Genomic DNA, 55,705 nt, shown 5'->3' with positions numbered 1-55,705 from the left:
TTCGTCCTGTCATCCATGGCCCATGCCGGGGATTGCCCGGCATGGGCTGACGAGCGCGCTCGCAAGGAGGTCGCGCAACTGCGCCAGACCCTCGCCCGGTGGGACGACCACTATCATCGCCAAGGCATCTCGCTGGTGCCGGACGAGCTGTACGACCAGAGCCGGCAGCGGCTGCTGCAGCTTCAAGGTTGCTTCGCACTGGCATACACCGACAACCCGCTGGCCAGCGCCCGTGGCACCATCGCCCACCCGATCGCCCATACCGGCGTTGCCAAGCTGGTCGATGAACACGCCATGGAACGCTGGATGCGCGGCAAGCACGGCGTCTGGATCCAGCCCAAGGTCGATGGGGTCGCCGTATCGCTGGTCTATCGCCAAGGCCAGCTGGTGCGTCTGCTCAGCCGTGGCGATGGCGTGCGAGGGCACGATTGGAGTCGCCATGTTCCCCAACTGGCGGGGGTCGTTCGGCAATTGCCCCAGCCGCTCGACCTGGTTCTGCAAGGGGAGCTCTACTGGCGTCTCGATGAGCACGTACAGGCAACCGCCGGCGGCGCCAATGCGCGCGGTACCGTGGCCGGGCTGATGGCGCGCAGGCAATTGACCGCCGAGCAAGGCGCCGGTATCGGCCTGTTCGTCTGGGACTGGCCCGAAGGCCCGGCTTCCCAGGGCGAACGCCTCGCACGGCTGGCATCGCTGGGCTTCCCCGACAGCCAGCAATTCAGCGTCGCCATCGACAGCCCGGCACAAGCCGCCCACTGGCGCCAGCACTGGTATCGCTCGCCGCTGCCATTTGCCAGCGATGGCGTGATCCTGCGCCAGGACAGTCGCCCGCCCGCACAACGCTGGCGCGCCCAGGCGCCCTACTGGATCGCCGCCTGGAAATACCCGTACCGTCGAGCCATGGCCGAGGTGCGCAAGGTCCATTTCAGGGTCGGGCGAACCGGGCGTGTCACACCCGTGCTGCACCTGCAGCCACTACTGCTGGATGACCGGCGCATCAGCCAGGTCAGCCTGGGTTCGCTGGCGCGCTGGCAGGCGCTGGACATACGCCCGGGCGACCAGGTGGCGATCAGCCTTGCCGGGCTGACCATCCCCAGGCTGGAAAACGTGGTGCATCGCAGTGTTCAGCGCGCACCGCTGAGCGTGCCGGAACCTGGCCGCTATCACCCGCTGAGCTGCTGGCAGGACAGCGAGGCCTGCCGGGAGCAGTTCATCGCCCGGCTGGCCTGGCTCGGCGGCAAGCAAGGGCTGGCGATGCCACGCGTAGGGACGGCGGCCTGGGCACAATTGGTCGAAAGTGGCCTGGTCGGCACCCTGGACGGCTGGCTCGCCCTGACCCGCGATGAACTACTGCGCGTACCCGGGATCGCCGAGACACGCGCCGAGCAGTTGCAGCAGGCCTTCGCCCAGGCGCGTAGGCAGCCTTTCCCGCGCTGGCTGCGCGCCCTTGGCGTCCCGGCCCCCAAGGATCTCGAACTGGGGCCGGACTGGCAGACCCTGGCAGCCAGGAGCCCCACGCAATGGATGGCGGAGCCGGGCATCGGCCGCCACCGGGCCGAGCAACTGCATGCGTTTTTCCAGAACGAGGATGTACAGATACTGGCCAAACAATTGCACCGGCATGCAATCGAGGGTTTCTAATTTCTGCGGATCAAGGCAGCATTTCCTTTTCTGCCGCCCTGCCCCGAATGGAGTCCCCGATGAAACTGCTTTCGTCCCTCGTCCTGTCTGCCCTGTTCGGCCTGACCGCCCATGCCGCGCTGGCCGCCGAGGAGCAGCCAGGCCTGACCGGTTGCGCAGCCAAGCGCCAGGCCATCGCCGAGCAGATCGCCCAGGCACGTACCCACGGCGATGCCGAACAATTGGCCGGCCTGGAAAAAGCCCTGAGCGAAGTCACCGAACATTGCACCGACGCCAGCCTGCGCAAGGAGCGCGAGCAGAAGGTGCTCGAGTCCCGTCATGAGGTCAACCAGCGCACCAAGGACCTGGACAAGGCCATGAAGAAGGGTGACCCAGAGAAGATCAACAAGCGCAAAGAGAAGCTCGCCGAGGCCAAGAAGGAACTGCAGGAAGCCGTGGACGACTTGGAGCGTTGACAGGGGCTTACCTGCTAACCATGTAAGACTTTTCTGAAAAAACAGCCGAAAGATCGCAGCGGGATTCACTGACGAGGAGGATGGGGGCAGTATTTCCCCATCCATCGTCAATTGCCCCGGAAGGAGGCTGTCATGAAGCCGCTTTGTTCATTCGCCCTATTCACCGTGCTCGGCCTGGCATCGGCCTCGCTGCAGGCCGCGCAGCCCGATCCGGGCCTGACCGGTTGCGCGGCCAAGCGCAGCGCCATCGAGAACCAGCTCGAGTACGCCAAAAAGCACGACAACTGGGGCGAGATCCGCGGCCTGGAGAAGGCATTGAAGGAAAACAAGGAACACTGCACCGACGCCGGGCTGCGGGCGGAACGCGAGCAGAAGGTTCGCAAGGCCGAACGCGAAGTGCAGGAGCGCGAGTCCGACCTGAGGGAAGCCCAGGCCAAGGGCGATGCCGACAAGATCAGCAAGCGCGAGAAGAAACTCGCCGAATCCAGGGAGGAACTGGAAGCGGCGAAACGCGAACTGGACAAGTGACCTGACTGGCGGGCCCCGCCGGGCCGCGCTGTCGTATTAGAACCAGCGGCCGGCGGGGCAAGCCCGCCACTCAGTGATTACGAAACTCTGTATGGCAGGCCTTGCACGCGGCCTCCACCTTGTCCATCGGCGATTTCAACCGTGCAGCCTCAAGCGGCTGCGCACGGGTCACGCCAACCAACTCCCCGGTCACGTCCTCCAATTGCCGCGCCAGCTCATGGAAGCGTGCCTGGCGCTCCCAGACCTGCGGCCGCGCGCTGCTCTGGCCGTCATCCTTGACCTGAGGGAAGTGCTGCCAGGGCGCATGCGCCAAGCCATCGAGCTTCACCGCCCCCGCGGCGAACTTCCCGCCATCGAAGGGCAACCGACCGCGCAGCATGCCGCCCATGTCCTCGCTGGTTTTCAGCATCTCCTTGAAGATGGCCTTGCGCTGGCCCAAGGGTGAGTTAGGATCGACACGGTCGCAGGCCACCAGGGACAGGCTGACCAGCAGCATGGTGAAACATTTGTACATCATGGTCTCACTGGTTCGGGGAACGGGCCGACAGTATCCTCGCCTGCTCGACAAACACCAATACCCTTACGAAAAACAGGGGCAGCCAAGCAGGCTCTCCCTCTCAAGGATTCGACCATGAAATCTGCCTTGCGCCACTTCGCCTGGGCGCTTCCCGCCCTGGCCCTGCTGGCCGGCTGCAACGGCGGCGAAAGCGCCAAGCCTGAACCCCATGCCATCGCCACCTATGCACCCGCGACCTGGAAAGACCTGCCGACCGTCAGCGATAGCGACCTGCTGGCTGGCTTCCAGGCATGGCGCAACGGTTGCGAGAAGCTCAAGCGCGATCCGGTCTGGGCCACCACCTGCGAGGCCGCGCAGCCCCTTGCCCAAGATGCCGCCCAAGTCCGCGCGTTCCTGCAGCAGAACTTCGAGGTCTACGGCCTGCGCTCGGCCGAAAACAATGCCAATGGCCTGATCACCGGGTACTACGAACCTGTCTACGCCGGCAGCCTCGAACGCACCGACAGCGCCCAGGTACCGGTCTATGGCATCCCGGAAGACATGGTCGTGGTCGACCTGGCCAGCATCTACCCCGAGCTCAAGGGCAAGCGTCTGCGCGGGCGTCTGGAAGGCCGCGTGCTCAAGCCCTACGACACGGCGGAAACGATCTATCGCGATGGCGTCAAGGCGCCGGTGCTGGCCTGGCTGACCGATCCGATGGACCTGCAGTTCCTGCAAATCCAAGGCTCGGGGCGTGTCCAACTGGAGGACGGGCGCCAACTGCGCCTGGGCTACGCCGACCAGAACGGCCATCCGTACCGGCCGATCGGTCGCTGGCTGGTAGAACAGGGCCAGTTGAAGAAAGAAGACGTGACCATGGGCAGCATCCATGCCTGGGCCCAGGCCAACCCGCAACGGGTGCCCGAGCTGCTGGCGAGCAACCCCAGCTATGTGTTCTTCGGCACCCGCCCGGACAGCAACGAAGGGCCACGCGGCTCGCTCAACGTACCGCTGACCGCCGGCTATAGCGTGGCCATCGACCGCAAGGTGATTCCCCTGGGCAGCCTGCTCTGGCTCTCCACCACCCGCCCGGACGGCAGCCCGGTGGTGCGCCCGGTCGGCGCCCAGGACACCGGCGGCGCCATCACCGGCGAGGTACGTGCCGACCTGTTCTGGGGCACAGGCCCGGAGGCCGGCGAACTGGCGGGCAACATGAAGCAGCAAGGGCAGATCTGGCTGTTGTGGCCCAAGGGCAAGCCGTTGCCCGAAGTGCCTAAAGCCCCCTGAATCAGCGCCAAGCGTTTTCGCAGGCAAGCACTGCCATCTCGGGGCGCGAAGCGCCCCCACGTGCAAGCCCGCGAATACGCCTACTCAGATCGAAACGATGAAGAACGTCACGATCAGGGCCACCCCGACGAACCACACAAGGGAGCGCAGGACGGCCAGGTCGGCCAGGTAGCAGATGATGTAGAGCAGCCGGCTGGTGATATAGAGCACCGCCAGCACGTCTTGGGTGACCTGCTCGGCATTGCCGACGATATCGGCCACCAGCACTGCCGCGGCGAACGCGGGAAAGGCTTCGTAGCCGTTCTGCTGGGCGGCATGGGCGCGGCGCGGCAACCCTGAGAGGGTATCGAGGAAGGCACGCGGGTCATGGTTGTCGCGCATGCCGAAACGGCCACTGCTCAGCTTCGCCGTCAAGCCACACAGCGGCGGCAGGATCATCGCGATCAAAATGCACCACAGGGCAACGGTCATGGACAGGACTCCTTGTTCAGAATGATCGGTATCAGAGCTTCATCACCAGCATGCCCGCCAGGACCAGCCCGCAAGCTAGGAGTCTCGGGCCGCCAAAAGGTTCTTTGAGGTAGCGCATGCCCATCAGCACCACCAGGATCACGCTCAGCTCACGTAGCGCCGCCGCCTCGGCCACCGACCCCAGGTGCATGGCCCACAACACCAGGGCGTAGCTCAGCAATACGCATACCCCCACCGCCAGCCCCAGGCGCCACTGGGTACGCCAGAACAGCACGAACGGTGCGCGGCGCGCCACGCAGGCCAGCAACGGGAACGGCCAGGCACTGAGCAGGGTCAGCCAGACCAGGTAGTCCCAGGGCTTGCCCCACAGCCGCACGGCCTGGCCGTCGAACCAGGTGTAGCAGCCGATGCACAGGCCGATCAGCGCCACCACCGGTAACATCGACCAGGGCAAGCGATCGCCACCGCCGCCCTGCCACAGCAGGCAGGCCATGCCGCAGGGGATCAGCAGGATACCGATGATCTGCTGGCTGCTCAGCGACTCGCCGGCGAACGCCAGGGTCAACCCCAGCACCACCAGCGGCGACAAGCCACGCATCAGAGGATAGACCAACCCCAGGTCGCCGACCCGATAGGCCTGGATCAGCAGGAAACGGTACAACTGCTCGGCCAACGCCGAGGCCAGCAGCCAGGGCCAGACCTCGGCCGGCGGCAGCTCGACGAATGCTATCGCCAGCACAGCGAACAACAGTGCCACCGCATCCATGCTGGCGATCACCAGCAGGCGCTCGCCACTGAACTTGATCAGGGTATTCCAAGTCGCGTGCAGCAGGGCCGCGACCAGCACCAGAGAAGTTGCCAACACGCAGAGGGGTTCCTTGCAAAGCATTCGGGCCGTCAATGGCCGGGGCGATCCACACTATATCCGTTTCGCGTGGGGCCTTGGGGGCTGCTGCGCAGCCCATTCGCCGGCAAGCCCCACAGGAGTTCGCGTCGATCACACGTCATGTGGTTTTGCAGATCCCTATGGGAGCGGGCTTGCCCGCGGACAAGGGCACCAGCCCTTGCCATGCGCCACGGGTCTCAGGGCCAGCCACTCGCGGCCCGCCTCATCCGTGTACGACTCAAGGCCGCATACCCCTCAGACTTGAACGATTCCAACAAAACCGGTCATAAGATGTGTCCCGGCTGCTCCGCCAGATCATCAAAGAACTGCCCGAGCCATTCGGGTAATGACTTGGAAGCCACTGTCACAGGATTCGGGATGCTCGAACTCGTTGCCGCATTTATCTGCCTGACCACCCTCCTCACCTACGTCAACTACCGCTTCATCGGCCTACCGCCAGCCATTGGCGTGATGGTCACCGCGCTGCTGTTCTCCCTGATCATCCAGGGCCTGAGCCTGATCGGCTTCCCTGGCCTGGAAGAACGCGTCGAAGGGCTGATGAACCAGATCGACTTCAACGATCTGCTCATGCACTGGATGCTGGCTTTCCTGCTGTTCGCCGGCGCCCTGCACGTCAACCTGGCCGACCTGCGCAGCTACCGCTGGCCGATCGGCCTGCTGGCCACCGTCGGCGTGCTGATCGCCACCGTGGTGATCGGTTTCCTGGCGCACTGGATCTTCGCCCTGTTCGGCTGGGACGTGCCGCTGATGTACTGCCTGCTGTTCGGTGCGCTGATCTCGCCCACCGACCCGATCGCCGTGCTGGGTGCTCTGCGTACCGCCAACGCCTCCAAACCACTGAAGACCACCATCGTCGGCGAGTCGCTGTTCAACGACGGTACCGCGGTGGTGGTGTTCACCGTACTGCTGGGCATCGTCCAGCTCGGCGAGACGCCAAGCTTCGCCGACACCGCCGTGCTGTTCGCCCGCGAGGCCATCGGCGGCATCGTCTTCGGCGGCCTGATCGGCTACGCCACCTACCGCATGATCAAGAGCGTCGAGCAGTACCAGGTCGAGGTGATGCTGACCCTGGCGCTGGTCATCGGTGGCTCGGCCATGTGCTACGAGCTGCACGTGTCGGCGCCGATCGCCATGGTGGTGGCCGGCCTGATCATTGGCAACCTGGGGCGCAACCTGGCGATGAACGACATGACCCGCCGCTACATGGACGGTTTCTGGGAGTTGATCGACGATATGCTCAACGCCCTGCTGTTCGCCCTGATCGGCCTGGAGCTGTTGCTGCTGCCGTTCAACTGGATGCACCTGGCCGCAGGCGCCGTGCTGGCCGTGGCGGTACTGCTGTCGCGCCTGCTGACCGTGGCGCCGGCGATCGTCCTGCTGCGCCGGTGGCGCAGTGTGCCCAAGGGCACCGTGCGGGTACTGACCTGGGGCGGCCTGCGCGGTGGCGTGTCCGTGGCGCTGGCGCTGTCGCTACCGGCCGGCGCCGAGCGTGACCTGCTGCTGTCGATCACCTACATCGTGGTGCTGTCGTCGATCCTGGTGCAGGGTTTGAGCATCGGCCGCGTTGTACGCGGGGTCAGCGCCCAGCCTGACTAGCTGTACGCTGCAAGAAAAAGCGTGAGTGTGCACGCCCTTCTCTTGCAGCTTGAAGCTCATTCGACCGCGGTATCGGGGAACTGGTCCTGGATGTACTTGATCTCGGTGCGCCCGTGCGCCGCTGGCAGGCCGTCCTCGCCGAGGTTGACGAAGACCATCTTGTCCACCGTCAGGATGCTCTTGCGGGTGATCTTGTTGCGCACTTCGCACTTGAGGGTGATCGAGGTACGACCGAACTCGGTGGCGGTGATGCCCAGCTCGATGATGTCGCCCTGGCGCGAGGCGCTGACGAAGTTGATCTCCGAGATGTACTTGGTCACCACCCGCTGGTTGCCCAGCTGGACGATGGCGTAGATCGCCGCCTCCTCGTCGATCCAGCGCAGCAGGCTGCCGCCGAACAGGGTGCCGTTGGGGTTGAGGTCTTCGGGTTTTACCCACTTGCGGGTGTGGAAATTCATCGGTGCTCCTGACCTGCTTGGCTGACGTGCGGTAATGATGGCAGACCCGCCAGTCACTCTCCATTGAACATCGACTATCGTCGCGATTAATCGACAGAAAACCTTGGGCCTGGGCCTGCGCCGCAGCTATAATCCCAGCCGCTTCACATGACCACCCGCAGAGGGGTCATGCCCGCCACCTGTCCGAGGGGCGCTGCAGCAGGTTCCACCTGTCAGGCTCGGATGGGGCGTTGTCCGCTCCCGCGGACGCTCAACGCACAACGGCGCCCATTCGCACACTACGAATGGAGGCTCTCGATGAGCGCTGTAAACACGCCTGCAGGTTTTTCCGATTTCAAGGTCGCCGATATCTCCCTGGCCGACTGGGGCCGCAAGGAAATCATCATCGCCGAGTCGGAAATGCCCGCGCTGATGGGTCTGCGCCGCAAATACCAGGCCGAGCAACCGCTCAAGGGCGCGAAGATCCTCGGCTGCATCCACATGACCATCCAGACCGCCGTGCTGATCGAGACCCTGATCGCCCTGGGTGCCGAAGTACGCTGGTCGTCCTGCAACATCTTCTCGACCCAGGACCAGGCCGCTGCCGCCATCGCCGCCGCCGGCATCCCGGTGTTCGCCTGGAAGGGCGAGACCGAGCAGGAGTACGAGTGGTGCATCGAGCAGACCATCCTCAAGGATGGCCAGCCATGGGACGCCAACATGGTGCTGGACGACGGCGGTGACCTGACCGAGATCCTGCACAAGAAGTACCCGGCGATGCTGGACAAGATCCACGGCATCACCGAAGAGACCACCACCGGCGTGCACCGCCTGCTGGACATGCTGGCCAAGGGCGAGCTGAAAGTCCCGGCGATCAACGTCAACGACTCGGTCACCAAGAGCAAGAACGACAACAAGTACGGCTGCCGCCACAGCCTCAACGACGCCATCAAGCGCGGTACCGACCACCTGCTGTCGGGCAAGCAGGCCCTGGTGATCGGCTACGGCGACGTGGGCAAGGGCTCGGCCCAGTCCCTGCGCCAGGAAGGCATGATCGTCAAGGTCACCGAAGTCGACCCGATCTGCGCCATGCAGGCGTGCATGGACGGTTTCGAAGTCGTGTCGCCGTTCAAGAACGGCATCAACACCGGCACCGAGGACGGCATCAACCGTGACCTGCTGGGCCGCATCGACCTGATCGTCACCACCACCGGTAACGTCAACGTCTGCGACGCCAACATGCTCAAGGCCCTGAAGAAGCGTGCCGTGGTCTGCAACATCGGTCACTTCGACAACGAGATCGACACCGCCTTCATGCGCAAGCACTGGGCCTGGGAAGAGGTCAAGCCGCAGGTGCACAAGATCCACCGCACCGGCGCCGGCACCTTCGACCCGCAGAACGACGACTACCTGATCCTGCTGGCCGAAGGCCGCCTGGTGAACCTGGGCAACGCCACCGGCCACCCGAGCCGCATCATGGACGGCTCGTTCGCCAACCAGGTGCTGGCGCAGATCTTCCTGTTCGGCCAGAAGTTCGCCGAGCTGCCGGCCGCGCAGAAGGCCGAGCGCCTGACCGTGGAAGTGCTGCCCAAGAAGCTCGACGAGGAAGTGGCCCTGGAGATGGTCCGCGGCTTCGGCGGCGTGGTCACCCAATTGACCCCGCAGCAGGCCGAATACATCGGCGTGACCGTCGACGGCCCGTTCAAGCCAGACACCTACCGCTACTAACCAGCGGCAAGCTGTCAGTTGCAAGCGGCAAGAAAAATCAGCGCGTGCCGATGCTTCTTGCAGCTGAATGGACCTTGAACGATGCCCCAGCCAGATCGGCCACCACCGATCTGGCTTTCACTTGCAGCTCGCCGCTTGAAGCTCAAGCCCGCTGCTCGAGGAACGAGTGATGTCACAAGAACGCCGCTACAGTTTCGAGTTCTTCCCCACCAAGACCGAGGCCGGCCATGAAAAACTGATGGGCGTCGCCCGCCAGCTGGCCACCTATAACCCCGATTTCTTCTCCTGCACCTATGGCGCAGGGGGCTCGACCCGCGACCGTACCCTCAACACCGTGCTGCAACTGGAAAGCGAGGCCAAGGTAGCCGCCGCGCCACACCTGTCCTGCGTCGGTGACAGCAAGGACGAACTGCGCACCCTGATCGCCCAGTACAAGGCAGCCGGAATCAAGCGCATCGTCGCCCTGCGTGGCGACCTGCCGTCGGGCATGGGCATGGCCTATGGCGAACTGCGCTACGCCAGCGACCTGGTCGAGTTCATCCGCCAGGAAAGCGGTGACCACTTCCACCTGGAAGTCGCCGCCTACCCCGAGATGCACCCCCAGGCACGCAACTTCGAGGACGACCTGGCCAACTTCGTGCGCAAGGTCAAGGCCGGCGCCGACAGCGCCATCACCCAGTACTTCTTCAACGCCGACAGCTATTTCTACTTCGTCGAGCGCGTGCGCAAGCTGGGTGTGGACATTCCGGTGGTACCCGGCATCATGCCGATCACCAACTACAGCAAGCTGGCACGCTTCTCCGATGCCTGCGGCGCCGAGATCCCGCGCTGGATCCGCAAGCAGCTGGAAGCCTACGGGGACGACACCCGCAGCATCCAGGCGTTCGGCGAGGAAGTGATCACCCGCATGTGCGAGCAACTGCTGCAAGGCGGCGCACCCGGGCTGCACTTCTACACCCTGAACCAGGCCGAGCCGAGCCTGGCGATCTGGAACAACCTCAAGCTGCCACGCTAATCCGGCAGGGGCCTGGATGAGCACCGAAAAGGTGCGTCCAGGCCCTGCGCAGCGGCTCTCTGGCCATCGACCGGCGGACGGCGTACCCTGCCCGCCATGCGCCATGTCACCCGCCTCTTCTGCCTCCTGCTGCTCGCCTGCCTGGGCCCGCTGGCCCAGGCCGAGCGGCTGCGCCTGGTCAGCGACGACTGGGCGCCCTATATCTACCGGGACAATGGCCAGCCGCGTGGCATCGATTACGAAGTCAGCAACGAAGTGTTCAAGCGCCTGGGCTTCGACATCGACTGGCAGTTCCTGCCGTGGAAGCGCTGCCTGGCCATGGTCGAGCAGGGCCAGGCCGACGGCGTGATGGACATTTTCCAGCTCGACTCGCGCAGGCCCTACCTGGTCTACCCGGACGAGCCCATGTCGCAGGTCGAGTTCGTGCTGTTCCAGGCCCGTGCCCGGCGTCATGCCGTCGAACGCCTGGAAGACCTCGCCGGCCTGACCGTGGGCACTGCCCCGGGCTACGCCTACAGTGCCGCGTTCAGCGAATCCCCGCTGTTTCGCCGGGAAGCGGCGCCCACCCTCGAGGCGAACTTCGGCAAACTGCTCCTGGGCCGCATCGACCTGCTGGTGACCGACCGCCGTGGCGGGCGCTACCTACGCCGCCAACTGGGGCTCGAGCGGCAGGTCGAGGAACTGCCCCTGGTGATCAGCCGCCACCCGCAGTACCTGGGCCTGGCACGCAAACCAGGCCGCGAGCAACTGGCCCAGGCGTTCGCCGCCGAACTGCGGCGCTTCAAGCTGGAACCGGCCTATGCAGCGATCAACGCACGCTATGACGGCGATGGCGCCGATATTCCTGACACCGTTGAGCAGCAGGAACGCGGCACACCGCGATAGCTCTGTTATACTCGGGCCTTCCCGCCCGGCTCACGCCCGGACGCTCGGCCTCGCAACAGGCATCTCGACCGTCGGCAACGCACCCCCCAGTGCCCGCCCGCCGCTTCCCGGATGCGCAGTGACGCCCTGCTGGACCGGACGCGATCGCATCCTTCCGATGCCCGTCGCGCCAGGCAGATCATCCCATCGGGCCCAGCCCCCACGAGAACAGGATTGCCCATGTCCTTTGCTTCCCTCGGTCTCTCCGAGGCTCTTGTCCGCGCTATCGAGGCTGCGGGCTATACCCAGCCCACTCCGGTGCAACAGCGGGCCATTCCCGCCGTGTTGCAAGGCCGCGACCTGATGGTCGCCGCCCAGACAGGTACTGGCAAAACCGGCGGCTTCGCCTTGCCGATCCTCGAGCGCCTGTTCCCCGGCGGCCACCCCGACAAGTCCCAGCGCCACGGCCCACGCCAGCCACGGGTATTGGTGCTGACACCGACCCGCGAACTGGCCGCCCAGGTGCATGACAGCTTCAAGGTCTATGCCCGTGACCTGCACCTGGTCAGCGCCTGCATCTTCGGCGGCGTCGGCATGAACCCGCAGATCCAGGCCATGGCCAAGGGCGTCGACGTCCTGGTGGCCTGCCCCGGCCGCCTGCTCGACCTGGCCGGCCAAGGCAGCGTCGACCTCGCCCACGTGGAGATCCTGGTCCTCGACGAAGCCGACCGCATGCTCGACATGGGCTTCATCCACGACGTCAAGAAGGTCCTCGCCCGCCTGCCGGCCAAGCGCCAGAACCTGCTGTTCTCGGCCACCTTCTCCAAGGACATCACCGACCTTGCCGACAAGCTGCTGCACAACCCCGAGCGCATCGAGGTCACGCCGCCGAACACCACGGTCGAGCGTATCGAGCAGCGCGTCTACCGCCTGCCTGCCAGCCACAAGCGCGCCCTGCTGGCGCACCTGATCACCCTGGGCGCCTGGGAACAGGTGCTGGTGTTCACCCGCACCAAGCATGGCGCCAACCGCCTGGCCGAGTACCTGGAAAAGCACGGCCTGAGCGCCGCCGCGATCCACGGCAACAAGAGCCAGAACGCCCGCACCAAGGCCCTGGCCGACTTCAAGGCCAACACCGTGCGCGTGCTGGTGGCCACCGATATCGCCGCGCGCGGCCTGGATATCGACCAATTACCCCATGTGGTCAACTTCGAGCTGCCCAACGTCGAGGAAGACTATGTCCACCGCATCGGCCGCACCGGCCGCGCCGGCCGCTCGGGCGAAGCCATCTCGCTGGTGGCGCCAGACGAAGAGAAGCTGCTCAAGAGCATCGAGCGCGTCACTCGGCAGAAGATTCCCGATGGCGACCTGATGGGCTTCGACCCCAGCCAGGTGGAGGCCGAGAAGCCGGAAGTCCGTGAACGTCCGCAGAACAGCGGTCGTGGCGGGCGCAACCAGGCACGCGGCGAAGGCGGCAAGGAAGGCAGCGGCGGGCGCAAGGACAAGGGCAAGGACAAAGGCAAGGCCAAGCAGCAGGCCGCCGAGAAGCCCGCCGAGAAGGCCAAGGCCGGCGACAAGCAGCAGAAGCAAGCGCGCAAGCCACGCGACAACAAGAAGCCACGCCAACAGGCTGGCCAGGCGCAGGCCAGCATCCCGCCGATTCCGGCCGATCGTGACCCGGAGGAATTCCTGGATGACGATATCGACAACTTCGGCAACCGTGCCGACTACGTAAGCCCCTACCAGAACGCCAAGAACCAGGGCCGCAACCGTCGCCCCGGTGGCAATGGCGGCAACGCCAACCAGGGCAACGGCCAGCGTAACGCGGGGGGCCAGGGCCGCAATGGCGGTGGTCAGCGCCAGGGCTCCGGCGAAAAGCGTGCCCGCAACAACAACGGTGGCGCGCGCCGTGATGGCAACGCCGGGCGCAACCGCGCGGGCCGCGATGACTTCTCCCGGCAGGAGCCAGCGGTGCGCAACCCACGCGAACAGCGCGAACAGCAGCAGCCGGTGATCATTCGCAAGGAGTCCAAGCTCGACCGTTACCCAACGCCCGAGCAACTGGATGATCTGCCGAGCCGTCCGCGGGGCGAGCGCCCTGCCCTGCTGACCCGCAATCGCTGACCAGCAAACCGTTGGGGCCGCGACGCGGCCCTATCACGACACAAGGCCGCTCCCACAGGATCCTGCAACGCCACTGCTAAAGTGGTTGATGCAGAAAACCTGGGGGAGCGGCCTTGTGTCGCGATAGGGCTGCGCACAGCAGCCCTAAGGGATCAGCGCGTTACTTCTTCACGCCTTCGATGCTGATGTCCAGGTCCAGGGTCTGGGAGGTTGGGCCCGGGCCCTTGATGCCAAAGTCGTTCAGGTTCAGCGTGGTGGTGGCGTTGAAGCCCGCACGCTCGCCGCCCCATGGGTCCTTGCCTTCACCGTTGAACACGGCCTTGAAGGTGACCGGCTTGGTCACGCCGTGCAGGGTCAGGTCGCCGGTCACGTCGGCGGTCTTGTCACCGGTCGGCTTGACGCTGGTGGAAACGAACTTGGCCTCTGGATACTTCTTCACGTCCAGGAAATCGGCGCTGGCGATGTGCTTGTCACGCTCGGCGTGGTTCGACCACAGGCTGGCGGTCTTCAGGTCCACGTTGATCTTGCTGGCCTCGGGCTTGGCGCTGTCCCAGGTGAACGCACCGTCGAAGTCGCGGAACGTGCCGTGGATGAAGCTGTAGCCCAGGTGGCTGATCTTCCAGTCGACGAACGCGTGCTGGCCTTCCTTGTCGATCTTGTATTCGGCGGCCATGGCCTGGCCGGCGGAGAACAGGGCGGTACCGAGCGCCAGGGCGGCAAAAGTCTTTTTCAACATCCTTACTTCCTTCCTTTGCAATTGAGGTTGAGAGTCAAGCTTTGCGGCCCAGCATGCGGGTCAGGGTCGCGTCACGGTCGATGAAATGGTGCTTGAGGGCTGCCAGGCCATGCAGGATGGCGAAGATCACCAGCCCCCAGGCCAGGTAGAGGTGGATGACCCCGGCAGTGTCCGCCTGGTCGGGCAGATCGCTGAGCAGCGCCGGCACCTCGAACAGGCCGAATACCGGGATACCGACACCGTCGGCGGTGGAGATCAGGTAGCCGGCGATCATCACCGCGAACAGGCCAAGGTACAGTGCCAGGTGCCCCAGCTTGGCGGCCAGCCGGGTGAATGCCCCGTGGTTGGCCGGTGCCGGTGGTGGCGGGCTGACGAAGCGCCAGAGCACGCGCAGCAGCATCACCGCCAGCAGTATCAGGCCGATGCTCTTGTGCAGGTCGGGCGCCGACTTGCGCCATGGGCTGTAGTAGTCGAGGCCGACCATCCACAGGCCCAGGCCGAACAGGCCGAAGACCGCCAGGGCTACGCCCCAGTGCAGGACGATGCTGACCAGGCCATAGCGAGAAGGTGAGTTGCGCAGTTGCATGTTGGCATGTTCCCCGTGAAAGCTGCGCACAGACTAGCGCGAAACGTATCGAATAAAAGCGGAAAAACTTGCTTCGGATTATCGACAAATCCGATATGTAGTGTGCGAGCTTCCTATTAAGGAAACATTAACGGTAGACGGGAGATGAGGTGTTGTCGCGGGGAGCGTACTTGGGGCCGCTTCGCGCCCCATCGCCGGCAAGCCGGCTCCCACACAGGTCGCTAGCTAACCTGTCCAACTTTTCGGGGGCAGTCCACCCTGTGGGAGCCGGCTTGCCGGCGATGGGGCGCGAAGCAGCCCCGCCCATTACATCGAATCAGCCCGCCTCGGGCGCCGCCTTGACGGGGGCTTCCTTGGGCTGCGGCTTGTCGTCGCCACCGAACAGGCGTGAGAAGAAGCCGGCTGGCTTGTCCTTGCCGACGGCAGGCGCCGCAGCCACCGGCTTGGCCTTGGCCGGCTCGAACGACTTGCCGGCCGCCAGGTCCTGCACCTGGCTGGCCGCCCGCTGGCCACTGCGCAGGGCGCCTTCGAGGGTGCCCGGGTACAGGGCATCGGTGTGCTCGCCGGCAAAGGCGATACGCTGCACCGGGCGCTCCCACAGGCGCCAGTACTTGCTGATCTGCCCTGGCCCGTAGGCCAGGTACGCGCCGCCCATGCCGGCCTGGGTGCTGTAGCGGCGCACTTCATAGCCGGTGAACGCACCACGGGCCTGCGGGTAGAAGGCGTGCAGGCGAATCAGGACCTGGTCGACCATCTGCTTGTCGCCGAACGCCTGCAACAGGCGCGCATTGTCGCCGGACAGGTTGATCACCACGTTGGCCCCGCCCTTGAGCGCCGGCTCGATCCACAACATGCCCAGGCCGGCGTTGCTGAAGATCTCGCCAGACATGCGCGCACGGCTTTCCCATACCGGCTGCTTGAACTTGAGCATCATCTGGTCGCGCCAGCCGTAGTTGGTCCCCTTGAGGGCCGCCAGGTGCTGGCTGTCCAGCCCCGGGGTCATCTGGATCTTCGCCAGCGCACGCAGCGGCACGGCCATGACCAGGTAATCGGCCTGGTAGCCGACATCGCCGACCTTGACCGTGATGCCGTTCTTGTCCTGGACGATGGCGGTCACCGGCGAGCTGGTCTTGATGGTCTTGAGCTGCTTGACGAACGCCTGGGCCAGCACCGGGCTGCCGCCTGGCAGGCGCGCGGCGCGCAGGTCTCGGTCGCTGACGCCACGGTAGACACGGGTCTGCTGGGCGTAATAGAGCAGCGACAGGCGCGAGGGCTCGTCGTAGCGGGTGCGAATCTGCTGGTTGATCAGTTGGCGCGCAGTGGTCGGCAACTGCAGCTTGTCCAGCCAGGTGGAGACGTTCATCTGGTCGAGGGCGAACAGCGTGCTGTTGGCCGCCGGGTTCAGCGGATCGTCGATCGAACGGGCCAGGTCGTCGAGGGTCTTCTCGTAGCGCTTGAGCGCTTCGGCAGTGACTGGCTGCTTGGTCGCCAGGTCGGCGGCGCTGAAGTATTCGCCGTCGATCAGGTAGCCGGGGGTGCGCACGAACTCCGGCGCCGGCAGTGTTTCAAGCTTGAAACGCTCCAGATACTGATTGAGCACCGGCTGAGCCTTGCTGTTGCCGATCCATTCGCTGGTGGCCAGGCCCGAGCGTCCTCCCATGCCGGACTTGGCCTCCAGCAGGGTGACCTGCCAGCCCTTGTTCTGCAGTTCGTAGGCTGCGGTCAGGCCCGCCAGGCCGCCACCCACCACGATCGCCGACGGTGTCTTGTCCTTTGCCAGCGCGGCACCGCTGGACACACCGATCAATATCAACGCGCACAGGCGCACCCAAGCAGCAGCCATTTTGGCGAACTCCGGATCAGAGATGACGAAAAAAGGGGGGAAACGAGCCCCCAGGGGGTGATGCGTTAAGAATACGTCAGGTATGCGAACCTCGCCAGCACAGCGCCATCAAGTGCCTAGCAGCACTGGATTTTTTGTTTCAGTCAGCACTGCGGTTGTCCCGTCCGCCGGCTTTGCTTAGGCTTACCGGTTCATACACGCCGCGTCGCCAGGAGAAGTGCCCATGGGCCTGAACAACGAGTGGATGCAACGCGACCTCAAGGTCCTGTGGCACCCCTGCACCCAGATGAAAGACCACGAGCACCTGCCGCTGATCCCCATCCGCCGTGGCGAGGGCGTGTGGCTGGAAGACTTCGAGGGCAAGCGCTACCTGGACGCCGTCAGCTCCTGGTGGGTCAACGTGTTCGGCCATGCCAACCCACGCATCAACCAGCGCATCAAGGACCAGGTCGACCAGCTCGAGCATGTGATCCTGGCCGGTTTCAGCCACCAGCCGGTGATCGAGCTGTCCGAACGCCTGGTGGCCATGACCCCGGCCGGGCTGGAGCGGGTGTTCTATGCCGACAACGGCTCGTCGTGCATCGAAGTGGCGCTGAAGATGAGCTTCCACTATTGGCAGAACAAGGGCCAGCCCGACAAGAAGCGCTTCGTCACCCTGAGCAACAGCTACCACGGCGAGACCATCGCCGCCATGTCGGTGGGCGACGTGCCGCTGTTCACCGAAACCTACAAGGCACTGCTGCTCGACACCATCAAGGTCCCGAGCCCCGACTGCTACCTGCGCCCAAAGGGCATGGGCTGGGAAGAGCATTCCCGGAACATGTTCGCCGCCATGGAGCAGACCCTGGCCGAACACCACGCCAGCATCGCCGCGGTGATCGTCGAGCCGCTGATCCAGGGGGCCGGTGGCATGCGCATGTACCATCCGGTGTACCTCAAGCTGCTGCGCGAGGCCTGCGACCGCTATGGCGTGCACCTGATCCATGACGAGATCGCCGTGGGCTTCGGCCGCACCGGGACGATGTTCGCCTGCGAACAGGCCGGCATCCGCCCGGACTTCCTGTGCCTGTCCAAGGCGCTGACCGGCGGCTACCTGCCACTGGCCGCCTGCCTGACCACCGACGAGGTGTACCAGGCCTTCTACGACGACTACCCGACCCTGCGCGCCTTCCTCCATTCGCACAGCTACACCGGCAACCCGCTGGCCTGCGCAGCGGCCCTGGCGACCCTGGACATCTTCGAGCAGGACCAGGTGATCGAGGCCAACAAAGCCCTGTCCGCGCGCATGGCCAGCGCCACCGCGCACCTGGCCGACCACCCGCACGTGGCCGAAGTGCGCCAGACCGGCATGGCCCTGGCCATCGAGATGGTCCAGGACAAGGCCGGCAAGGTCGCCTACCCCTGGCAGGAACGGCGTGGCCTGAAGGTCTTCGAGCATGCCCTGACCCGTGGTGCCCTGTTGCGCCCGCTGGGCAGCGTGGTGTATTTCCTGCCGCCGTACGTGATCACCCCGGAACAGATCGACTTCCTGGCCGAAGTGGCCAGCGAAGGCATCGACATCGCCACCCGCGACAGCGTCAGCGTGACGGTGCCGAAGGACTTCCACCCCGATTTCCGCGATCCGGGTTGACCACAAGCATCGCGCATTCCCCTGTGGGAGCGGGCTTGCCCGCGAATGCGCCAGCCAGCACGGCCCCGTTGCCTGATCGGACGCATTCGCGGGCAAGCCCGCTCCCACACGGAATGCGTCACCACTTTACTGTCGAGCCCTTCATGAGACTGTCCCGCTTCTTCATCGATGCCCCCCTGGGCCTCGGCGAGCACGAACTCCCCGAGGCCCAGGCCCACTACATTGGCCGCGTGCTGCGCATGGCCCCCGGTGACGCCGTGCAACTGTTCGACGGCAGCGGCCAGGAATACCGTGGCCAGTTGCTCGAAGTCGGCAAGAAGACCGTGCGCGTCGCCCTCGACCAGGCCCTGCCCGGCCAGGCCGAATCGCCGCTGCGCATTCACCTGGGCCAGGGCCTGTCCCGTGGCGAACGGATGGACTGGGCGATCCAGAAAGCCACCGAACTGGGCGCCACTGAAATCACCCCGATCGTCAGCGAACGCTGCGAGGTACGCCTGAAGGACGAACGCGCCGACAAACGACTGGCCCATTGGCGCCAGGTAGCGATCAGCGCCTGCGAGCAATGCGGCCGCTCGACCCTGCCGGTGATCCACCCGCCGGTGGCCATGGCCGAATGGCTCAAGGCGAGCGACGCGGACCTCAAGCTGGTCCTGCACCCGGTGGCCGAGCCCTTGACCCGCCATGCCAAACCTGCGCGCCTGGCCTTCCTGATCGGCCCGGAAGGCGGCTTGAGCGATACCGAGGTCGAGCAGGCCAAGGCCGCCGGTTTCCACGCCGCCCGCCTCGGCCCACGTGTGCTGCGCACCGAGACCGCGCCGGTGGTGGCGTTGTCGGTGGCGCAGCAGTTGTGGGGCGACTTTTAACGCACGTAGAAGAACACGGCGATGAAGTGCAACAGGCTGCCGGCGATGACGAACAGGTGCCAGATGCCATGCCAGTGGCGAAAGCGGCTGTCGAAGGCGAAGAAGATGATGCCGATGGTATAGAACGCCCCGCCGGCCGCCAGCCAGGCGAAGCCGGCGGCTCCCAGGCTGTACAGCAGGGGCTTGACCGCCACCAGGACGATCCAGCCCATCACCGCGTAGATGATGATCGACAGCACCCGCGCCTCCGAGCGCGGCTTGATCTCCTGCAGCATGCCGACCACGGCCAGGCCCCAGACCACGCCGAACAGGCTCCAGCCCCAGGGCCCGCGCAGGCTGACCAGGCAGAACGGCGTATAGCTGCCGGCGATCAGCAGGTAGATCGACAGGTGGTCGAGCTTGCGCATGATCACCTTCGCCCGCCCGCGGGTGCTGTGGTAGAGGGTGGAGATGCTGTAGAGCAGCAGCAGGGTGGCGCCGTAGATGGAGAAACTGACGATCTTCCAGGGGTCGCCCTGCAGCCCGGCCACGACGATCAGCCAGATGGCACCGATGCAGGCCAGCACGGCACCGACCAGGTGCGTCCAGGCGTTGAAACGTTCACCGTGATACATGCAAGCACAGACCTCTGCAGTCGACGCGGGTTCCTAGGGGCAGCTGCAAGCTACAAGAAAAAGCAGGCAGCGATCAGCTTGAAGCTTGCGGCTTGAGGCTTGAAGCTGGGGAGGCTTCGCGGACTAGCCGCTCGAGACCCGCCAGGTCCGGTACCCGCGCGACCTGCTCGCCGACCTGCACGGCCGCCAGTTCCAGGCTGGCCAAGGGCACGTCCACATAGTTGAGCTGGCTGTCGAGCTTGCATGAGCGGGGGATGTCCTGCAGCAGCAGCGCCAGATAGCGTAGCCCGGTGTCGCCCAGGGCGTTGAGCACAACGACGCGCGAGCGCTCCCCGCAGGCAGTCTCGCCGCCACAGGCGGCCTCGAAGCCGATCAGCGGCAAGCGCTGCTGGCGCCAGTCGATCCAGCCCAGGTGCCAAGCCGGGTTGCCCGGGCGGCAGGCGAAGGCACGCTGGCCGATCAGCTCGGCCACGGCGACGTTGGGCAGCACCAGGGTGCGGTCGCCCAAAGGCAGCAGCAGGCCCGTCAGGCTGCTGCGCTGGCCGGCGATATGTTCAAGCATGAGGCTGGCTCCAGTGGGCGATGCTCTGCAGCAGGACCGACTCCTGGTAGGGCTTGCCCAGGTATTCGTTGACCCCGATGGCCATGGCCCGGTCGCGGTGCTTCTGGCCGGTACGGGACGTGATCATGATGATCGGCAGATCCTTCAGGCGGGTGTCACGACGCACTCGGGTGGCCACCTCGAAGCCGTCCATGCGTGGCATCTCGATGTCCAGCAGCAGCACGTCCGGGCGATGCGCCTCAAGCTGAGCCATGGCATCGACACCGTCCTTGGCGGTCAGCACGCTCATGCCGTGGCGCTCCAGCAGACGGCTGGTGACCTTGCGCACGGTCACCGAGTCGTCCACCACCATCACCAGCAAGCGCCGCCGTGGCACCGGGCCGAACAGCGGGCGCGGCCCACCCTGGCCGCCCGGCAGGCGGGCCAGGCGGCGCTGCTGGCCCCGTAGCTGGCCGAGCAGGTCGAGGATCAGCACCACCCGGCCATCGCCCAGCAAGGTCGCCCCCGACAGCCCCGGTACCGCGGCGAACTGCGGCCCCAGGCTCTTGACCACGATCTCGCGGCTCGGCGACAGGCTGTCGGCCTGGATCGCGTACGACTGCGCCTGGGCATGCAGCAGCAGGACCGGCAGCGGCACGCTCTGCCCCAGCAGGCTGGGCTGGGCCGTCCCCTGCAGCAATTCGCCGAGGTAACGCAATTCGTATGCGTGGCCGGCGTAGGTGTAGCGCGGCGGGTCCAACTGGTAGCAAGCCTCCAGCTCAGCGGGCGGCACACGCACGATGCCTTCGATGGTGTTGAGCGGGATGGCGTACTGCTCCTCGCCCAGGTGCACCATCAAGGCCCGATTCACCGACACGGTGAACGGCAGGCGGATCAAAAAGCGCGCGCCCTTGCCAGGGCTGGACTCGATGCTCATCGAGCCGCCCAGTTGCTTGACCTCTTCGTGCACCACGTCCATCCCCAGGCCGCGCCCGGAGATCTGGGTGATCTTCTCGGCGGTGGAGAAACCGGGGCGCAAGATGAACTGCAGGATCTCGTGGTCGCTGAGCTGTGCCCGGGGTGACAGCAGGCCACGCTTGATCGCCTTGTTGCGCACCGCCTCCAGGGGCACGCCAGCACCGTCGTCGCTCATCTCGATGACGATGTCGGCGCCTTCGTGAAGCAGGTTGAGGTGAATGGTCCCAAGCTCCGGCTTGCCGGCGGCCAGGCGCACCTCGCGGGCTTCCAGGCCGTGATCGACGGCGTTGCGCAGCATATGCTCCAGGGGCGCCACCATGCGTTCGAGGACACTGCGGTCCAGTTCGCCCTCGGCATTGCCGACCACCAGCTCGACCTGCTTGCCCAGCTCGCTGGCCACCTGCCGGACCACCCGCTGCAAGCGCGGCACCAGGCGCTCGAAAGGCACCATCAAGGTGGCCGTCAAGCCTTCCTGCAGCTGGCTGTTGACCCGTGCCTGCTGCAACAGCAGGCTGTGCGTCTCCTGGGCGCGCTGGGCCAGGGTTTCCTTGAGGTCGAGCAAGTCCGAGGCCGATTCGAACAAGGCCCGGGACAACTGCTGCAACTGGGAGTGGCGGTCCATTTCCAAGGGGTCGAAGTCGTCGTAGGCATCGCCCTCGGGCTGGTAGCGGCTGGACATGCGCCCCTGGGTCTCGATGTCCAGGCGCAGCAACTGGTCGCGCATGCGCTCCAGGGTGGTCTCCATCTCGTTGAGGGCGAATTGGGCATCGTTGATCTGTTGCTCGATGCGCCCCCGGATCACCGAATGCTCGCTGGCCAGGTTGCCCAGGTCATCGAGCAGCTCGGCATCGACCTTGACCATATCGCCCGCCGGGCGCTCGGGGGCGGCGGCAGGCGCCTCGGCAGGCGCCGCCTCGGCCTGGGCGGCCACGCTGTCGGCCAGGGCGGCGCTGCTGAAATTGCGGATGTAGTCGATCAACGCCGTGGCGGCATGCAGCGGCTGGCCGAGGCGAACCGCATCGAGCATGTGCGCCAGGCGATCGTGGCAATTCTGCAGCAGGGCGAACAAGGCCGGGCTGGGCGGCAGGCGTCCGGCGGCCAGCAGCTCGTAGAGAAACTCCAGTTCGTGGGCCAGGTCGCCGATGGCCGCGATCTCGACCATCCGCGCCCCGCCCTTGAGGGTGTGCAGGTCGCGCAGCAGGTTCTCGATCTCGACGCTGCTGCGCGGGTCGGCCTGCCAGCGTTCCAATGCGGCGGCAGCGCTTTCGACGATGTCCGAGCTTTCTTCGAGGAAGACTTCCAGCAGTTCGTTGTCACCCGGGCTGTCCGTCTCTTGCGCTACAGGCCCGGGTGAGGCCAGCGGTGTCACCGCATCTTGGCCCACCAGGCCCGTGGCACCTGGCTCGAGGGCGTCGTCCAGCAGCCCACGCAAGGCGGCGAGGCACTCCGGACGGGCGGTCGCCTCCTGGCCGGCGGCAATCTCGTCGAGCATGTCGATCAAGGCTTCATGGGCCTGCTGAGCTTGGGCGAAGAAGCGCGCACTGGCCGCCAGGCTACCCTCTTCCACCGCACCGTACAGGTCGAGCAAGGCCTCGCAGAGTTCATCCACCTGCCACAGGTCCGCCAGATGGGCAGCGTGGCCAAGGGTGGTCAGTTCGTCGAGCAAGGCATCCAGTTCCTGGCGCTCGCCGGGATGCTCCTGCCAGCACGACAGCAACGATTCGGCATCGAGCAGGATGTCCATGCCCTGGGCCAGGAAGCGGGCGATCAACTGGGGATCGCGCTTGACCCTGCGCGTGTGCAGAGGCTCGTCCTGCAGGACCGCCAGGCGCGCATCCACCGCCTCGCCGACCTGCTCGATCAGCTCCACCGCACCGGGGATGGCCACCAGCGGCGCGCTGTCCAGCTGGGCCAGGCCCACGTGGAACAATGAGCGGGCCGCCTCCAGCCATTCGAGCTCCGCGACCTGCAAGCGCAACTGGTGCCCCTTGTATTCGCGCACCAGGCGGTCGAAGGCAGTGGCCAGTTCAGCGATCGGCATGACGCCGGCCATGGCGGCGCTGCCCTTGAGCGTGTGCAAGGCGCGCTGCAGGCTGTCGCTGACCGGCGTGCCCTGCCCGTCGGCCGCCTGCAGGAAGGCTTCGAGACGGCCGAGGTGGCCCAGCGCCTCGTTGCGGAAGATCTCCAGCAGTTGCGGATCGAACCCCTCGACCTCGCTGGCCACAGGCGCATCGTTCATCGCCAGCGCGTGCAGGTGGCCGGCCAGTTGCTCGACCTCCTCCAGCGGCGGCAACTGGCCGACCGCAAAATCGGCGAGCAGGTCGGGCAGGCGCACGAACACCTGCTGCAAGGCCACTACCCCTTCGGCACCCAGCGCGATGCGCCCCTCCAGTACGCGGTTGAGCAGATGCTCGGCGCCCCAGGCCAGCTCCGCGACAGCCTCGGCATGGACCATCCGCCCGCTGCCCTTGAGGGTGTGCAGCGCACGGCGTACCTCGACCAGGGCATCGTGCAGGCGATTGTCCGCTCGCCAGCGCAGCCAGTGGCGCTCGACCTCCGGGAGCAGCTCGCCGGCTTCCTCGAGGAACACCTGGCGCAGTTCGTCGTCGATCGCCTCGGCCTCGGCGCTCGCCTGCTGTTGCCGGCACGGCACGCCCAACGCCGCCAGGCTGACACAGGCCATGTCGATGAAGGGCTGGCCATCGGCCAAGGGGTCGGCCACCTGCCATTGCAGGTAGCACTCACCGGCGCTGAGGGCCTCGGCCAGGTGGTTCAGCTCGTCCGCCGGCGGTTCTTCGTCCAGGTGCGACAGCCAGCCCTGCACATAGCCGGCACAAGCGCCGAATACCTCGGCGGCGGCCGGCAGCATCAGCATCGCCAGCGCCCCCCGCACTTGCTGCAACAGGCCCGGCAAGGGTTGCAGGCGCTGGCGCGGCCAACCGGACTCGAGGCAGTCGCCGATCAGGTCCTTGGCCTGCTGCAACACCGCCAACGACTCGTTCAGCACCAATTGGCGGATCTGCGCCAGGTCCGCCCCGGGCAGCCCTGCCTGGCCGGCCTCCTCCAGCGGGCCGATCATGCCATTGAGGGTCGCCTCCACGTACAACAGGGCGCCGGCCATATCCATCAATACCGCGTCGTCCGCTGCCCGCTCGCCCTGGGCCAGGGCCTGCAGGGCCAGCACCTGGTCGACGATCACCCGCCGCGGCTGCTGGAATCCCAGTACGGCCAGGGTGTCGGCGACCTGGCGCAGCGGTGCCAACAGCGCTTCGAGCTGCTCGCTCTGCTGGCGGTCGCCCCGCACGAACTGGTCCAGGCGCTCCTTGATACGCACCAGGTCGTCACACAGCGCCATCACCACCGAGCGCAGGGCATCGCGGCCCTGGCCGGCCTGCAGCTGTTCGCGCCAGTTGCCCAGGGACAAGTCGAGGTTGGCCAGGTCGGCGGCACCCGCCAGGCGCTGCGCCGCATCGCCCACCAGGCAGCCCTGGGACAGTGGGTCGGCACCGCGGCAGCCGCGCAGCTGGTTCAGCAGCGGCAGCATCACCAGCGGCAGGTCGTGACGGGCGCTGCGCAAACGCTCCAGGTACGGCGGAAGCTGCTCCAGGCCACGGAACAGTGCCCCCAGGCAGTCGCCACGGGGGCTGACCTGGCCGTCGGCCATGGCCCGCCCGAGCAGTTCCAGTTCCTCGGCCAGGCGCGCCGCGCCGCGCAGTTCGAGCATGCGCAGACAACCCTGCACCTGGTGCAGGTTGTCGACGAAGAAGGCCAGCACCGCCGGGTCTTCCGGCTCGCTGGCAAAGCGCTCCAGCGCCTGGCGCGCCTGCCCCAGGCAATCGAGGATGGGCGCCTTGGCCCAGGCCAGGGCAACCGTGTCGTGACGTTCGGGGCTCACTGCTGCAGCGACCATCGGTGGCTCCTCAAGGTCGCTCGGCAGGCGCCGGCAGGGTGAAACCGGACACCGAGCGGCGCATTTCACTGGCCATGCGTGCCAAGTGGCGGATGCTGTCGGCGGTGGCGCCGGAGCCGGCGGAAGTCTGCGCGGTGATCTGCTGGATCACCGCCATGGTGTGGGAGATCTGACCGGCCGAGGACGTCTGCAACTGGGCGGCATCCGAGATGCTGTGGATCAGTTCGGCCAAGGTCTGCGATACCCCCTCGATCTCCGCCAGGGCAACGCCGGCGTCCTGGGCCAGGCGGGCCCCACGCACCACCTCGGCGGTGGTCTGCTCCATGGAGATCACGGCCTCGTTGGTGTCGGCCTGGATGGTCCGCACCAGCGCCTCAATCTGCCGGGTGGCCGACGACGAGCGCTCGGCCAGGCGCTGCACCTCGTCGGCGACCACGGCGAAGCCGCGTCCGGCCTCGCCGGCGAGCGAGGCCTGGATCGCCGCGTTAAGGGCCAGGATGTTGGTCTGGTCGGCAATGTCGTCGATCAGGCTGACGATATCGCCGATTTCCTGGGAAGACTCGCCAAGCCGCTTGATCCGCTTGGCGGTGTCCTGGATCTGCTCGCGGATGTTGTCCATGCCCTGGATGGTGTTGTGCACCACCTCGTTGCCCTTGTTGGCAATGGCGACCGAACGCTCGGCCACCTTGGCCGACTCGTAGGCATGGGCCGAGACCCGGTCGATCGACTCGACCATATCGCCCACCGCCAGCGAGGCCTCGCTGATCTGCTCGGCCTGGTGCTCCGAGGCCTTGGCCAGCTGGCGCGCGGTGTTCTGGGTGTCCTGCACCGCGGCGGCGACCTGCTCGGCGCTGTGATTGATGGTCACCACCAGGTCGCGCAACTGGTCGACCGAGTAGTTGATCGAGTCGGCGATGGCGCCGGTGAAGTCCTCGGTGACCGAGACGGTGACGGTCAGGTCGCCGTCGGCCAGCTCCTCGATCTCGTCGAGCAGGCGCATGATCGCCTGCTGGTTGCGTTCGTTCTTCTCGGCGGTGTCGCGCAACTGGCGACGGGTGGTGCGGACCATCACCAGGCCGATGAGGATGATCGACGCCAGCGCTAGCAGGCCTAGGGCGTAGCCGCCGACGGTGTCGAGGGTGCGCCCGTTGGCCAGGTTCTCGAAGCCATTGGCCAGGTGCGAGGCCTCGTCGAGCAGGGTCTGCGACAGGCTGAAGATGTTGCCGGCCGCCTCGCGTACGCGAAACAGCTCGGGCGAGGTCTCGAGGATCTCGTCCACCGAGCCTGCGACGAACTGGAACAGCTCGGCGATCTCCGCCAGGCGGGCGCGGGCATCCGGGTCCTCGACCTTGGTCACCTGGATCGCCGGGTTGCCCCCGAGCATGCCTTCGAGCACCTGGCCGAAGCGGCTGGCGTCGCGGCCGAAGGCATCGGCGGCCTGGGCCGCACTGTCGTCCCCGGCCAGCACGGTATTGACCGAGCCGAGGATGCGCTCGGCGAGCAGCAACTGGCGCTGGGCCACGGCCACCTGGTTGGCGGGCGCACCGCTCTGCAACAGGATCTCCACCACCTTCTCGTACTCGACCTGCAGCTGCGGCACGGTCTCGGCCAGGGTCGCCGCCACCTGGTGCAGGGACAGCACGGTCTGCTCGCTGGCCAGGATGGTGTCGGTGTTCTTGCGCAGGTTCTCCCAGTCCTGGTGCACGGCGGCCATCTCGTCGCGCACGGTTGTCGGTGCCGGCGGCAGGCCGGTGGCCTTGTCGCCCTCGCGCAGGTAGCTCCAACGCCGCTCGAAGTCGTTGCGCGCATCGCTCAGCAGCTTGAAGGCCAGGGCCTTGCCGGTCGCCGCCTCGGTGGCGTTCTTGGCGATACGCTGGGACAGCACCCGTAACTCGCCGGCGTGGCCGATGTACTGCTTGTCGTAGGTGGACTGGGTATTGAGGTAGGCGAAGTTGGCGAACAGCAGGATGATCGACAGGATCAGCACCACGAACAGCACGGTGATCTGCGCACTGCTACGGGCACGCGGCGTCACGGCTGGTGGGGTGACGGGGGTGACGGGCTTGTTCACGGTCGGTCCTCTACAACGCCACATCGAGAAAGCCCGGCGCCTGGGCCAGGGCGAACGGGCTGAAGATCGCCCAGTTGCGCTCACGGGGGAAATGCCCCTGGACGAAGGGCGCCGCGGCATGCAGCAGCGGCTGCGGCGGCGCCAGCTCCAGGCTGCTCAGGGCAAAGTGCTGCAACCCCAGCACCTCGTCCACCAGCAGGCCGGCGAACAGTTCCTCGTGGTCCAGCACCAGCACCCGGCGCTGCTTGCCCGGCGCCGCCGGGCCGAGGCCGAAGAAGGCACACAGGTCCATCACCGGCAACAGCCGGCCACGCAGGTTGGCCACGCCGCTGACCCATGGCTGCACGCCTGGCACCCGGCTGCTGCGCGGCTCGCGCAACACCTCGGCGACTTCGCCCATGGGCGCCACGAACCACTGCCCGGCGATGCGAAAGCCGATGCCACTCCAGTGTTGCACCCGGGTGTCCTGGAGGGGCTGGTCGGCCACCAGCAGGCGGCAGCGCCGGTCGATGTCCAGCAACAGCTCGAAGGCGGTCAGCGACGCGCCGTGGGGGCGGGTGGTCAAACCTTGAGCACTTCTTGCAGCTTGCCGATCAGCGCGGCCTCTTCCACCGGCTTGGTCAGGAAGTCGCGGGCGCCCTGGCGCTTGGCCCAGATCCGGTCGGTTTCCTGGTCCTTGGTGGTGACCACGATCACCGGAATGGCGCTGGTCTCGGCGTCCTTGCTCAACTGGCGGGTGGCCTGGAAGCCATTCATGCCGGGCATGACGATGTCCATCAGCACCGCATCGGGCTTTTCCTGGCGGGCCAGGGCCACGCCGTCGGCGCCGTTGTCGGCCTTGAGCACCTGGTACCCGTGCTTTTCCAGCCAGGTAGTCAGTTTGTACATTTCTGTCGGCGAGTCGTCGACAATCAGAACTCGGGCCATGCTGTTTCCCCATCAAAGGAAAGAAGACACCGCCATGGCGGACGGGGTCAGGGTGCGTGTTGTGCCTGCACGGCGAACCCGGGCACGTGAGCCCTGATCGCATCGAGCAGTTCTTCCTTGCTAAATGGTTTGGTCAGGAACTGGTCGGAGCCGACCACCCGGCCGCGGGCCTTGTCGAACAGGCCATCGCGCGAGGACAGCAGGATCACCGGGGTATCCTTGAAGGCGCTGTTGTGCTTGATCACCGCGCAGGTCTGGTAGCCGTCCAGGCGTGGCATCAGGACATCGACGAAGATGATCTGTGGCTTGTGGTCGACGATCTTGGCCAGGGCATCGAAGCCATCGCTGGCGGTGATCACCTCGCAGCCCGCCTCGCCGAGCAACATCTGGGCGGTGCGGCGGATCGTGCGCGAGTCGTCGATCACCATCACCTTCAGGGGTTGTTCCATATCTTCGCTACCATCGATGCTCGCGGAGAGCGGCAAGCTTCAGGCCTCAAGCGCCAAGCTTCAAGCGGCAAGAAAAAGCGGATCGGGGCATGGCGGGCCTTTTCTTGCAGCTTGGGGCTTGCAGCTTGAAGCTGTGGGCATTTTTAGCACACTCCGGATAGCCATTCCATCTGCCCGGCCCTTGACCATCCGCGCTCGCGGCGCCACCCTGAACCACTTTTGTCTTAGAGCCATCGCGGCCCAGGTGCCGCCAAGAGGAATTCACCCATGAGCGTTCGCCTCGGGATTGTCATGGACCCCATCGCGTCCATTTCCTACAAGAAGGACAGCTCGCTGGCCATGCTGCTGGCGGCCCAGGAGCGCGGCTGGACCCTGTTCTACATGGAACAGCGTGACCTTTACCTGGGCGCCGGCCAGGCCCGTGCGCAGATGCGCCCGCTGACCGTGTTCGCCGACCCGGCACGCTGGTTCGAGCTGGGCGAGGAGCAGGACTGCGCCCTGGCCGAGCTCGACGTGATCCTGATGCGCAAGGACCCCCCCTTCGACATGGAGTTCGTCTACAGCACCTACCTGCTGGAGCAGGCCGAGGCCGAGGGCGTGCTGGTGGTCAACCGCCCGCAGAGCCTGCGCGACTGCAACGAGAAACTGTTCGCCACGCGCTTCCCGCAGTGCATGGCGCCGACCCTGGTCAGCCGCCGCGCCGACATCCTGCGTGAGTTCGCCACCACCCATGGCGACGTGATCCTCAAGCCGCTGGACGGCATGGGCGGCGCCTCGGTATTCCGCCACCGCCCAGGCGACCCCAACCTCTCGGTGATCCTCGAGACCCTGACCCAGCACGGCAGCCAGCAGATCATGGCCCAGGCCTTCCTGCCGGCGATCAAGGACGGTGACAAACGCATCCTGATGATCGACGGCGAACCGGTGCCCTACTGCCTGGCGCGCATCCCGGCCAGCGGCGAGACCCGTGGCAACCTGGCCGCCGGCGGCCGTGGCGAGGCCCGCCCGCTGAGCGAGCGCGACCGCTGGATCGCCGCCCAGGTCGGCCCGACCCTGCGCGAGAAGGGCCTGCTGTTCGTCGGCCTGGATGTGATCGGCGACTACCTCACCGAGATCAACGTCACCAGCCCGACCTGCATCCGCGAGATCGACGCCGCCTACGACACCCGCATCGGCGCCCAACTGATGGACGCCATTGATCGCAAGCTCAAGGCGCACTGACCACCGACGCGAAGCAAACGCGCGCAGTGGGGTATGATACGCAGCCGCAAGCTTCGGGCTGCAAGCCGCAAGAAAACGCGGGCCTGCGCCTGGCCGCCGCTACTTGAAGCTTGCAGCTCTAGCTCGAAGCTGACTGTGGATACCTGATGACGTTGCCCGCCGACATCCCCGCCGACCTGCTGCCACCCCGCGTTCGCCCGGTGGACCGGCTCGGCTTCACCCTGTTCCTGGCTGCGCTGGTGCACCTGGCACTGATCCTCGGCGTGGGCTTCACCGTGGTCAAGCCGGCCGAAATCCGCCACACCATGGACATCACCCTGGCCACCTTCAAGAGCGAGAAGCCGCCGCAGAAGGCTGACTTCCAGGCCCAGGACGACCAGCAGGGCAGTGGCACCCTGGAGAAGAAGGCGGTGCCCAAGACCACCGAGGTCGCGCCGTTCCAGGACAGCAAGATCAACAAGGTCACCCCGCCGCCGGCGGCCAGACCCGAGACGCCACCTGCGCCGAAAAAATCCGCAGTGGCCACCCAGGCACCCAAGCCGCACAAGGTCGAGCCCAAGCCCAAGGAAAGCAAGCCGCGGCCCAAGCCCCAGGCGGCGGTGCCGGAGTTCGACAGTTCGCAGTTGTCCAGCCAGATCGCCAGCCTCGAGGCGGAGCTGTCCCAGGAGCAGCAGCTGTACGCCAAGCGCCCGCGCATCCACCGCCTCAACGCGGCCTCGACGATGCGCGACAAGGGTGCCTGGTACAAGGAGGAGTGGCGCAAGAAGGTCGAGCGGGTCGGCAACCTCAACTACCCCGAGCAGGCCCGCCGCCAGCAGATCTACGGCAACCTGCGGATGATGGTGTCGATCAACCGCGACGGTTCGCTGTACGAGGTGCTGGTCCTGGAGTCCTCCGGCCAGCCGGTGCTCGACCAGGCGGCCCAGCGTATCGTCCGTCTGGCAGCGCCGTTCGCACCGTTCACCGGCGACCTGGCGGAGTTCGACCGGCTGGAAATCATCCGCACCTGGCGCTTCGCCCGCGGTGACCGGTTGTCCAGCAACTAGCTTGAAGCTCGAAACGTGGTGGAGCTTGAAGCCAAGCCTACCTGACGCCACACTATCACCCATGAAAACCCTCAACCCGAGCTACCTCAAGCATCAGTTCCTGATCGCCATGCCACACATGGCCGATCCGAACTTTGCCCAGACCCTGACCTACATCGTCGAGCACAACGCCAACGGCGCCATGGGCCTGGTGGTCAATCGCCCGCAGGAGCTGAACCTGGCCGACATCCTGGAGCAGTTGCGCCCGGACGAAGAGCCGCCCGTCAGCACCCTGCAGATCCCGATCTACCAGGGTGGCCCGGTGCAGACCGACCGCGGCTTCGTGCTACACACCAGCGAATGCAGCTACCAGGCCACCGTCGAGCTGCAGGGGCTGTCGCTGTCCACCTCCCAGGACGTGCTGTTCGCCATCGCCGACGGCATCGGCCCCAAGCGCAGCCTGATCACCCTGGGCTACGCCGGCTGGGAAGCCGGCCAGCTGGAGGCCGAGCTTGCCGACAACGCCTGGCTCAACTGCCCGTTCGACCCGGAAATCATCTTCGGCCTGGCCAGCGACCTGCGCCTGGAGGCTGCCGCCGCCAGCCTGGGGATCAACCTCAGCCTGCTGACCAGCCAGGCGGGCCACGCCTGATGGCCGAACTGCGCCTGCTGCTGGGCTTCGACTACGGCAGCAAACAGATCGGCGTGGCCGTCGGCCAGGTGATCACCGGCCAGGCCCGCGAGTTGTGCACCCTGAAGGCGCAGAACGGCGTGCCGGACTGGGCCCAGGTGGAAAAACTGATCGACGAATGGAAACCCGACGCCATCGTCGTCGGCCTGCCGCTGAACATGGATGGCACGCCCAGCGAGATGAGCGCCCGTGCCGAGAAATTCGCCCGCCGCCTGCACGGCCGCTACAACCTGCCGGTGCACACCCACGACGAGCGCCTGACCACCTTCGAGGCCAAGGGCGAACGCCTGGCCCGCGGTGGTCAGCGCGGCAGCTACCGCGACAACCCGGTCGACGCCATCGCCGCCGCCCTGCTCCTGCAAGGCTGGCTGGAGGCCAACACCGGGCACTAACCCATCCGCTTTGCAGCCGGGCCAACCCGGCGCCCCGAGGAGCACGCAATGAGCCTACCCAATCCCGCCGACCTGATCCGGCAGATGGCCGTCGACCTTCGCGCCCACCTGGCCCGTCGCAACATCGCCGAGCCGCGCTTCATCGGCATCCGCACCGGCGGCGTGTGGGTGGCCCAGGCCCTGCAGCAGGCACTGGGCGACAGCAGCGCGCTGGGCACCCTGGACGTGTCCTTCTACCGCGACGACTTCAGCCAGAACGGCCTGCACCCGCAGGTACGCCCGTCGGAACTGCCCTTCGAGGTCGAGGGCCAGCACCTGGTGCTGGTGGACGACGTGCTGATGAGCGGTCGCACTATCCGCGCCGCCCTCAACGAACTGTTCGACTACGGCCGTCCGGCCAGCGTGACCTTGGTCTGCTTGCTCGACCTGGATGCCGGCGAACTGCCGATCCGCCCCAACGTGCTCGGCGCTACCTTGTCACTGGCGCCCAATGAACGGGTAAAATTGACCGGACCCGCACCGCTCGCCCTCGAGCGCCAGGACCTCGCCACCGCTTCCGCCCTTTAAGAGTCCCTCGCGATGACGCCATTCGACGCCAAGCGCCCGCTGCAGCTCAATGACCAGGGCCAGCTGCGCCACTTTCTCTCGCTCGACGGTTTGCCCCGCGAACTGCTGACCGAGATCCTCGACACCGCCGACTCCTTCCTGGAAGTCGGCGCCCGGGCCGTGAAGAAAGTCCCGTTGCTGCGCGGCAAGACCGTGTGCAACGTGTTCTTCGAGAACTCGACCCGCACCCGCACCACCTTCGAACTGGCCGCCCAGCGCCTGTCGGCCGACGTGATCAGCCTGAACGTGTCGACCTCCTCGACCAGCAAGGGCGAGACCCTGTTCGACACCCTGCGCAACCTGGAGGCCATGGCCGCCGACATGTTCGTCGTGCGCCACTCCGACTCCGGCGCTGCGCACTTCATCGCCGAGCACGTGTGCCCGGACGTGGCGGTGATCAACGGCGGCGATGGCCGCCACGCGCACCCGACCCAGGGCATGCTCGACATGCTGACCATCCGTCGCCACAAGGGCAGCTTCGAGAACCTCTCGGTGGCCATCGTCGGCGATATCCTGCATTCGCGGGTGGCCCGCTCGAACATGCTGGCACTCAAGGCCCTTGGCTGCCCCGACATCCGCGTGATCGGCCCGAAGACCCTGCTACCGGTGGGCGTCGAGCAATACGGCGTGAAGGTCTACAGCGACCTGGCCCAGGGCCTGAAGGACGTCGACGTGGTGATCATGCTGCGCCTGCAGCGTGAACGCATGGCCGGTGGCCTGCTGCCCAGCGAAGGCGAGTTCTACCGCCTGTTCGGCCTGACCACCGCGCGCCTGGCCGCCGCCAAGCCCGACGCCATCGTCATGCACCCGGGGCCGATCAACCGCGGCGTGGAGATCGAGTCGGCGGTGGCCGACGGCGCCCAGTCGGTGATCCTCAACCAGGTCACCTACGGCATCGCCGTGCGCATGGCCGTGCTGTCCATGGCCATGAGCGGCCAGGCCGCGCAACGTCAACTCGACCAGGAGAACGCCCTGTGAGCATCAGCATTCTTGGCGCCCGGGTCATCGACCCCAACAGCGGCCTGGACCAGATCACCGACCTGCACCTGGACGGCGGCCGCCTCCAGGCCATCGGCGCCGCACCGGCCGGCTTCAGCGCCAGCCGCACGATCCAGGCCGATGGCCTGGTCGCCGCTCCTGGCCTAGTCGACCTCGACGTCGCCCTGCGCGAGCCGGGCTACAGCCGCAAGGGCAACATCGCCAGCGAGACCCGCGCCGCCGTCGCCGGTGGCGTCACCAGCCTGTGCTGCCCGCCGCTGACCCGCCCGGTGCTGGACACCTCGGCAGTCGCCGAGCTGATCCTCGACCGTGCGCGCGAGGCCGGCAACAGCAAGGTCTACCCGATCGGCGCCCTGACCAAGGGCCTGGAGGGCGAGCAACTGGCCGAACTGGTGGCGCTGCGCGACACGGGCTGCGTGGCCTTCGGCAACGGCCTGCAGGGCATCGCCAACAACCGCACCCTGGTACGTGCCCTGGAGTACGCCGCCACCTTCGACCTTACCGTGGTGTTCCACTCCCAGGACCGCGACCTGGCCCAGGGCGGCCTGGCCCACGAAGGCGCCATGGCCAGCTTCCTCGGCCTTTCGGGCATCCCGGAAACTGCCGAAACCGTGGCCCTGGCACGCAACCTGCTGCTGGTCGAGCAGACCGGCGTGCGCGCGCACTTCACGCAGATCACCAGCGCCCGCGGCGCGCGCCTGATCGCCCAGGCCCAGCAGTTGGGCCTGCCGGTCACCGCCGACGTGGCCCTGTACCAGCTGATTCTTACCGACGAGGCCCTGCGTGACTTCTCCAGCCTGTACCACGTGCAACCGCCGCTGCGCACCGCCGCTGACCGCGACGGCCTGCGCGAGGCGGTGAAGGCCGGGGTGATCCAGGCGATCTCCAGCCACCACCAACCCCATGAGCGCGACGCCAAGCTGGCGCCGTTCGGCGCCACCGAGCCGGGCATCAGCAGCGTCGAGCTGCTGCTGCCGCTGGCCATGACCCTGGTCGAGGACGGCCTGCTCGACCTGCCGACCCTGCTGGCCCGCTTGACCTGCGGCCCGGCGGCAGCCCTGCGCCTGCCCGCCGGTGAACTGAAGGTAGGCGCCGCGGCAGACCTGGTGCTGTTCGATCCGAAGGCCTCGACCGTGGCCGGCGAGCAATGGTACTCGCGCGGCGAGAACTGCCCGTTCATCGGCCACTGCCTGCCGGGTGCGGTGCGTTATACCTTGGTCGATGGGCACCTCTGCCACGAGAGCCAACCGTAAGCTGCGAGCTACAAGCGGCAAGAGAGAAAGCAGGGCCTCCACCGATCCGCTTTTTCTCACCGCTTGTAGCTTGGCGCTTGAAACTGCTCCCCCCTCCCCCCATATGAGTCTGCAACAGGCATTTTCGCCCCGCTGCGTGGAGACTCTCCCTTGACTACCATCGTTTCAGTTCGCCGCCACGGCAAAGTCGTCATGGGCGGCGACGGCCAGGTTTCCCTCGGCAACACCGTGATGAAAGGCAACGCCAAGAAGGTCCGTCGCCTGTACCACGGCCAGGTCATCGCCGGCTTCGCCGGTGCCACCGCCGACGCCTTCACCCTCTTCGAGCGGTTCGAAGGCCAATTGGAGAAACACCAGGGCCACCTGATACGCGCCGCCGTCGAACTGGCCAAGGAATGGCGCACCGACCGTTCCCTGAGCCGCCTGGAAGCCATGCTCGCGGTCGCCAACAAGGACGCTTCGCTGATCATCACCGGCAACGGCGACGTGGTCGAACCCGAAGACGGCCTGATCGCCATGGGCTCCGGCGGCGCCTACGCCCAGGCCGCAGCCCGCGCCCTGCTGAACAAGACCGACCTCTCGGCCCGCGAAATCGCCGAGACCGCCCTGAACATCGCCGGCGACATCTGCGTGTTCACCAACCACAACCTGACCATCGAGGAGCAGGACCTGGCCGAGTGATCAGCTGTTCTGGCGTCCCGCTCGCAGCGGGACTTTTCCACGCTGATCACGCCGCCCGAGGACCATATTCATCATGTCCATGACCCCCCGCGAAATCGTCCACGAACTCAACCGCCACATCATCGGCCAGGACGACGCCAAGCGCGCCGTGGCCATCGCCCTGCGCAACCGCTGGCGGCGCATGCAGCTGCCTGCCGAACTGCGCAGCGAAGTCACGCCGAAGAACATCCTGATGATCGGCCCCACCGGCGTCGGCAAGACCGAGATCGCCCGCCGCCTGGCCAAACTGGCCAACGCGCCGTTCATCAAGGTCGAGGCGACCAAGTTCACCGAGGTTGGCTATGTTGGCCGCGATGTCGAGTCGATCGTCCGTGACCTGGCCGACGCCGCGCTGAAGATGCTCCGCGAGCAGGAGATCATCCGCGTGCGCCACCGCGCCGAGGACGCCGCCGAGGACCGCATCCTCGACGCCCTGCTGCCCCAGGCCCGGGTCAGCAGCTTCACCGAGGAGGCATCGCAGTCGAGCGCCGACTCCAACACCCGCCAGTTGTTCCGCAAGCGCCTGCGCGAAGGCCAGCTGGACGACAAGGAAATCGAGATCGAAGTGGCCGAATCCGTGGGTGTCGAGATCGCCGCCCCGCCCGGCATGGAAGAAATGACCAACCAGCTGCAGAGCCTGTTCGCCAACATGGGCAAGGGCCGCCGCAAGGCACGCAAGCTCAAGGTCAAGGAAGCGCTGAAGATGGTCCGCGACGAGGAAGCCAGCCGCCTGGTCAACGAGGAAGAGCTCAAGGCCAAGGCCCTGGAAGCGGTCGAGCAGCACGGCATCGTGTTCATCGACGAGATCGACAAGGTGGCCAAGCGCGGCAACGTCGGCGGCGCCGATGTCTCCCGCGAGGGCGTGCAGCGCGACCTGCTGCCGCTGATCGAGGGCTGCACCGTCAACACCAAGCTGGGCATGGTCAAGACCGACCACATCCTGTTCATCGCCTCCGGCGCCTTCCACCTGAGCAAGCCGAGCGACCTGGTGCCCGAGCTGCAAGGCCGCCTGCCGATCCGCGTCGAGCTCAAGGCGCTGACCCCGGAAGATTTCGAGCGCATCCTGCAGGAGCCGCACGCCTCGCTGACCGAGCAGTACCGCGAACTGCTCAAGACCGAAGGCCTGAACATCGAGTTCGCCGCCGACGGCATCAAGCGCCTGGCCGAGATCGCCTACCAGGTCAACGAGAAGACCGAGAACATCGGTGCCCGCCGCCTGCACACCCTGCTCGAGCGCCTGCTCGAAGAGGTGTCGTTCAGCGCCGGCGACCTGGCCAGCGCCCACGACGAAGCGCCGATCCGTATCGATGCGGCCTACGTGAACAGCCACCTCGGTGAGCTGGCGCAGAACGAAGACCTGTCGCGCTACATCCTCTGAAGCCTCGAGCGGCAAGCTGCAAGCTGATCTCCTTCGCTTGCAGCTACGCGACCGCATGATTTTTTCGCGGTGGCTTGAATATCGCCTCTTGTAGCTTGAAGCTTGAAGCTTGTAGCCCCAAGAGAAGAAGCCCATGGCCCGCCTGCCCACCGCCATCAACCTGCACAAAGCCTCCAGGACCCTCACCCTCACCTACGGCCCCGATGAGGTCTACCACCTGCCCGCCGAATTCCTGCGCGTGCACTCCCCCTCCGCCGAAGTCCAGGGCCACGGCAATCCGATCCTGCAATACGGCAAGCTCAACGTCGGCCTGACGGGCCTGGAGCCGGCTGGCCAATATGCACTGAAACTGACCTTCGACGACGGCCATGACAGCGGATTGTTCACCTGGGAATACCTCGAACAGCTGTGCCTGCGCCAGGAACAGCTGTGGGCCGAGTACCTCGATGAACTGCACAAGGCCGGCAAGTCGCGCGACCCGTCCGAGTCGGTGGTGAAACTAATGCTCTAGCTCAAGGCCCCCAGGCTTTAGAGCGCATTTTCTAAACGCATCTGCTTGAATGCCTGATTGACGGCTCAGTGAAGGGCTGTCTTGCGCATTACATGAAAGTCGGGTAACCAATGGAGCTGGCAAGTTTCCTGCACCGTCTCGAGCACGGGCAGGGCTTGGCCGGTATGTAGAGGTCGCGAGCGAAAGCAGGCTGTCTTCACACGCAGAGAAACCCGCAGCTCATCGCCGAATGCATCCGGCCCGCAGCACCGCTGTTTCTTATCACTGGTCACCCGAGCAGCAGTACCGGGCAATCGTCTGTGTACCCGCCACAGCCAACCGGTACTCGTCTCAGGACAACGGAGCGTCGTAGATGAGTAACAAGAACAACGATGAGTTGCAGCGGCAAGCCTCGGAAAACACCCTGGGCCTGAACCCGGTCATCGGCATCCGCCGCAAGGACCTGCTGACATCGGCACGCACCGTGTTGCGCCAAGCCGTTCGCCAGCCGCTGCACAGCGCCAAGCACGTGGCGCATTTCGGCCTGGAATTGAAGAACGTCCTGCTGGGCAAGTCCGCCCTGCGCCCCGAGGGCGACGATCGTCGCTTCAACGACCCGGCCTGGAGCCAGAACCCGCTCTATCGCCGCTACCTACAGACCTACCTGGCCTGGCGCAAGGAGCTGCACGACTGGATCGGCAACAGCGACCTCTCGCCCCAGGACATCAGCCGCGGCCAGTTCGTCATCAACCTGATGACCGAGGCCATGGCACCGACCAACACCCTGGCCAACCCAGCCGCGGTCAAGCGCTTCTTCGAAACCGGCGGCAAGAGCCTGCTGGACGGCCTGTCCAACCTGGCCAAGGACATGGTCAACAACGGCGGCATGCCCAGCCAGGTGAACATGGACGCCTTCGAGGTGGGCAAGAACCTGGGCACCAGCGAAGGCGCGGTGGTCTACCGCAACGACGTGCTGGAGCTGATCCAGTACCGCCCCATCACCGAGCAGGTGCACGCCCGCCCACTGCTGGTGGTGCCGCCGCAGATCAACAAGTTCTATGTCTTCGACCTGAGCCCGGAGAAGAGCCTGGCACGCTTCTGCCTGCGCTCCAACCAGCAGACCTTCATCATCAGCTGGCGCAACCCGACCAAGGCCCAGCGCGAGTGGGGCCTATCGACCTACATCGACGCGCTCAAGGAGGCCGTGGACGCGGTACTGGCGATCACCGGCAGCAAGGACCTGAACATGCTCGGCGCCTGCTCCGGCGGCATCACCTGCACCGCCCTGGTCGGCCATTACGCCGCACTGGGCGAGCACAAGGTCAACGCCCTCACCCTGCTGGTCAGCGTGCTGGACACCACGGTGGATACCCAGGTCGCGCTGTTCGTCGACGAGCAGACCCTCGAGGCGGCCAAGCGCCATTCCTACCAGGCCGGCGTGCTGGAAGGCAGCGACATGGCCAAGGTATTCGCCTGGATGCGCCCCAACGACCTGATCTGGAACTACTGGGTCAACAACTACCTGCTCGGCAACGAACCCCCGATCTTCGACATCCTGTTCTGGAACAACGACACCACGCGCCTGCCGGCGGCCTTCCACGGCGACCTGATCGAGATGTTCAAGAACAACCCGCTGACCCGCCCTGGCGCCCTGGAAGTTTGCGGCACGGCGATCGACCTCAAGCAGGTCCAGTGCGACATCTACAGCGTCGCCGGCACCGCCGACCACATCACCCCTTGGCAGTCGTGCTACCGCTCGGCGCACCTGTTCGGTGGCAAGATCGAGTTCGTGCTGTCCAACAGCGGCCATATCCAGAGCATTCTCAACCCGCCGGGCAACCCCAAGGCACGCTTCATGACCGGCGAGGACCGCCCGGACGACCCAGTGGCCTGGCAGGAGAATGCCGTCAAGCACGCCGACTCCTGGTGGCTGCACTGGCAGGCCTGGCTGGGCGAGCGTGCCGGTGATCTGAAAAAAGCGCCCACGCGCCTGGGCAATCGCGCCTATCCCGCAGGCGAGGCGGCGCCGGGGACCTACGTCCACGAGCGTTGAACCACGTCGCCATGGCCGCTCGCACGCAGGTCATGGCGCTTCACCCACCCATGAGTTCCGTGCATGCCGCAACCGTACATCTTCAGGACCGTCGAGCTGGACAACCAGTCCATCCGCACCGCCGTCCGCCCAGGCAAACCGCACCTGACGCCCTTGCTGATCTTCAACGGCATCGGTGCCAACCTGGAGCTGGTGTTCCCGTTCATCGAGGCGCTGGATCCGGACATCGAGGTCATCGCCTTCGACGTGCCGGGCGTCGGCGGCTCGTCCACGCCCCGCCACCCGTATCGCTTCCCGGGCCTGGCCAAGCTGACGGCGCGCATGCTCGATTACCTGGACTACGGCCAGGTCAATGTCATCGGCGTGTCCTGGGGCGGCGCGCTGGCCCAGCAGTTCGCCCATGACTACCCGGAGCGCTGCAAGAAGCTGGTGCTGGCCGCCACCGCCGCGGGCGCCTTCATGGTGCCCGGCAAGCCCAAGGTGCTGTGGATGATGGCCAGCCCCCGGCGCTACGTACAGCCCTCCCATGTGATCCGCATCGCCCCGTTGATCTACGGCGGTGGCTTTCGCCGCGACCCCGACCTGGCCCTGCACCATGCCGCCAAGGTGCGCTCCGGCGGCAAGATGGGCTACTACTGGCAGTTGTTCGCCGGCCTGGGCTGGACCAGCATCCACTGGTTGCACAAGATCCGCCAGCCCACCCTGGTGCTGGCCGGCGACGACGATCCGCTGATCCCCCTGATCAACATGCGCCTGTTGGCCTGGCGGATTCCCAACGCCCAGCTACACATAATCGACGACGGCCACCTGTTCCTGATCACCCGGGCCGAGGCCGTCGCCCCGATCATCATGAAGTTCCTCCAGCAAGAGCGTCAGCGCGCGGTCATGCACCCCCGCCCCGCTTCCGGTGGCTGAGGCCGCACCGGGCGCGCTCGATACAACCTGTGGATGATGGCCTGACGACGGAGTGTTGGCATGAAAGACAAAAAGGCAAAAGGGGTGCCCCCCGTCCCCGCCACGATGATCAATGTACAGAACGCCATCGCCGGCCTGCGCGGTCGCGACCTGATCTCCACCCTGCGCCACGTCGGCCGCCTTGGCCTGCGCAATCCGCTGCACACCGCCCATCATTTGCTGGCCCTGGGCGGCCAGTTGGGTCGAGTGATGCTGGGCGACACTCCGTACCAGCCCCACCCACGCGACAACCGCTTCAGCGACCCGACCTGGAGCCAGAACCCCTTCTACCGTCGCGGCCTGCAGGCCTACCTGGCCTGGCAGAAGCAGACCCGCCTGTGGATCGAGGAAAGCTCGCTGGACGATGACGACCGTGCCCGGGCGCACTTCTTGTTCAACCAGATCAACGACGCCCTGGCGCCGAGCAACTCGCTGCTCAACCCGCTGGCGGTCAAGGAGCTCTTCAACACCGGTGGCCAGAGCCTGGTCCGTGGCCTGGCCCACCTGCTCGACGACCTGCGCCACAACGACGGCCTGCCGCGCCAGGTGGACGAGCGCGCCTTCGAGGTCGGCGTCAACCTGGCCTGCACGCCGGGCGCGGTGGTGTTTCGCAACGAGCTGCTGGAGCTGATCCAGTACAAGCCGATGAGCGAGAAACAGCACGCCCGGCCGCTGCTGGTGGTACCGCCACAGATCAACAAGTTCTATATCTTCGACCTCGGGCCACACAATAGCTTCGTCCAGTACATGCTCAAGAACGGCCTGCAGGTGTTCATGGTCAGCTGGCGCAACCCCGACCCGCGCCACCGCGAATGGGGGTTCTCCAGTTACGTGCAGGCGCTGGAAGAGGCGCTCAATGCCTGCCGCAGCATCAGTGGCAACCGCGACCCCAACCTCATGGGCGCCTGCGCCGGTGGCCTGACCATGGCCGCCCTGCTAGGCCACCTGCAGGCCAAGCGCCAGTTGCGCCGGGTGCGCAGCGCCAGCTACCTGGTCAGTTTGCTCGACAGTCAGTTCGACAGCCCCGCCAGCCTGTTCGCCGACGAACAGACCATCGAGGCGGCCAAGCGTCGCTCGTACCAGCGCGGTGTGCTGGACGGCGGCGAGGTGGCGCGAATCTTCGCCTGGATGCGGCCCAACGACCTGATCTGGAACTACTGGGTCAACAACTACCTGCTCGGCAAGACGCCGCCGGCCTTCGACATCCTCTACTGGAACGCCGACAACACCCGCCTGCCTGCCGCCCTGCATGGCGAGTTGCTGGATTTTTTCAAGCTCAACCCGCTGACCCAGCCGGGTGGTCTGGAGGTGTGCGGCACGCCGATCGACCTCGGCCAGGTCACCGTCGACAGCTTCACCGTGGCCGGCAGCAACGATCACATCACGCCGTGGGACGCGGTGTACCGCTCGGCCCTGCTGCTCGGCGGCGAGCGGCGCTTCGTACTGGCCAACAGCGGGCATATCCAGAGCATCATCAACCCACCCGGCAACCCCAAGGCCTACTACCTGCATAACTCCAGGCTGTCCAGCGACCCGCGGGCCTGGTTCCACGATGCCACGCGCAGCGACGGCAGCTGGTGGCCGTTGTGGCTGGAGTGGATCTGCCAACGCTCCGGCCCCCTCAAGGCGCCGCGCGTGGAGCTGGGCAACGCCACCTACCCGGTGCTGGGCCCCGCGCCAGGCAGCTACGTGCTGGCGCGCTGAACCGATGAAAACCCGCGACCGTATCCTCGAGTGCGCCCTGCAGTTGTTCAACCGGCAGGGCGAGCCCAACGTCTCGACCCTGGAGATCGCCAACGAACTGGGCATCAGCCCAGGCAACCTGTACTACCACTTCCACGGCAAGGAGCCGCTGGTGCTGGGGCTGTTCGAGCGTTTCGAGGAAGCGCTGGTGCCCCTGCTCGACCCGCCCCTGGACGTGCGCCTGGATGCCGAGGACTACTGGCTGTTCCTGCACCTGATCGTCGAGCGCATGGCCCAGTACCGTTTCCTGTTCCAGGACTTGTCGAACCTGACCGGCCGCCTGCCGAAGCTGGCCCGTGGCATGCGCAGCCTGATCAACGCCCTCAAGCGCACCCTCGCCGCCCTGCTGGCCAGCCTCAAGGCCCAGGGGCTGGTGACCAGCGGGACCCAGGCGCTGGGGCAACTGATTGAGCAGATCACCCTGACCTTGATGTTTTCCCTGGATTACCAGCGGGTGCTGGGGCGCGAAGGGGATGTGGGGATCGTGGTGTACCAGGTGATGATGCTGGTGGCACCGCACCTGCAAGGGCCAGCGCAGAAGGCGGCGGAGCAATTGGCGGAGAAGTATCTGGAGGGGTAGGCCGTTGGGCCTGCGGTGGCTGGGCTGGCACCCTGGTGCTGGTCAGTCATTTGGGGTCGCTTCGCGCCCCATTGTCGGCAAGCCGCCCCCCCACAGGGTCCGACTCGACCGCGAATGATGCGGTTTGCAGGATCATGTGGGAGCCGGCTTGCCGGCGATGGGGCGCGAAGCGCGCCCTTGCCATACACCGGTGCTCGCGAAGACGGCGACGCGGTCATCAGCCTTGGTTGGCTGGGCTCACCGGTGCCGACGGGGTATTGCTGACCGGGGCCGCGCTCGGTGCCGGCGTCGCGGCCGGGGTCGCGCTGGCAGCCGGTGCCGCAGTCTTGGTCGCCGCCGGCTTGGCCGGTGCCTTTTTCACCGTAGGCTTCTTCGCCGCTGCCGGTTTCGCGGCTGCAGCCTTGGCAGCAGGCTTGGCCGCCGCTGTCTTCGCGGCAGGTTTTGCCGCCGGCTTGGCCGCCTTGCTGGCCGGTTTCGCCGCAGCCGTCTTCGTCGCAGGTTTAGCTGCCTTGGCCAGAGGCTTGGCGGCGCTCTTGCCGGCAGCGGCCTTCTTGGCCGAAACCGGGGTCACCGAAGCGCCGGTCAGCTTCTCGATCTGCTTGGTCAGGGTGTCGACCTGCTGGTGCAGGGCCTTGATCTCGTTGCGGCTAGGCACCCCCAGGCGCGAGATGGCGCTGTTCAGGCGCTTGTCGAACGCCTCCTCCAGCTCGCTCCACTTGCCCAGTGCGCGCTCCTTCACGTCGGAGACCCGCGACGAAGTCGCGGACTTGGCGCTGTCCTTGGCCGAGTCGACATTCTTCTTGGCCTGCTTCTCGGCCTTCTCGCCATCCTTGACCAACGACTCGAACAGCTTGGGGCCGTCCTGGTCGATCTTGGAGTAGATACCCAGGCCAGCCAGCCAGATCTTGCGGGAATACTTCTCGATCCCGCCGACCCAGGAACTGCCTTCTTTCTCGGTGCTCTTCTTGCCAGCCATCCTGCTCTCCTTATTGTTTGTGCGCGACACGCTCGAGCAACTCGGTCAGCTGTTCGAGCTTGATGGACAACGCGTCAACGTCATGTTTAGACGGAATGCCGAGGCGATTCAAGGCGCGGGCGACCCGCGTATCGAAAGCCTTTTCGATCTTGTCCAGTTGAACCTCGACCCGGCCTCTGACGCGGCTCACTTGCGCGCCCGCTTCGTCGATCTGGTTGTTGGCCGCATCGAGCTGTTGGTCGATGTGCTTCTTGCCGCGTTTCTCGACGCCTTCGCCGGCCTTGACCAGCTCCTTGAAGTACTCCGAACCTTCCTGGCCGACGCGGGCATAGGCGCCCAGGCCCGCCAGCCAGATCCTGCGCGCGTAGCCGCGCACCTCGCCCAGGGTATTGCCCGGGGCATCGTCCTTTTTCTTCAGGTTCACTTTGGCCATGCGCTGCACCTCATGCTCGTAAAGGGAGGGAGAAACGGCCCCGGGATCGAGGGCTTGAGCACAAGGTAGGGGGAAAAATTAGAATCCTCACCCTAAGAGCAGCTACAAGCGGCAAGAAGAAACGGATGGTGCACGCCTTGCTTTTATCTTGCAGCTTGCGGCTGGTCGCTGGTAGCCCGCCCGGGTCAGGCCAGGGCCTTGTCCAGCGCGCGCTCGATCTCGCCCTTGATGGTGCCGCCGAGCATCGACAGCATCATGCCCAGCTTGAGTTCGACACGGATGCTGTCTTCGCCGATATGCACGCTGCCATTGGCACCACTGCGCGACACGTCGACGCGGTCGCCGTTCCAGGTGGCCTTGAGGTCGTATTCGCGGCTGAGCCTTTCCACCAGCGCCTCGGCCTTGGCCCGGGCGGCTTCGCGGCCGAGGGAGTGTTTGCGTTCAACGCTGATCTGGGTCATGCGGGCGGTCCTGGATATGAAGACAATGAACGCATTATGCCCGCGCCCGCCCCACGACACACCCCGCCAAGACAAATCCGCCCGTTGCCCCTAGAATGGCCGTAATTTTTTTCGGTGAAGCGATATGAACGACCAGCGCAAAGGCGAACCCGCCGAACCCACCACCCACTTCGGCTACCAGGACGTGCCCGAGAGCCAGAAGGCGAAGAAAGTCGCCGAGGTCTTCCACTCCGTGGCCGCCAAGTACGACCTGATGAACGACGTCCTCTCCGGTGGCATGCACCGGTTGTGGAAGCGCTTCACCATCGAACTGTCCGGCGTGCGCAGCGGCAACCGGGTGCTGGACATCGCCGGCGGTACCGGTGACCTGGCCGCCAAGTTCTCGCGCCTGGTCGGCCCGACCGGCCAGGTGGTGCTGGCCGATATCAACGAATCGATGCTCAAGGTCGGCCGCGACCGCCTGCTCGACCGTGGCGTGGCCGGCAACATCGAGTTCGTCCAGGCCGACGCCGAGAAGCTGCCGTTCCCCGACAACCACTTCGACTGCGTGACCATCGCCTTCGGCCTGCGCAACGTCACCCACAAGGAAGATGCCCTGCGCTCGATGCTGCGCGTACTCAAGCCGGGCGGGCGCCTGCTGGTGCTGGAATTCTCCAAGCCGACCAACAAGCTGATGTCGCGCGCCTACGACGCCTACTCGTTCGCCTTCATGCCGCTGGCCGGCAAGCTGATCACCAACGACGCCGACAGCTACCGCTACCTGGCCGAGTCGATCCGCATGCACCCCGACCAGGAAACCCTCAAGGCCATGATGGTCGAGGCCGGCTTCGACCGCGTCACCTACCACAACATGACCAGCGGCATCGTCGCCGTGCACCGGGGGATCAAGCCCTGATGCTCCTGGCCGGCCTGCTCGCCAGCGTCGAGCACGGGCTCAACCGTGTCCTGCGCATGGACAGCACGGCGCTGCCGCGCCTGGCTGCGCTCGAGGGCAAGGTGATCGCCATCGACTGCCAGCAACCGGCCCTGCAGCTGTTCATCCTGCCCGACGCCGAAGGCCTGATGCTCGCCGCCCACTGGGAAGGCGAGGTCGACTGCAGCCTGCGCGCCCCCGCCGGCCGCCTGGCCCAGCTGGCCTTGGCCAGGGACAAGAACGCCGTGCTGCACAGCCCGCAGGTCGAGTTGCATGGCGATAGCGCCGTGCTGCTGGACCTGGTCGGCGTGCTGCAGGACCTGGAGCTGGACTGGGAATACGAGCTGTCGCGCTGGCTGGGCCCGGTGGCCACCTCGCTGCTCGCCGGCCACCTGCGCCTGCGCGCCCGCTGGACCCGCCAGGGCCTGGCACGCTTCTCCCAGAACCTCTCCGAGTACCTGGCGGAGGAATCCCGTACCCTGGTCGGCCAGCGCGAAGCCGAAGCGGCCTTCAGCGAGCTCGATGCGCTGAAGGTCGACACTGAACGCCTCGAGGCGCGCCTGCGCCGTCTCGCCCGATCCCTTGATACCAGCGATAACGCATGAAGCTGCTCGCCGTCCGCCGTCTGTTGCGCATCCAGCGCGTCGTGATCCGCTACCGCCTCGATGACCTGCTGTTCGACCTGCCCCTGCCCTGGTGGCTGATGAGCCTGCGTCTGCTGCTGCCCTGGCGCTGGCTGCCACGCAAGCCCTCCGAGCTCAGCCGCGGCGCGCGCCTGCGCCAGGCCCTGCAGGACCTGGGGCCGATCTTCATCAAGTTCGGCCAGTTGCTGTCCACCCGCCGCGACCTGCTACCCACCGACATCGCCGATGAGCTGATGCTGCTGCAGGACCGCGTACCGCCATTCGACCCCCAGCACGCCGTCGCCCTGATCGAGGAGCAGCTCGGCGCCAAGGTCGGCGAGGTGTTCAGCCGCTTCGACGTCGAGCCCCTGGCCTCGGCCTCGGTGGCCCAGGTGCATGCCGCGCGCCTCAAGAGCGGCGAGGAAGTGGTGGTCAAGGTGGTGCGCCCGGGCCTCAAGCCGGTGATCGCCCAGGACCTGGCCTGGCTGTTCCTGATCGCCAAGGGCGCCGAGCGGGTGTCTGCCGATGCCCGCCGACTGCACCCGGTGGAGGTGGTCAGCGACTACGAGAAGACCATCTACGACGAGCTCGACCTGCTGCGTGAGGCGGCCAACGCCAGCCAACTGCGGCGCAACTTCGAAGGCTCCGAGCTGATGTACGTGCCCCAGGTGTACTGGGACTGGTGCCGACCCAAGGTGCTGGTGATGGAGCGTATCTACGGCGTACCGGTCACCGACCTGGCGACCCTGGCCGACCAGCGCACCGACATGAAGATGCTCGCCGAGCGCGGCGTGGAGATTTTCTTCACCCAGGTGTTCCGCGACAGCTTCTTCCATGCCGACATGCACCCGGGCAACATCTTCGTCAGCACGGTCAAGCCCTGGAGCCCGCAGTACATCGCCATCGACTGCGGCATCGTCGGCAGCCTCACGTCCGAGGACCAGGATTACCTGGCGCGCAACCTGATCGCCTTCTTCAAGCGCGACTACCGTCGCGTCGCCCAGTTGCACATCGATTCAGGCTGGGTGCCGGCGCAGACCAAGGTCAACGAGTTCGAGGCGGCGATCCGCACGGTGTGCGAGCCGATCTTCGAGAAGCCGCTCAAGGACATCTCCTTCGGCCAGGTGCTGATGCGCCTGTTCCAGACCGCACGGCGCTTCAACATGGAGGTCCAGCCGCAGCTGGTGCTGCTGCAGAAGACCCTGCTCAACATCGAAGGCCTGGGCCGCCAGCTGTATCCCGACCTGGATCTGTGGAGCACCGCCAAGCCGTACCTGGAGCGCTGGATGCGCGAGCGCATGAGCCCCAAAGCGGTGTTCGGCAACCTGCAGAGCCAGGTGGAGCAACTGCCGCACCTGGCCGACATGACCCGCGACTTGCTCGAGCGCCTGTCGCAACCGCACCTGCACGACCCGCAACTGCCGGAGCGGCGCCGCCAGGGCGACCGCTGGGCGCTGCGCCTGCTCGGTGCCGGCCTGCTCGCTGGCGGCGCCACGCTCGCCGCCGGAGCCGTCAGCCTCAGCGCACCGAGCGCCTGGCCGGCCTGGCTGATGCTGGCCGCGGGCCTGTACCTGATCGTACGCCGATAGCCAGCCGCGCTGCCGGCTGGCACACTAGCGCAAAGGGCCCGGTACGGGAGCGGGCCTGGTTTTGGAGTCGACGATGAAAGACTGGCTGGACGAGATCAAGTGGAACAGCGATGGCCTGGTACCGGCGATCGCCCAGGATCACAAGACCGGGCGCGTGCTGATGATGGCCTGGATGAACCGCGAGTCCCTGGCCCTCACCGCCGCCGAGCAACGCGCCATCTACTGGTCGCGTTCGCGTGGCAAACTGTGGCGCAAGGGCGAGGAATCGGGCCATGTGCAGAAACTGCACGAAATGCGCCTGGACTGCGATGCCGACGTGATCATCCTGATGGTCGAGCAACTGGGCCATATCGCCTGCCATACCGGCCGTGAGAGCTGCTTCTACCGCGTCTTCGAAGACGGCCAGTGGAAAATCGTCGACCCGGTCCTCAAGGACCCGGATGCCATCTACAGCGCAGGACACTGACATGAGCGACACCCTCAACCGCCTCGCCGAGGTATTGGAAGAGCGCAAGCAAGCGGCGCCCGACAGCTCCTATGTGGCCAGCCTGTACCACAAGGGGCTGAACAAGATCCTGGAGAAGCTCGGCGAAGAGTCCGTCGAGACCATCATCGCCGCCAAGGACGCCGCCGTCAGCAAGGATTGCAGCGATGTCATCTATGAAACCGCCGACCTGTGGTTCCATAGCCTGGTCATGCTCAGTGCGCTGGGGCAGCATCCACAGGCAGTGCTCGACGAACTGGAACGTCGCTTCGGGCTTTCCGGGCATGATGAAAAGGCCGCGCGCCAGCCTTCTGCCTGACGGTATCCTGGGGGTGTTGAACGCCCCCTTCACGACGCAAGGCCACTCCTACAGGGGCTGCGTCGTACAGAGGGCCTCGTGGGAGCAGCCCCGAAGGTCCACCGACATTTTTCAGGAGTACGAAATGGGTATCTTTGACTGGAAACACTGGGTTGTCCTGCTGATCGTCGTGGTCCTGGTGTTCGGCACCAAGAAACTGAAGAACCTCGGCAGCGACCTGGGTGAGTCGATCAAGGGCTTTCGCAAGGCCATGAACGAAGAAGAGCACAAGCCGGCTGAGCAGGCTCCGCCCCCCGTGCAGCCCACCCAACAGGCGCAGCAGCAAAACAGCGCGCCGCTGAACCCGCCGCACACCATCGAAGGCCAGGCCCAGCCGGCCCAAGAACCGCAGCGGAAAGACTGACTCATGTTCGGCATCAGCTTCGGCGAGTTGCTGCTCGTCGGCCTGGTCGCCCTGCTGGTGCTCGGCCCCGAGCGCCTGCCTGGCGCCGCACGCACTGCAGGCCTGTGGATCGGCCGGCTCAAGCGCAGCTTCAACAGCATCAAGATGGAAGTCGAGCGTGAGATCGGTGCCGACGAGATCCGCCGCCAGTTGCACAACGAGCACATCCTGTCGATGGAACAGGAAGCCCGGCGCATCCTCGACCCGCAAACGCCGCCCGCGCAACCGGCCAGCCCTCCGGCAAGCGGCGACACCCAGGCCGCCTCCGTGGCGGATGCCGCTCCCGACACCCGCACGCCCGCGGCCCCGACCGCGCCCCCTGAGCCGCCCCAACCGCCACGAGCCCCATGAGCGATAGACCGGAAACCGACCAGCCGATGCCGCTGGTCTCGCACCTGACCGAACTGCGCACCCGCCTGCTGCGCTGCGTTGCCGCCGTGTTCCTGATCTTCGCTGGGCTGTTCGCCTTCGCCCAGCAGATCTACACCCTGGTCTCGGCGCCGCTGCGCGCGCACCTGCCGGCCAATGCGACGATGATCGCCACCGACGTGGCCTCGCCGTTCCTGACGCCGTTCAAGCTGACCATGATCGTCTCGCTGTTCCTGGCCATCCCGTTCATCCTCCAGCAGATCTGGGGCTTCATCGCGCCGGGGCTGTATCGCCACGAGAAACGCATCGCCATTCCGCTGCTGGTGTCGAGCATCCTCCTGTTCTACGCCGGCATGGCCTTCGCCTATTTCCTGGTATTCCCACTGATCTTCGGTTTCTTCGCCAGTGCCACGCCTGAAGGCGTGGCGATGATGACGGACATCTCCAGCTACCTGGACTTCGTCATGACGCTGTTCTTCGCCTTCGGCGTCGCCTTCGAGATCCCGGTGGCGGTGGTGCTGCTGGTATGGATCGGCGTGGTCGAGGTGCAGTACCTGAAGAAGATCCGCCCCTACGTGATCATCGGCTGTTTCGTCGTCGGCATGGTCCTGACCCCACCGGACATCTTCTCCCAGACCCTGCTGGCCGTGCCCATGTGGATGCTGTTCGAGATCGGGATACTGTTCGGCAGCCTGATCCGCAAGCGCAGCCGGGCGCCTGAAACGGCATCGGACGACCCCAACGACCAACCACCAGCGACCCAGCCGTGAACCTGCTGCTACTCGAGGAAGCCGACTTCGTCGCGGCCGACCGTGTGATCCTGGCCGACCGCCGCTTCACTCACATGCAGGAAATCCACCGGGTCGCGGTGGGCGATACCCTGCGTGTCGGGCGCATCGACGGGCCGATGGGCAAGGCTACGGTGCTGCGCCTGGAGGGCCACGAGGCCGAGCTGCAGGTCGTCTGCGACCAGCCACCGCCCGCCAAGCTGCCCCTGACCCTGGTCCTGGCCGTGCCGCGCCCGAAAATGCTGCGCCGCCTGTTCCAGACCGTCGCCACCCTGGGCGTGCCACGGCTGATCCTGGTCAACAGCTACAAGGTGGAAAAGAGCTTCTGGCAGACGCCCTTCCTCGCCCCCGCGGCGATCCGCGAAAACCTCATCCTCGGCCTGGAACAGGCCCGCGACACGGTGCTGCCCGAGGTCATCGTCGAGAAGCGCTTCAAGCCGTTCGTCGAGGACCGCCTGCCATCCATCGCCGCCGGCACCCTTGGCCTGGTCGGCCACCCTGGCCCCTACCCGGCCTGCCCACGTGCCGTGGAAGGGCCAGTGACCTTGGCCATCGGCCCCGAGGGCGGCTGGATCCCCTATGAAATCGATCTGCTGGGCAAGGCCGGCCTGTCGCCGGTGCAACTCGGTGATCGCATCCTGCGTGTGGAAACCGCCGTGACCGCCCTGCTTTCGCGAATTTTCTGACACTCTCATCAGACCAATCGCCCATTAAGTTTCCTCGCTACAGGCCGATGGTCTAGGCAATACAACAACAGTTGCTGCCGAGTTGCCGGGGAGTCGAACATGCATGGTGGGTTTGCCCAGTTCCTGGGAAATATGAGTGTCAATCGCAAATTGGGCCTCGGCTTCGGGCTGGTGCTGATGCTGACCCTGGCCATTACCCTGACGGGTTGGCTTGGCCTGGACAGCGTCATCGACCGTGGCGACAAGCTGGGCAACATCTCGCTGATCCACGAGAGCACCCAGGAGCTGCGCATTGCCCGGCAGCAGTACGATCGCAACCGCGACCCGGCGTCCGCGACAGAGCTGGAGAAGATCCTCGATCGCCTCGAGCAGCAGGTGCAAGCCATGCTGGGGCAGATCGAGCACCCCGCCGATCAGCAGCGCCTGCAGCAGCAGCGGGAGGCCGTGCGCCAGTATCGCCAGGCCTTCTCCGAGTTCAGGCAGGCCGACCAGCGCCGCAATGCCAGCCGCGACGTGCTGGGCGACAGCGCCGACCGGGCGGCCGAGCTGATCGACAAGGTCCAGCAGCGCCTGCTGCAGACCGGCGATATCAGCCAATACCATGAAGCCGTGAAGGTCGCCGCGCAGCTCCAACAGGCGCGCTTCCAGGTACGCGGCTACACCTACAGTGGCCGGGCACAATTCCAGCAGACCGCGCTCGAGGCCATCGACCAGGCCATGCTTGTGCTCAAGACGCTGCCCGACAAGGTGGCTGGCGAGCATGCCAGCAGCCTGCAGGAAGCCGCCAGCGCCCTGGCCGCCTACCGCGATGCGGTGGTCCAGGTCGGCAATGCCCAGGCGGCCAGCGAGCAGGCCCTGCAGCGCATGGCCGAGGAGGGCACGGTGTTGCTGGACACCAGCCAGGCCCTGACCGTTTCGCAAACCGAAGTGCGCGACCAGGGCACCCGCCAGGCCAAGCGCACCCTGGCCGGCGCCACGGCCCTGGCGGTACTGCTGGGGCTGTTGGCGGCCTGGGCCATCACCCGGCAGATCATCGTACCGCTGCGCCAGACCCTGGCAGCCGCCGAGCGCGTGGCCAACGGCGACCTGAGCCAGGACCTGCTGGTGGCGCGCCGCGACGAGCTGGGCCAGCTGCAGGCCAGCATGCAGCGCATGACCCAAGGCCTGCGCGAGCTGATCGGTGGCATCAGCGACGGCGTCACGCAGATCGCCAGCGCTGCCGAGGAGCTTTCCGCAGTCACCGAGCAGACCAGCGCCGGGGTCAACAACCAGAAGGTCGAGACCGACCAGGTGGCCACCGCCATGAACCAGATGGCCGCCACCGTCCACGAGGTGGCGCGCAACGCCGAGCAGGCCTCGGAAGCGGCGGTGATGGCCGACCAGCAGGCGCGGGAAGGCGACCGGGTGGTCGCCGAGGCCATCGCCCAGATCGAGCGCCTGGCCGGCGAGGTGGTCAACTCCAGCGAGGCCATGAACCAGCTCAAGGCCGAGAGCGACAAGATCGGCAGCGTGCTCGACGTGATCAAGGCGGTGGCCCAGCAGACCAACCTGCTGGCCCTCAACGCCGCCATCGAGGCGGCCCGGGCCGGCGAGGCTGGCCGCGGCTTCGCCGTGGTCGCCGACGAAGTGCGCAGCCTGGCCCAGCGCACCCAGCAGTCGACCGAGGAAATCGAGGAGTTGATCGCCGGCCTGCAGAACGGCACCCAGCATGTCGCCAGCGTCATGGACAACAGCCGGGCACTGACCGACAGCAGCGTCGACCTGACCCGCCGCGCGGGTGGCTCGCTGGAGACCATCACCCGCACCGTGTCGTCGATCCAGGCGATGAACCAGCAGATCGCCACGGCAGCGGAGCAGCAAAGCGCCGTGGCCGAGGAGATCAACCGCAGCGTGATGAACGTACGGGATATCTCCGACCAGACCTCGGCCGCCAGCGAAGAGACCGCCAGCTCCAGCGTCGAATTGGCCCGCCTGGGCACTCACCTGCAGGGGCTGGTGGGGCGTTTCCGGCTCTGATAGCTACAAGCTGCAAGAAAGAGCAGAGCGGTGATGGCAGTTCCATCCTCGTTCGGCTTGTTCTTGCAGCTTGTAGCTTGCAGCCCGGGGTAGTCAGAGGACCTGGCGCAGGAAGGCCTGGGCGCGTAGGTCCTTCGGGGCGGCGAAGAATTGCTGGGGTGGGGAGTCCTCCAGCAGCTTGCCATGGTCGAAGAACAGCACGCGGTCGGCCACCTCACGGGCAAAACCCATCTCGTGGGTCACGCAGACCATGGTCATGCCTTCCTGGGCCAGGGTCTTCATGACATCCAGCACCTCGCCGACCATTTCCGGGTCGAGCGCCGAGGTGGGCTCGTCGAACAGCATGACCTTCGGGTCCATCGCCAGGGCACGGGCGATAGCCACTCGCTGCTGCTGGCCGCCAGAGAGGCGCGATGAATACTCGTTGGCCTTCTGGCCGATACCCACCTTTTCCAGCAGAGCCTTGGCCTTGGCCTCGCGCTCGGCCTTGCTGCGCTTGCGCACCACCTTCTGCGCCAGGCACAGGTTCTCCAGCACGGTCATGTGCGGGAACAGGTTGAAATGCTGGAACACCATGCCGACTTCGCGGCGATAGGCGTTGATGTCGGTCTTCGGGTCGTCCAGCGGCAGGCCGTCGATGGACACATGGCCCTCGTCGAAGTGCTCCAGGCCATTGAGGCAGCGCAGGAAGGTCGACTTGCCCGAACCCGAAGGGCCGAGCACCACCACCACCTCGCCCTTGGCCACGCAGGTGGTGACGTTGTCCACCGCGCGCACCACCTGGCCACGGGTGTCGAAGACTTTTACCAGGTCACGGACTTCAATCACTTTGCGCAAGCCTCCGCTCGAGCCGGCTGGCGAGGTGCGACAGCGGCAGGTTGATCAGCAGGTACAGACCTGCCACGCAGAACCAGATCTCGAAGGTCGAGAACGACGTGGTGATGGCCTCGCGACCGCTCTTGGTCAGCTCGGTGATGGCGATCACCGACACCAGCGAGGTGTCCTTGACCAGGCTGATGAACTGCCCGGCCAACGGCGGCAGCACGCGCTTGAAGGCCTGGGGCAGGATCACGTGGCGCATCGACTGGCCGGCGTTCAGGCCCAGCGAGCGGGCCGCCTCGTTCTGGCCCTTGGCGATCGACTGCACGCCGGCGCGGACGATCTCGGCCACGTAGGCGCCGGTGAACAGCGCCAGCGCCGCCACCCCGGCGAACTCGCGGGACAGGTTGAGCACGGTGCCGATGAAGAAGTAGAAGATGAAGATCTGCACCAGCAGCGGCGTGCCGCGCACCAGTTCGACATACACCGTGGACAGGTCACGCAGGGTCGGGTTGTTCGACAGCCGGCACAGGCCTGCGAACAGGCCGATCACCAGGCCCAGGGCGCCGGAGACCACCGAGATCCACAGCGTGGTCCACAGCCCCCAGGCCAGCGGGCCGGCGGCCCAGTGGCGGGTCACGCCAACCTGGTCACCCTCGGAGACATCGTCGCCGCGGCTCAGTTGCAAGCTGTCCTTGGCCACATCGAGCACCTGCTCGTCGCCGTTTTCGTCCTTCAGCGTGACACGTGCGCTGTCACCGGAAACGACGATGTCCTGCACGGTACCGTAGCCAGCGGCACGCTGCGCTTCCTCGGCCTTGTAGACGAAGTACTGCGGTACGCGGTTCCACCGCCACTCGTAGGAGATCATCGAAGTGGCCAGGTACAGGCTGAACGCCAAGCCCACCAGGACCAGGGCGGTCAGTGCATGCCAGGGCCACTGGGCTTTCTTGTGTTTGATCACGTGGATACTTCCCATTAAGCGGCAAGCCGCAAGCTACAAGCGGCAAGAAAAAGCGGGCCGTGCACCGATCCGCTTCTTCTTGCCGCCTGCAGCTTGCGGCTTGAAGCTGCTTATTCCATTTCCTTCAGCCAGTCCTTGTTCTTGAACCACTTGTCGTGGATACGATCGTAGGTCCCGTCATGCTTGATCTGGTGCAGGAAGTTGTTGATGAAGTTGAGGCTGTCGTAGTCGCCCTTCTTCAGGCCGAACGCCAGCGGCTCGTAGGTGAAGGGCTCGTCCAGGAACAGCAGCTTGCCGGCACCGGCCTTCTCCACCGCGACCACGTTGTACGGCGCGTCGTAGACGAAGGCATCGGCCTTGCCGTTGACCACGTCCATCACCGCTTCCTGCTCGTTGTCGTAGCCGTGGTACTTGGCCTTGCTGATCAGCTTCTTGGCCACCATCTCGCCGGTGGTGCCGAGCTTGGAGGTGATGCGGTACTTCTCGTTGTTCAGGTCCTTGTACGACTTGATCTCGCCCGCCAGTTCCTTACGGATCAGCAGGGTCTGGCCGACGACGATGAAGGGCTCGCTGAAGTTCAGGCGCAGGTTGCGCTCCTGGGTCAGGGTCATGCCGCTGCCGATCATGTCGAACTTGTTGGTCAGCAGGGCCGGGATGATGCCGTCATAGGCGGTGGAAACGGTCTCCAGCTTGACGCCCATGGACTTGGCCATGGCCTTGAGGATATCGACCTCGAAACCGATGATCTCGCCGCGCTTGTTGGTCATCTGGAACGGCATGTAGGTCGGGTCCATGCCGACCCGCAGGCTGCCACGCTTGACCGCATCGTCGATGGCGCCCGCTTGGGCGGCCGAGACCGCGACCAGCGCGGTGACACCCACCAGCAGTCGCGACAGGTATTTCTTCATCATCACCAGGTCCCCTAGCAAAGAAATTGCGAATTTTATTGTTGGTACGGCCGTACCGGCCGTAGCGGAATATCGGAGACGGATGCTAACGCATGGTGGCCCTGGGACCTAGA

At 65.9% G+C, this 55,705-nt stretch carries 54 protein-coding genes, 2 pseudogenes and 1 riboswitch (1 of these 57 cut by a window edge); of the genes and pseudogenes, 36 read left to right on the top strand and 20 right to left on the bottom strand.

Annotation, left to right across the window (positions count from 1 at the left end; all coding sequences use genetic code 11):
* From ligB to ACDI39_RS20010, 3 genes are all read left to right on the top strand, one after another.
* Positions 1 to 1,641, top strand: the 3' portion of a protein-coding gene (gene ligB / locus ACDI39_RS20020; protein ID WP_225788871.1) for an NAD-dependent DNA ligase LigB. Its footprint begins 27 nt before the window's first position; the window shows 1,641 of its 1,668 coding nt (coding positions 28–1,668); its start codon lies beyond the left edge, outside the window; its stop codon occupies positions 1,639 to 1,641.
* A gap of 59 nt (positions 1,642 to 1,700) precedes the next feature.
* Positions 1,701 to 2,096 (top strand): DUF1090 domain-containing protein, encoded by a 396-nt coding sequence (locus ACDI39_RS20015; protein ID WP_225788870.1) that lies wholly within the window; start codon positions 1,701 to 1,703, stop codon positions 2,094 to 2,096.
* A gap of 132 nt (positions 2,097 to 2,228) precedes the next feature.
* A complete protein-coding gene (locus ACDI39_RS20010) occupies positions 2,229 to 2,624 on the top strand; it encodes a DUF1090 domain-containing protein (RefSeq protein WP_225788869.1) in 396 nt (131 codons plus the stop codon).
* 70 nt (positions 2,625 to 2,694) lie between these two features.
* On the opposite strand, the gene ACDI39_RS20005 is transcribed toward ACDI39_RS20010, so the two are convergent.
* Positions 2,695 to 3,138, bottom strand: coding sequence for a c-type cytochrome (locus ACDI39_RS20005; protein WP_225788975.1), 444 nt, complete (start codon positions 3,136 to 3,138; stop codon positions 2,695 to 2,697).
* A gap of 117 nt (positions 3,139 to 3,255) precedes the next feature.
* Here ACDI39_RS20005 and mltA point away from each other — a divergent pair, with 117 nt between their 5' ends.
* Positions 3,256 to 4,407 (top strand): murein transglycosylase A, encoded by a 1,152-nt coding sequence (gene mltA / locus ACDI39_RS20000; RefSeq protein WP_486536994.1) that lies wholly within the window; start codon positions 3,256 to 3,258, stop codon positions 4,405 to 4,407.
* A gap of 84 nt (positions 4,408 to 4,491) precedes the next feature.
* On the opposite strand, the gene ACDI39_RS19995 is transcribed toward mltA, so the two are convergent.
* Both ACDI39_RS19995 and ACDI39_RS19990 read right to left on the bottom strand, forming a co-directional pair.
* Entirely contained in the window at positions 4,492 to 4,878 is a 387-nt protein-coding gene (locus tag ACDI39_RS19995; RefSeq protein WP_225788867.1) for an MAPEG family protein, read from the bottom strand.
* Positions 4,879 to 4,909: 31 nt separating this feature from the next.
* On the bottom strand, positions 4,910 to 5,743 hold the full coding sequence (locus ACDI39_RS19990) for an EamA family transporter (RefSeq protein WP_225788866.1): 834 nt from the start codon (positions 5,741 to 5,743) through the stop codon (positions 4,910 to 4,912).
* 399 nt (positions 5,744 to 6,142) lie between these two features.
* On the opposite strand from ACDI39_RS19990, the gene ACDI39_RS19985 reads away from it, so the two are divergent.
* Positions 6,143 to 7,381, top strand: coding sequence for a cation:proton antiporter (locus tag ACDI39_RS19985; protein WP_225788865.1), 1,239 nt, complete (start codon positions 6,143 to 6,145; stop codon positions 7,379 to 7,381).
* A 56-nt stretch (positions 7,382 to 7,437) separates the two neighbouring features.
* Here the strand turns inward: ACDI39_RS19985 and ACDI39_RS19980 are convergent, their stop codons facing one another.
* Positions 7,438 to 7,839: an acyl-CoA thioesterase gene (locus ACDI39_RS19980; protein WP_317235049.1), complete on the bottom strand. Its 402-nt coding sequence runs from the start codon at positions 7,837 to 7,839 to the stop codon at positions 7,438 to 7,440.
* A gap of 179 nt (positions 7,840 to 8,018) precedes the next feature.
* Positions 8,019 to 8,115: riboswitch (S-adenosyl-L-homocysteine riboswitch) on the top strand.
* Positions 8,116 to 8,136: 21 nt separating this feature from the next.
* Between ACDI39_RS19980 and ahcY the strand changes: the two genes are divergently transcribed.
* The 4 genes from ahcY to rhlE2 all read left to right on the top strand — a co-directional run bounded on the left by ahcY (position 8,137) and on the right by rhlE2 (position 13,549).
* Positions 8,137 to 9,546 (top strand): adenosylhomocysteinase, encoded by a 1,410-nt coding sequence (gene ahcY / locus ACDI39_RS19975; RefSeq protein ID WP_225788864.1) that lies wholly within the window; start codon positions 8,137 to 8,139, stop codon positions 9,544 to 9,546.
* A 169-nt stretch (positions 9,547 to 9,715) separates the two neighbouring features.
* A complete protein-coding gene (gene metF / locus ACDI39_RS19970; RefSeq protein ID WP_253080924.1) occupies positions 9,716 to 10,561 on the top strand; it encodes a methylenetetrahydrofolate reductase [NAD(P)H] in 846 nt (281 codons plus the stop codon).
* Between the two features lie 96 nt (positions 10,562 to 10,657).
* Positions 10,658 to 11,446 (top strand): substrate-binding periplasmic protein, encoded by a 789-nt coding sequence (locus ACDI39_RS19965; RefSeq protein WP_253080923.1) that lies wholly within the window; start codon positions 10,658 to 10,660, stop codon positions 11,444 to 11,446.
* Positions 11,447 to 11,665: 219 nt separating this feature from the next.
* Entirely contained in the window at positions 11,666 to 13,549 is a 1,884-nt protein-coding gene (rhlE2, locus tag ACDI39_RS19960; protein WP_253102778.1) for an RNA helicase RhlE2, read from the top strand.
* Positions 13,550 to 13,709: 160 nt separating this feature from the next.
* On the opposite strand, the gene ACDI39_RS19955 is transcribed toward rhlE2, so the two are convergent.
* The 3 genes and pseudogenes from ACDI39_RS19955 to ACDI39_RS19945 form a co-directional block, all read right to left on the bottom strand.
* On the bottom strand, positions 13,710 to 14,285 hold the full coding sequence (locus ACDI39_RS19955; RefSeq protein ID WP_225788860.1) for a YceI family protein: 576 nt from the start codon (positions 14,283 to 14,285) through the stop codon (positions 13,710 to 13,712).
* Positions 14,286 to 14,319: 34 nt separating this feature from the next.
* A complete protein-coding gene (locus ACDI39_RS19950; protein WP_225788859.1) occupies positions 14,320 to 14,871 on the bottom strand; it encodes a cytochrome b in 552 nt (183 codons plus the stop codon).
* 325 nt (positions 14,872 to 15,196) lie between these two features.
* Positions 15,197 to 16,714 (bottom strand): annotated as a pseudogene (locus ACDI39_RS19945) (flavin monoamine oxidase family protein); the annotation flags it as partial.
* Between the two features lie 223 nt (positions 16,715 to 16,937).
* On the opposite strand from ACDI39_RS19945, the gene ACDI39_RS19940 reads away from it, so the two are divergent.
* Positions 16,938 to 18,344 carry an adenosylmethionine--8-amino-7-oxononanoate transaminase gene (locus ACDI39_RS19940; RefSeq protein WP_225788858.1) on the top strand — a complete coding sequence of 469 codons (1,407 nt, stop codon included), beginning with the start codon at positions 16,938 to 16,940 and terminating at the stop codon, positions 18,342 to 18,344.
* Between the two features lie 143 nt (positions 18,345 to 18,487).
* A complete protein-coding gene (locus ACDI39_RS19935) occupies positions 18,488 to 19,207 on the top strand; it encodes a 16S rRNA (uracil(1498)-N(3))-methyltransferase (protein WP_225788857.1) in 720 nt (239 codons plus the stop codon).
* On the opposite strand, the gene trhA is transcribed toward ACDI39_RS19935, so the two are convergent.
* From trhA to ACDI39_RS19900, 7 genes are all read right to left on the bottom strand, one after another.
* Entirely contained in the window at positions 19,204 to 19,821 is a 618-nt protein-coding gene (trhA, locus tag ACDI39_RS19930; protein WP_225788856.1) for a PAQR family membrane homeostasis protein TrhA, read from the bottom strand. The genes ACDI39_RS19935 and trhA overlap by 4 nt on opposite strands.
* Before the next feature lie 73 nt (positions 19,822 to 19,894).
* Positions 19,895 to 20,383: a chemotaxis protein CheW gene (locus ACDI39_RS19925; protein WP_225788855.1), complete on the bottom strand. Its 489-nt coding sequence runs from the start codon at positions 20,381 to 20,383 to the stop codon at positions 19,895 to 19,897.
* Positions 20,376 to 25,250: a hybrid sensor histidine kinase/response regulator gene (locus tag ACDI39_RS19920; RefSeq protein ID WP_486536993.1), complete on the bottom strand. Its 4,875-nt coding sequence runs from the start codon at positions 25,248 to 25,250 to the stop codon at positions 20,376 to 20,378. The genes ACDI39_RS19925 and ACDI39_RS19920 overlap by 8 nt, the downstream gene beginning before the upstream one ends.
* 10 nt (positions 25,251 to 25,260) lie before the next feature.
* On the bottom strand, positions 25,261 to 27,321 hold the full coding sequence (locus tag ACDI39_RS19915) for a methyl-accepting chemotaxis protein (protein ID WP_225788853.1): 2,061 nt from the start codon (positions 27,319 to 27,321) through the stop codon (positions 25,261 to 25,263).
* A 10-nt stretch (positions 27,322 to 27,331) separates the two neighbouring features.
* On the bottom strand, positions 27,332 to 27,886 hold the full coding sequence (locus tag ACDI39_RS19910; RefSeq protein ID WP_225788852.1) for a chemotaxis protein CheW: 555 nt from the start codon (positions 27,884 to 27,886) through the stop codon (positions 27,332 to 27,334).
* Positions 27,883 to 28,248, bottom strand: a complete 366-nt coding sequence (gene pilH / locus ACDI39_RS19905; RefSeq protein WP_486536992.1) for a twitching motility response regulator PilH — start codon at positions 28,246 to 28,248, stop codon at positions 27,883 to 27,885. Before pilH ends, ACDI39_RS19910 begins: the two co-directional genes overlap by 4 nt.
* A gap of 47 nt (positions 28,249 to 28,295) precedes the next feature.
* Positions 28,296 to 28,697 (bottom strand): response regulator, encoded by a 402-nt coding sequence (locus ACDI39_RS19900; protein ID WP_225788850.1) that lies wholly within the window; start codon positions 28,695 to 28,697, stop codon positions 28,296 to 28,298.
* Positions 28,698 to 28,964: 267 nt separating this feature from the next.
* Between ACDI39_RS19900 and gshB the strand changes: the two genes are divergently transcribed.
* The 14 genes from gshB (at position 28,965) to ACDI39_RS19830 (ending at position 42,802) form a co-directional block, all read left to right on the top strand.
* A complete protein-coding gene (gene gshB / locus ACDI39_RS19895; RefSeq protein ID WP_225788849.1) occupies positions 28,965 to 29,918 on the top strand; it encodes a glutathione synthase in 954 nt (317 codons plus the stop codon).
* A 146-nt stretch (positions 29,919 to 30,064) separates the two neighbouring features.
* Positions 30,065 to 30,964, top strand: coding sequence for an energy transducer TonB (locus tag ACDI39_RS19890; protein ID WP_253102780.1), 900 nt, complete (start codon positions 30,065 to 30,067; stop codon positions 30,962 to 30,964).
* A 61-nt stretch (positions 30,965 to 31,025) separates the two neighbouring features.
* Entirely contained in the window at positions 31,026 to 31,595 is a 570-nt protein-coding gene (locus ACDI39_RS19885; RefSeq protein ID WP_225788847.1) for a YqgE/AlgH family protein, read from the top strand.
* Positions 31,595 to 32,026 (top strand): Holliday junction resolvase RuvX, encoded by a 432-nt coding sequence (gene ruvX / locus ACDI39_RS19880; RefSeq protein WP_225788846.1) that lies wholly within the window; start codon positions 31,595 to 31,597, stop codon positions 32,024 to 32,026. Before ACDI39_RS19885 ends, ruvX begins: the two co-directional genes overlap by 1 nt.
* A gap of 48 nt (positions 32,027 to 32,074) precedes the next feature.
* On the top strand, positions 32,075 to 32,593 hold the full coding sequence (gene pyrR / locus ACDI39_RS19875; protein ID WP_225788845.1) for a bifunctional pyr operon transcriptional regulator/uracil phosphoribosyltransferase PyrR: 519 nt from the start codon (positions 32,075 to 32,077) through the stop codon (positions 32,591 to 32,593).
* Between the two features lie 12 nt (positions 32,594 to 32,605).
* Complete coding sequence (locus ACDI39_RS19870) at positions 32,606 to 33,610, top strand: aspartate carbamoyltransferase catalytic subunit (protein WP_225788844.1); 1,005 nt, start codon at positions 32,606 to 32,608, stop codon at positions 33,608 to 33,610.
* Positions 33,607 to 34,884 carry a dihydroorotase gene (locus ACDI39_RS19865; RefSeq protein WP_225788843.1) on the top strand — a complete coding sequence of 426 codons (1,278 nt, stop codon included), beginning with the start codon at positions 33,607 to 33,609 and terminating at the stop codon, positions 34,882 to 34,884. Before ACDI39_RS19870 ends, ACDI39_RS19865 begins: the two co-directional genes overlap by 4 nt.
* Positions 34,885 to 35,034: 150 nt before the next feature.
* Positions 35,035 to 35,565: an ATP-dependent protease subunit HslV gene (gene hslV / locus ACDI39_RS19860; RefSeq protein ID WP_043207181.1), complete on the top strand. Its 531-nt coding sequence runs from the start codon at positions 35,035 to 35,037 to the stop codon at positions 35,563 to 35,565.
* Between the two features lie 73 nt (positions 35,566 to 35,638).
* On the top strand, positions 35,639 to 36,982 hold the full coding sequence (gene hslU / locus ACDI39_RS19855; RefSeq protein WP_253080920.1) for an ATP-dependent protease ATPase subunit HslU: 1,344 nt from the start codon (positions 35,639 to 35,641) through the stop codon (positions 36,980 to 36,982).
* 133 nt (positions 36,983 to 37,115) lie between these two features.
* Positions 37,116 to 37,493 (top strand): gamma-butyrobetaine hydroxylase family protein, encoded by a 378-nt coding sequence (locus ACDI39_RS19850; protein ID WP_225788841.1) that lies wholly within the window; start codon positions 37,116 to 37,118, stop codon positions 37,491 to 37,493.
* Between the two features lie 352 nt (positions 37,494 to 37,845).
* On the top strand, positions 37,846 to 39,525 hold the full coding sequence (phaC, locus tag ACDI39_RS19845; RefSeq protein ID WP_225788840.1) for a class II poly(R)-hydroxyalkanoic acid synthase: 1,680 nt from the start codon (positions 37,846 to 37,848) through the stop codon (positions 39,523 to 39,525).
* 63 nt (positions 39,526 to 39,588) lie between these two features.
* Positions 39,589 to 40,440, top strand: coding sequence for a poly(3-hydroxyalkanoate) depolymerase (phaZ, locus tag ACDI39_RS19840; RefSeq protein WP_225788839.1), 852 nt, complete (start codon positions 39,589 to 39,591; stop codon positions 40,438 to 40,440).
* Between the two features lie 60 nt (positions 40,441 to 40,500).
* Positions 40,501 to 42,183 carry a class II poly(R)-hydroxyalkanoic acid synthase gene (phaC, locus tag ACDI39_RS19835; protein WP_253168189.1) on the top strand — a complete coding sequence of 561 codons (1,683 nt, stop codon included), beginning with the start codon at positions 40,501 to 40,503 and terminating at the stop codon, positions 42,181 to 42,183.
* Between the two features lie 4 nt (positions 42,184 to 42,187).
* Positions 42,188 to 42,802, top strand: a complete 615-nt coding sequence (locus ACDI39_RS19830) for a TetR/AcrR family transcriptional regulator (protein WP_486536991.1) — start codon at positions 42,188 to 42,190, stop codon at positions 42,800 to 42,802.
* Between the two features lie 217 nt (positions 42,803 to 43,019).
* Here ACDI39_RS19830 and ACDI39_RS19825 read toward each other — a convergent pair whose 3' ends face one another.
* From ACDI39_RS19825 to ACDI39_RS19815, 3 genes are all read right to left on the bottom strand, one after another.
* Positions 43,020 to 43,778: a phasin family protein gene (locus ACDI39_RS19825; RefSeq protein WP_225788836.1), complete on the bottom strand. Its 759-nt coding sequence runs from the start codon at positions 43,776 to 43,778 to the stop codon at positions 43,020 to 43,022.
* A gap of 10 nt (positions 43,779 to 43,788) precedes the next feature.
* Positions 43,789 to 44,211, bottom strand: coding sequence for a phasin family protein (locus ACDI39_RS19820; RefSeq protein WP_225788835.1), 423 nt, complete (start codon positions 44,209 to 44,211; stop codon positions 43,789 to 43,791).
* A gap of 185 nt (positions 44,212 to 44,396) precedes the next feature.
* Positions 44,397 to 44,672 carry a polyhydroxyalkanoic acid system family protein gene (locus tag ACDI39_RS19815; protein WP_225788834.1) on the bottom strand — a complete coding sequence of 92 codons (276 nt, stop codon included), beginning with the start codon at positions 44,670 to 44,672 and terminating at the stop codon, positions 44,397 to 44,399.
* Between the two features lie 124 nt (positions 44,673 to 44,796).
* On the opposite strand from ACDI39_RS19815, the gene ubiE reads away from it, so the two are divergent.
* The 11 genes and pseudogenes from ubiE (at position 44,797) to ACDI39_RS19760 (ending at position 52,901) form a co-directional block, all read left to right on the top strand.
* Entirely contained in the window at positions 44,797 to 45,567 is a 771-nt protein-coding gene (gene ubiE / locus ACDI39_RS19810; RefSeq protein ID WP_225788833.1) for a bifunctional demethylmenaquinone methyltransferase/2-methoxy-6-polyprenyl-1,4-benzoquinol methylase UbiE, read from the top strand.
* Complete coding sequence (locus tag ACDI39_RS19805) at positions 45,567 to 46,190, top strand: ubiquinone biosynthesis accessory factor UbiJ (protein ID WP_225788832.1); 624 nt, start codon at positions 45,567 to 45,569, stop codon at positions 46,188 to 46,190. The genes ubiE and ACDI39_RS19805 overlap by 1 nt, the downstream gene beginning before the upstream one ends.
* Positions 46,187 to 47,797, top strand: a complete 1,611-nt coding sequence (ubiB, locus tag ACDI39_RS19800) for a ubiquinone biosynthesis regulatory protein kinase UbiB (RefSeq protein WP_253081635.1) — start codon at positions 46,187 to 46,189, stop codon at positions 47,795 to 47,797. Before ACDI39_RS19805 ends, ubiB begins: the two co-directional genes overlap by 4 nt.
* 73 nt (positions 47,798 to 47,870) lie before the next feature.
* On the top strand, positions 47,871 to 48,263 hold the full coding sequence (gene hisI / locus ACDI39_RS19795) for a phosphoribosyl-AMP cyclohydrolase (RefSeq protein WP_225788830.1): 393 nt from the start codon (positions 47,871 to 47,873) through the stop codon (positions 48,261 to 48,263).
* 1 nt (position 48,264) lies between these two features.
* Positions 48,265 to 48,600 carry a phosphoribosyl-ATP diphosphatase gene (locus ACDI39_RS19790; protein ID WP_225788829.1) on the top strand — a complete coding sequence of 112 codons (336 nt, stop codon included), beginning with the start codon at positions 48,265 to 48,267 and terminating at the stop codon, positions 48,598 to 48,600.
* A gap of 124 nt (positions 48,601 to 48,724) precedes the next feature.
* Positions 48,725 to 49,003 (top strand): twin-arginine translocase TatA/TatE family subunit, encoded by a 279-nt coding sequence (locus ACDI39_RS19785; protein WP_225788828.1) that lies wholly within the window; start codon positions 48,725 to 48,727, stop codon positions 49,001 to 49,003.
* A 3-nt stretch (positions 49,004 to 49,006) separates the two neighbouring features.
* Positions 49,007 to 49,393 carry a Sec-independent protein translocase protein TatB gene (tatB, locus tag ACDI39_RS19780; protein WP_253081634.1) on the top strand — a complete coding sequence of 129 codons (387 nt, stop codon included), beginning with the start codon at positions 49,007 to 49,009 and terminating at the stop codon, positions 49,391 to 49,393.
* Positions 49,390 to 50,181, top strand: a complete 792-nt coding sequence (gene tatC / locus ACDI39_RS19775; protein ID WP_253081633.1) for a twin-arginine translocase subunit TatC — start codon at positions 49,390 to 49,392, stop codon at positions 50,179 to 50,181. Before tatB ends, tatC begins: the two co-directional genes overlap by 4 nt.
* On the top strand, positions 50,178 to 50,885 hold the full coding sequence (locus ACDI39_RS19770) for a 16S rRNA (uracil(1498)-N(3))-methyltransferase (protein WP_486536990.1): 708 nt from the start codon (positions 50,178 to 50,180) through the stop codon (positions 50,883 to 50,885). Before tatC ends, ACDI39_RS19770 begins: the two co-directional genes overlap by 4 nt.
* 99 nt (positions 50,886 to 50,984) lie before the next feature.
* Positions 50,985 to 51,998: pseudogene (locus ACDI39_RS19765) on the top strand (methyl-accepting chemotaxis protein); the annotation flags it as partial.
* Between the two features lie 30 nt (positions 51,999 to 52,028).
* Positions 52,029 to 52,901, top strand: coding sequence for a methyl-accepting chemotaxis protein (locus ACDI39_RS19760; protein ID WP_410046044.1), 873 nt, complete (start codon positions 52,029 to 52,031; stop codon positions 52,899 to 52,901).
* Positions 52,902 to 52,994: 93 nt separating this feature from the next.
* Here the strand turns inward: ACDI39_RS19760 and ACDI39_RS19755 are convergent, their stop codons facing one another.
* From ACDI39_RS19755 to ACDI39_RS19745, 3 genes are all read right to left on the bottom strand, one after another.
* Positions 52,995 to 53,729, bottom strand: a complete 735-nt coding sequence (locus ACDI39_RS19755) for an amino acid ABC transporter ATP-binding protein (RefSeq protein WP_486539014.1) — start codon at positions 53,727 to 53,729, stop codon at positions 52,995 to 52,997.
* Positions 53,722 to 54,699, bottom strand: coding sequence for an amino acid ABC transporter permease (locus ACDI39_RS19750; RefSeq protein ID WP_262923773.1), 978 nt, complete (start codon positions 54,697 to 54,699; stop codon positions 53,722 to 53,724). The genes ACDI39_RS19755 and ACDI39_RS19750 overlap by 8 nt, the downstream gene beginning before the upstream one ends.
* A gap of 95 nt (positions 54,700 to 54,794) precedes the next feature.
* Entirely contained in the window at positions 54,795 to 55,592 is a 798-nt protein-coding gene (locus ACDI39_RS19745; protein ID WP_225790896.1) for a transporter substrate-binding domain-containing protein, read from the bottom strand.
* Positions 55,593 to 55,705 lie beyond the last annotated feature (113 nt).

Source organism: Pseudomonas sp. Tun-23181 (assembly GCF_057415455.1).
The sequence above is the reverse complement of the archived record's forward strand: the minus strand, read 5'-3'. Positions and strand labels throughout refer to the sequence as shown.

Excerpts from the sequence above, each read along its gene's own strand:
- ACDI39_RS20015 (WP_225788870.1), top strand. The coding sequence starts at position 1,701 with ATGAAACTGCTTTCGTCCCTCGTCCTGTCTGCCCTGTTCGGCCTGACC.
- ACDI39_RS20010 (WP_225788869.1), top strand. The coding sequence starts at position 2,229 with ATGAAGCCGCTTTGTTCATTCGCCCTATTCACCGTGCTCGGCCTGGCA.
- ACDI39_RS20005 (WP_225788975.1), bottom strand. The coding sequence starts at position 3,138 with ATGTACAAATGTTTCACCATGCTGCTGGTCAGCCTGTCCCTGGTGGCC.
- mltA (WP_486536994.1), top strand. The coding sequence starts at position 3,256 with ATGAAATCTGCCTTGCGCCACTTCGCCTGGGCGCTTCCCGCCCTGGCC.
- ACDI39_RS19995 (WP_225788867.1), bottom strand. The coding sequence starts at position 4,878 with ATGACCGTTGCCCTGTGGTGCATTTTGATCGCGATGATCCTGCCGCCG.
- ACDI39_RS19985 (WP_225788865.1), top strand. The coding sequence starts at position 6,143 with ATGCTCGAACTCGTTGCCGCATTTATCTGCCTGACCACCCTCCTCACC.
- ACDI39_RS19980 (WP_317235049.1), bottom strand. The coding sequence starts at position 7,839 with ATGAATTTCCACACCCGCAAGTGGGTAAAACCCGAAGACCTCAACCCC.
- ahcY (WP_225788864.1), top strand. The coding sequence starts at position 8,137 with ATGAGCGCTGTAAACACGCCTGCAGGTTTTTCCGATTTCAAGGTCGCC.
- metF (WP_253080924.1), top strand. The coding sequence starts at position 9,716 with ATGTCACAAGAACGCCGCTACAGTTTCGAGTTCTTCCCCACCAAGACC.
- ACDI39_RS19965 (WP_253080923.1), top strand. The coding sequence starts at position 10,658 with ATGCGCCATGTCACCCGCCTCTTCTGCCTCCTGCTGCTCGCCTGCCTG.
- rhlE2 (WP_253102778.1), top strand. The coding sequence starts at position 11,666 with ATGTCCTTTGCTTCCCTCGGTCTCTCCGAGGCTCTTGTCCGCGCTATC.
- ACDI39_RS19955 (WP_225788860.1), bottom strand. The coding sequence starts at position 14,285 with ATGTTGAAAAAGACTTTTGCCGCCCTGGCGCTCGGTACCGCCCTGTTC.
- ACDI39_RS19950 (WP_225788859.1), bottom strand. The coding sequence starts at position 14,871 with ATGCAACTGCGCAACTCACCTTCTCGCTATGGCCTGGTCAGCATCGTC.
- ACDI39_RS19940 (WP_225788858.1), top strand. The coding sequence starts at position 16,938 with ATGGGCCTGAACAACGAGTGGATGCAACGCGACCTCAAGGTCCTGTGG.
- ACDI39_RS19935 (WP_225788857.1), top strand. The coding sequence starts at position 18,488 with ATGAGACTGTCCCGCTTCTTCATCGATGCCCCCCTGGGCCTCGGCGAG.
- trhA (WP_225788856.1), bottom strand. The coding sequence starts at position 19,821 with ATGTATCACGGTGAACGTTTCAACGCCTGGACGCACCTGGTCGGTGCC.
- ACDI39_RS19925 (WP_225788855.1), bottom strand. The coding sequence starts at position 20,383 with ATGCTTGAACATATCGCCGGCCAGCGCAGCAGCCTGACGGGCCTGCTG.
- ACDI39_RS19920 (WP_486536993.1), bottom strand. The coding sequence starts at position 25,250 with ATGGTCGCTGCAGCAGTGAGCCCCGAACGTCACGACACGGTTGCCCTG.
- pilH (WP_486536992.1), bottom strand. The coding sequence starts at position 28,248 with ATGGCCCGAGTTCTGATTGTCGACGACTCGCCGACAGAAATGTACAAA.
- ACDI39_RS19900 (WP_225788850.1), bottom strand. The coding sequence starts at position 28,697 with ATGGAACAACCCCTGAAGGTGATGGTGATCGACGACTCGCGCACGATC.
- gshB (WP_225788849.1), top strand. The coding sequence starts at position 28,965 with ATGAGCGTTCGCCTCGGGATTGTCATGGACCCCATCGCGTCCATTTCC.
- ACDI39_RS19890 (WP_253102780.1), top strand. The coding sequence starts at position 30,065 with ATGACGTTGCCCGCCGACATCCCCGCCGACCTGCTGCCACCCCGCGTT.
- ACDI39_RS19885 (WP_225788847.1), top strand. The coding sequence starts at position 31,026 with ATGAAAACCCTCAACCCGAGCTACCTCAAGCATCAGTTCCTGATCGCC.
- ruvX (WP_225788846.1), top strand. The coding sequence starts at position 31,595 with ATGGCCGAACTGCGCCTGCTGCTGGGCTTCGACTACGGCAGCAAACAG.
- pyrR (WP_225788845.1), top strand. The coding sequence starts at position 32,075 with ATGAGCCTACCCAATCCCGCCGACCTGATCCGGCAGATGGCCGTCGAC.
- ACDI39_RS19870 (WP_225788844.1), top strand. The coding sequence starts at position 32,606 with ATGACGCCATTCGACGCCAAGCGCCCGCTGCAGCTCAATGACCAGGGC.
- hslU (WP_253080920.1), top strand. The coding sequence starts at position 35,639 with ATGTCCATGACCCCCCGCGAAATCGTCCACGAACTCAACCGCCACATC.
- ACDI39_RS19850 (WP_225788841.1), top strand. The coding sequence starts at position 37,116 with ATGGCCCGCCTGCCCACCGCCATCAACCTGCACAAAGCCTCCAGGACC.
- phaC (WP_225788840.1), top strand. The coding sequence starts at position 37,846 with ATGAGTAACAAGAACAACGATGAGTTGCAGCGGCAAGCCTCGGAAAAC.
- phaZ (WP_225788839.1), top strand. The coding sequence starts at position 39,589 with ATGCCGCAACCGTACATCTTCAGGACCGTCGAGCTGGACAACCAGTCC.
- phaC (WP_253168189.1), top strand. The coding sequence starts at position 40,501 with ATGAAAGACAAAAAGGCAAAAGGGGTGCCCCCCGTCCCCGCCACGATG.
- ACDI39_RS19830 (WP_486536991.1), top strand. The coding sequence starts at position 42,188 with ATGAAAACCCGCGACCGTATCCTCGAGTGCGCCCTGCAGTTGTTCAAC.
- ACDI39_RS19825 (WP_225788836.1), bottom strand. The coding sequence starts at position 43,778 with ATGGCTGGCAAGAAGAGCACCGAGAAAGAAGGCAGTTCCTGGGTCGGC.
- ACDI39_RS19820 (WP_225788835.1), bottom strand. The coding sequence starts at position 44,211 with ATGGCCAAAGTGAACCTGAAGAAAAAGGACGATGCCCCGGGCAATACC.
- ACDI39_RS19815 (WP_225788834.1), bottom strand. The coding sequence starts at position 44,672 with ATGACCCAGATCAGCGTTGAACGCAAACACTCCCTCGGCCGCGAAGCC.
- ubiE (WP_225788833.1), top strand. The coding sequence starts at position 44,797 with ATGAACGACCAGCGCAAAGGCGAACCCGCCGAACCCACCACCCACTTC.
- ACDI39_RS19805 (WP_225788832.1), top strand. The coding sequence starts at position 45,567 with ATGCTCCTGGCCGGCCTGCTCGCCAGCGTCGAGCACGGGCTCAACCGT.
- ubiB (WP_253081635.1), top strand. The coding sequence starts at position 46,187 with ATGAAGCTGCTCGCCGTCCGCCGTCTGTTGCGCATCCAGCGCGTCGTG.
- hisI (WP_225788830.1), top strand. The coding sequence starts at position 47,871 with ATGAAAGACTGGCTGGACGAGATCAAGTGGAACAGCGATGGCCTGGTA.
- ACDI39_RS19790 (WP_225788829.1), top strand. The coding sequence starts at position 48,265 with ATGAGCGACACCCTCAACCGCCTCGCCGAGGTATTGGAAGAGCGCAAG.
- ACDI39_RS19785 (WP_225788828.1), top strand. The coding sequence starts at position 48,725 with ATGGGTATCTTTGACTGGAAACACTGGGTTGTCCTGCTGATCGTCGTG.
- tatB (WP_253081634.1), top strand. The coding sequence starts at position 49,007 with ATGTTCGGCATCAGCTTCGGCGAGTTGCTGCTCGTCGGCCTGGTCGCC.
- tatC (WP_253081633.1), top strand. The coding sequence starts at position 49,390 with ATGAGCGATAGACCGGAAACCGACCAGCCGATGCCGCTGGTCTCGCAC.
- ACDI39_RS19760 (WP_410046044.1), top strand. The coding sequence starts at position 52,029 with ATGCAGCGCATGACCCAAGGCCTGCGCGAGCTGATCGGTGGCATCAGC.
- ACDI39_RS19750 (WP_262923773.1), bottom strand. The coding sequence starts at position 54,699 with ATGGGAAGTATCCACGTGATCAAACACAAGAAAGCCCAGTGGCCCTGG.
- ACDI39_RS19745 (WP_225790896.1), bottom strand. The coding sequence starts at position 55,592 with ATGAAGAAATACCTGTCGCGACTGCTGGTGGGTGTCACCGCGCTGGTC.